We start from the raw sequence: 56,699 nt of genomic DNA, 5'->3' as shown, positions 1-56,699 counted from the left end.
CGTCCACCCGCTGCGAAAACGGTTGAAGACGATGCGGCCTGGAACAATTGGGACGGCTATGAGGAATCAGCGGCGCGTCAAGCAAGCACCGGACGCTCGCCCGTAGACTCTGATCCGATCGATGACTGGGACGATGAATCGAGCGATGATTGGGACGTGGATGAACCCAGGGATATCCCCAGAGATGAACCCAGAGAGACTCGGTCTACCGCGCCAAGAGTCCGCACGGACTATGAAGTCAAGCAAGAACCAAAAACGACCTCTCGTAACGGCTCTGTGTATTCCTACAGCTACCGTGAGCCGAAAGATTCTGGTGTTGGTAAAGCCGAATCGGTTATCGGCAAACCGGTTGTTGATGCTGACTATCGCGTCCTTGTGCCGCCTTTTCGTCCGCTTGATGACGCAACGCCAACCGAGGTGCCGACCAGTGCCGAAAGTGCCGATGATTGGTTCGAAGAGGATGGCGACAGCTTTGAGGGTGGCAGTACCCGCGATCGCTCTCGGTAATAAATATTCGCTAGAAAGTACTTGTTATGGAGCGGCTAGCGGTGAGCGTCACTCCGCCATTCTTCCGTAAGGGCGCACGGCATACCCTAGCAACAATACAAATTCTCAACCTTATTACAGCGGATCGCAGCTTAATAGGGGACATCTAAGATCATCAAATGCTCTCTGAGTAAAGCTTTCCGATATTACCCGTGTACCCTATCTGAATGAAAACCGCTGTAAATCCGCGATTCTAAGTACCTGCCTCAATGGGGGGCATAAGTCTTGCGCTCCTACCTCCCTCAACGAGGTTATAAACGTTTGCTTGAACCAGTCCTTACGTCTCCTTGCATAGATTGCGCAAACCTATACCTAAAGGGGAGTTTTAAGCTTCACAGAATTATTACCATTCTGTTACATTGTTTATACAAATCAGATTTGGCAGTCCGACTCGATTTATCAAACCTGATGCATGAGGATGCACCGCCTCTACTGCTAGCGCTCGATCGACAAGCTAAAGCTAGCTACTATCACAACGAGAAAACAGCCCTCATGTCTACCGTTTTGCCAATCAATGGCGATCAGCTTTCACCCACAGCATCACCTGTCATCATCGGCTCTAGTCTACGAGGCTTATGCATCGCTAGCCTCATCATGGCAACTTGGGCAGGCAGCCTGACAATCCTCTTCAATGCTTCACTCAGCCAACAGTCGCTCTGGACAATACTGGCCGTGTTTTGGCAAACGTTTCTTTATGCAGGCTTATTCGTCACGGCTCATGATGCGATGCATGGGTGTGTTGCGCCTCAGCATCCCAGGCTGAATCACTTCATGGGTACGTCAGCACTACTGATGTATGGTTTATTTTCTTACAAGCAATTGTTTAAGGCTCACTGGCAGCACCACCGTGATCCTGCGAGTCCTTTAGACCCTGACTTTCATGACGGTCAGCACAAAAACCCGTTTGCCTGGTATTTTCGTTTTTTGCAGCGTTATTGGAGTTGGGGGCGGTTGCTTGCACTCATTGCGGTGTTTCACGCCATGCATCTTCTCTTACACGTGCCGGAGTCGAATTTGCTGATGTTTTGGATTGTGCCATCGTTGCTCAGTTCGGTGCAGCTTTTTTACTTTGGGACTTATTTGCCTCATCGTGAACCAGCAGGCGGCTACCAAAACGTTTTTCGCGCTCAGAGCGCTCATCGACCGTTGCTGTTGTCACTGCTGGCTTGCTATCACTTTGGCTACCATTACGAACATCACGAGTATCCTCATGTTCCCTGGTGGCAACTGCCCACGATCGCCAAGCATGGCATTGCCAGGATCAACACTTGATCGGTAGCGGTTCAAGCGCGAGCCGCGATCGAATCTCGGTCGCTTCTCCTATAGGGCTTGTTGATGCGAAACACGACCTGAAGCTGGGTAACATCAACGCCTATCAGGAATCAACACGAGGGAAGATATATCCTTTACCACGGACAGTAACGATCGACTCAGCTTGCTCAGGTAAAGCTTGCAGTTTTTCACGTAGCCGAGAAATGTGTACGTCAACAATCCGTACATCTCCCAAACTCGGTTGGTTATAACCCCATACTTTCTCTAAAATTTCAAGTCGAGAAATGCATACTCCTGCTTGACTCACTAATAGTTTCAACATGTTGAATTCCATGTCAGTGAGTCGAACTGGCACGTTGTTTTGATAGACCTTTCGCGTGTACGTTTCAATCCGCAGAGAGCCGACTTCAAGAATTCCAGACGTCGTAGCATCATCGTTTACCTTGTCAAGACGACGCAGAATACAGCGAATACGAGTCTCTAATTCTTTTGGCGAAAATGGTTTCACCATGTAGTCATCGGCACCTGCTTCTAAGCCAGTGATGCGATCGGCTACATTTGCCAAAGCGGTTAGCAAAATGATTGGGACATTTGACTCTTTTCGCAGGGTGCGGCAAACGTCGTAGCCATCTAGTTCAGGCATCATGACATCTAAAACAATGAGATCGGGCGCTTGTTGACGGAAACTAGTCAGCGCTTGCGATCCATCCGCGGCTGTTGAAACTATGTAGCCAGCCATCGAGAGGCGAGTGGCCAGAATTCGACGAATATTAGCATCATCATCAACAACCAGGATTGTTTGCTTCGATCGTTCTTGGCTATGCAACATTCGGTTCACAGAAAATTGTCAGAATATGTGAGCTAAGGAACATCAATTGCTGCAGTTTCTAAGCGTTTTTCAACTTACTAAAAGCATGAATTTCTCATTTAAAGAAGCGATCGCGTTATGAACTTTGTGCCAGCTTTCGACCGCATCGATCCTGTGACTCGATTGAGCACAAGGTGGATGAGGCTGGCTAGATTGCATCACTAGCTGGGCTTGTAATAATGATCTTACAGGAAATGGTTCTTTCTCTTAGTATGACGGATTTTTAGCCCAGTCACAGATGCCTACGGAACGAATATGACTCCTGGCCAAAAGTTTGCAGGCTTCTTTGACAATTTGTTTAGATCAAACGTTCCGATCAAAGCTAGCTGTTTTAGAGAGCTGCATCCGCTAGAGATAGAATAACTACACTTGTATAAATTTATCGAACAAAACGTCTTAAACCTCTTATAAATAGCCATCAGCTTTCATCAATCAGATAGGGTTGCTATATGACACAGCGCTCAAACACCTTGGAAGTTGCTTACCGAGCCTTTGGGCATTTCCAGCATGGTTTAGCAACAGGAGAATGGCAAGCGTTTATCGATTTGCTCTCCGATGATTTTACGTTTTGCTTCCCTATGGGACCGTATCGTGGCTTCAATAAGGGTAAGGAGCGTGCGATCGCCTTCTTTCAGTACGTCGCTGAAACCTTCAAAGAGGGGCTGTCGCTCACGCTCGATCGCGTGACGAGCAATGAGACAACCGTTGTGTTTGAGTTTCGAGACGAAGGTTTACTGCTGGGAGAACCCTATAAGAATCGCGTGGCCGTCTCTTTCGACCTTCGGGGCGATCGCATTTGTGCCTATCGAGAGTACTTTGGCAGCGACGGCAAATCGAACTAATGCATATCCCAAGCACTGGGATTAGAAAGAAGACTACCGTCTAAGTTGAAGAAACCCTTTACAATAAGTGGGATTTCAGACCTCGACCCCCACATCACTACCATGCCGCGTCGCAACGATCTCCACAAAATTCTGTTGATTGGCTCTGGCCCCATTGTGATTGGGCAAGCCTGCGAGTTTGATTATTCTGGTACGCAAGCCTGTAAAGCCCTGCGGGATGAGGGCTACGAAGTCGTTCTGGTCAACTCCAATCCGGCGACGATTATGACCGACCCGGAGACGGCCGATCGCACCTACATTGAGCCTCTGACACCAGAAGTCGTCGAGAAAATTATTGAGAAAGAGCGCCCTGATGCCTTGCTGCCAACGATGGGCGGACAGACTGCGTTAAACCTGGCAGTCGCCCTGGCAAAAAACGGCACGCTGGAGAAATATGGCGTAGAGCTCATTGGGGCAAAGCTACCTGCGATCGAAATGGCGGAAGACCGCAAGCTCTTCAAAGAAGCAATGGCACGGATTGGCGTGGGAGTTTGTCCCTCTGGCCTCGCAACCACACTAGAAGAGGCGCGTCAGATTGGGCACGAAATCGGCAGCTATCCGTTGATCATTCGGCCTGCTTATACGATGGGCGGTTCCGGTGGTGGCATTGCCTATAACCAGGAAGAGTTTGAGGAAATTTCCCAGTCTGGTCTGGATGCCAGTCCGGTTTCGCAGATTTTGATTGAGAAATCGCTGCTGGGTTGGAAGGAATACGAACTCGAAGTCATGCGCGATTTGGCAGACAACGTGGTGATCATCTGCTCGATCGAAAACCTTGACCCAATGGGTGTGCATACGGGCGACTCCATTACCGTTGCGCCTGCTCAAACCCTGACCGATAAGGAGTACCAGCGGTTGCGGGATGCGTCAATCAAGATCATTCGCGAGATCGGTGTGGAGACAGGTGGTTCCAACATCCAGTTTTCGGTTAATCCCGACAATGGCGACGTGGTAGTGATTGAGATGAACCCTCGTGTGTCGCGCAGTTCTGCACTCGCTTCAAAGGCAACAGGGTTTTCGATCGCCAAAATGGCAGCCAAACTTGCCGTCGGCTACACGCTGGACGAGATTCCTAACGACATTACGAAGAAGACGCCTGCCAGTTTTGAGCCAACGATCGACTACGTTGTGACCAAAATTCCCCGCTTCGCGTTCGAGAAATTTCCCGGCTCTATCCCTACCCTCACGACTCAAATGAAATCGGTGGGCGAAGCGATGGCGATCGGGCGTACGTTTCAGGAATCATTCCAAAAAGCGCTGCGATCGATGGAAACGGGACGCGCGGGTTGGGGCTGCGATCGCAGCGAAAAAGTGCCTAGCTTAGAGCAAATTCGCGCGGGTTTACGGACGCCGAATCCAGAGCGCATCTTTACCATCCACCATGCGTTTCAAATGGGCATGACGGTGGATGAGGTGTATGAACTGACTGCGATCGACCCCTGGTTCCTGGACAAGCTCTATGCACTGCTGGAAACTGAGAAAGTGCTCAAGCGCGCTCCGCTGAAGAGCCTGACCAAAGAGCAGCTATTTGACATTAAGCGACAGGGCTTTAGCGATCGCCAAATCGCCTATGCGACTAAGACGACTGAAGATGAGGTTCGCACCTACCGAAAGTCGTTACAGGTGATCCCCGTTTACAAAACCGTCGATACCTGTGCGGCTGAATTTGAAGCCCTCACGCCCTACTACTACTCCACTTACGAAGCAGGCGAAAGCGAAATTTTGCCGTCAGACAGGCGCAAAGTGATGATCTTGGGTGGCGGCCCTAACCGTATTGGTCAGGGCATTGAGTTTGACTACTGCTGCTGTCACACCTCCTTTGCCTTGCGGGAAGACGGTTTCGAGACAATCATGGTCAACTCCAATCCCGAAACGGTTTCGACTGACTATGACACCAGCGATCGGCTCTACTTTGAACCGCTCACGAAAGAAGATGTGCTCAACATCATTGAGGCGGAGAATCCTGAAGGCGTGATCATTCAGTTTGGTGGACAAACGCCGCTGAAGCTGGCAGTGCCCTTGCAGAAATACCTCAACGGCGATACCTGTACCGTTTCAACCAAAATCTGGGGTACCTCACCGGATTCGATCGATACGGCTGAAGATCGAGAGCGCTTTGAGAAAATTCTGCGAGAGTTGGATATTAAGCAACCTGCCAACGGTCTAGCCCGCAGCTATGGGGAATCTTTAGAGGTTGCCCGTCGCATCAACTATCCCGTAGTCGTGCGCCCCAGCTATGTCCTCGGTGGACGCGGCATGGAAATTGTCTACTCCGACACGGAGCTACAGCGTTACATGACTGCTGCCGTTCTCGTCGAACCTGATCACCCCATTCTGATTGACAAGTATCTCGAAAATGCAGTGGAAGTAGATGTAGACGCGATCGCCGACCAGGGTGGCAACGTGGTCATCGGCGGCATTATGGAGCATATTGAGGAAGCAGGCATTCATTCTGGCGACTCGGCCTGCTCGTTGCCATCGGTGTTCCTCAGTGAAGCCGTCTTAACCCAGATTCGAACCTGGACAGTGCAACTTGCCAAAGCCTTGAATGTCGTTGGCTTGATGAATATCCAATACGCCGTACAGGGTGAACAAGTCTATATCCTGGAAGCTAACCCACGCGCCTCGCGCACGGTACCGTTTGTCTCGAAGGCGATCGGCGTGCCGTTGGCAAAAATGGCAGCCCGCATTATGTCTGGCAAATCCCTTGCGGAGCTAGGCTATACAAAGGAAATCATCCCCAAACATATTGCGGTTAAAGAAGCGGTTCTGCCCTTCGAGAAATTCCCTGGCACCGATACGATTCTGGGCCCTGAAATGCGATCGACCGGCGAGGTGATGGGCATTGACGACAACTTTGGCGCTGCGTTTGCTAAGGCAGAGTTGGGGGCTGGTCAGCGCTTACCGCAAGGTGGCACGGTGTTTGTCTCGACCAGCGATCGCGACAAAGCGGCTGTTGTTTCCGTGGCTAAAGAGTTACTAGAACTTGGCTTTCACGTGGTTGCTACAGAGGGCACTCGAAAAGCACTCCGAGAACAAGGCGTTGAGGTTGAATTGGTGCTCAAGCTCCATGAAGGTCGCCCAAACATCATGGACTCTATTAAAAATGAGAAAATTCAGCTCATTATTAATACTCCTTCCGGGGAAGAAGCCAAAGCCGATGGTCGTCTGATTCGTCGTACCGCTTTGTCTTACAAAATTCCTATCGTCACCACGATCGCAGGCGCAAAAGCAACTACAGCCGCCATCCGATCACTGCAGTCTCAACCACTTTCGGTCAAGGCACTGCAAGACTATATTCATTAGCCGTGGTGAACCTGGGATGGCCTTGGTCACCTCTAAGCATGCCTGCTTAAGCCTTGAGCAGGCATGTAAAGTGATCAAGCCCCTTAAAGAAACTTAAAACTCTTTGTAGAAAAGACTCTCTAAATCGAGTTCTTAAGAGAAGGTAAATATTTGTGCGGCCTTGATTTCAGCAAGTGCATTTTGTTCTATGGGATGCATTTGCAAAGCGCAATCCTGGGTACTCTTGTGTAACTCATAGCTGGAAGCGATCGGTCTCTAAAGCGTCCGCTTTGAAAAGAATCTTTCTGAGGGTATATACGTCTTCTCTCAGGAATGTTACATTTGTTAATACGACGTCTTAACAAGCCTGACGCACCGACGATGAAGAGTTTGTCTGCTCACTGACGACACTGTTAATATTGCAGGCTTGCTCCAGATTGTTGGTTTTTCTGTCACAGCCTCTTGGTCATCTCCGAAAACGCTCTTCAAGCTCTACCCTCAAGGCTTCTTAAAGAACAGTCTTGAACGATCGTAAAGATGCTTTAAACAAGCATTCTTTAAGCTTCGCTTCGGTTGTCATTGACCATTTCTTGTAGCTGGAAATTCCAGCGTTCTATCCACTGTAGCCTTTCCAACAGCGCCATGAAGACCGCTCAAACCTCAACCGACTTAGTACGCGCTTACTTACGAGAAATTGGTCGGGTTCCCCTGCTCACTCATGAGCAGGAGATCCTCTATGGCAAACAGGTTCAGCGCTTGGCAATACTCTACGACACAAAGGAGCTTCTGACACAGCAGTTTGGCCGTGAACTGGCGCTGGAGGAGTGGGCTCAGAAGGCTGACCTCTCTGAAAGCGAATTGCAGCAGGCGATCGCAGAGGGCGAAAACGCGAAGCGCAAGATGGTCGAAGCTAACCTGCGCCTGGTTGTTTCTGTCGCCAAGAAGTATACGAAGCGTAATGTTGATCTGCTGGATCTGATTCAAGAAGGCACGATTGGAATGCAGCGTGGTGTAGAGAAGTTTGATCCCACGAAGGGCTATCGCTTTTCGACCTACGCTTACTGGTGGATTCGGCAAGCAATTACCCGTGCGATCGCCGAAAAAGGTCGCACGATTCGCCTACCTATCCACATCACCGAAAAACTGAACAAGATTAAGAAGGCTCAACGTCAACTCTCTCAACAGTTGGGTCGGGCCGCCACTGCGTCTGAACTCGCCAACGAACTGGAGCTAACTCCCCGTCAAGTGCGTGAGTACCTGGAGCGATCGCGCCAGCCGCTTTCACTCGATCTGCGCGTAGGCGACAACCAGGACACTGAATTGGGTGAACTGCTGGAAGACACAGGTGCCTCGCCGGAAGACTTTGCCCTGCAATCGTCACTCCGTGCTGATTTAGAAACGCTGATGGCAGACCTGACACCCCAGCAACGCGAAGTCTTAGCACTCCGGTTTGGGCTAGAAGACGGACAAGCGCTTACACTGGCAAAAATTGGCGATCGCCTTAGCATCAGCCGTGAGCGCGTCCGCCAGATCGAACGCGAAGCCCTGACCAAATTGAGGAAACGTAAAGCTGCGATCGGCGAGTACTTAGCTAGCTAGGGCTGGCAAGCGATCAGTTCTGAGTTGTGAGTTTTACAGCAATTTTCATTTGAATAAGCCATCTCAACTAAGTGTGAGCGTCTCGCTCACGCCTGCGAGTAAGATGTTCGCTCTGTGGCTGACCCATTTGTAAGCGGCTGTAAGTTGAAATCTTTAACTCAGAACTCAGAACTCTCACTTATGTACGTCCATCACCCAAGTTCTGGTTCGGTTCTACTCACTTCGGTTCTCAACGTCCGCTGATACATTTGTTTATAGAAACTTACAGCAGTTTAGATCGAGGTTCCTTCAGTGAACAACATGTCAGATCGAGTGCCAGAATTTCTAAGCGGCGCTGACTCCAGCAATCAGTTCCTGAGCTACGTCCAATCGTTGAGTCCAGAAGCCATTGCCCAGCTCTCCCGACCGGCGTCAGTGGATGTCTTCCAGGTGATGGAGCGAAATATCGTTGGCTTGCTCGGTGCCTTGCCTCCCGACAGCTTTAACGTGATGATCACAACTAGCCGTGAGGACTTGGGCCGTCTACTAGCGTCTGCAATGATGAGTGGCTACTTCTTACACAATGCCGAACAGCGAATGGCGTTTGAAAAATCGTTGGCCTCCACTGCAACGGACGCTTCCACTCCAGAAAGCTAGGTTGCAAGCCAAACCGTCGATCATCGGCGTGATCGATTTAGAACCGGGTTTGGTTCTGTGTTCGCAAGCGCCCCAGGCTCCGATACACTAAGGGGCTAAATCTGAAAGCGAATGTCCAGGTTGCATTGCTCGCTATGCCGCGAACACCAATCAACGCTTTGAAAGCTACCGCTTCACAGCCGCAACGAAATTCTTTAGACCGGGCAGACGATCGCGATCGTCTGCCCGGTTCTGTTGTCGTCAATCTTAGGGAGACCCTGTTGCTTTGGTATGGTCATTTCGGGCGGGATCTCCCCTGGCGACAAAGTCGTGATCCTTACGCCATCTGGGTATCGGAGATTATGCTCCAGCAGACTCAGGTGAAAACGGTGATCCCTTACTATGAGCGCTGGCTAACCTTGTTCCCGACCCTTTCAGCGCTGGCGATCGCCGAACAGCAGCAGGTACTCAAAGCTTGGGAAGGGTTGGGTTACTATGCCCGTGCTCGTAACTTGCATCGTGCTGCTCAAGACATTATGTTGCGCCATCAAGGAGTTTTCCCAGCGTCCCCGGCTGATGTGATGCAGCTACCTGGGATTGGACGCACGACCGCTGGCGGCATTTTGAGTGCCGCGTTCGACCAACCAATGGCCATCTTGGATGGGAATGTAAAGCGTGTACTGACGCGTCTGGTCGCTCTACCTGTACCACCGAAGCGGGCGATCGCTGACCTTTGGCAACTTTCAGAAGCGCTACTGGACAGACAACAGCCACGTGACTTTAACCAGGCAATCATGGATTTGGGTGCCACGGTCTGTATGCCTCACCAGCCGTTGTGCTCAAGCTGTCCGTGGAACGGTCACTGTGAGGCGTACAATCAAGGCATTCAAGCAGAACTACCTATGGCTGAAACGCGTGCGCCGCTACCCCACAAAAGCATTGGTGTAGCAGTAATTTGGAATGATCAAGGACAGATTTTGATCGATCGCCGTCGTCAGGAAGGTCTACTGGGTGGCTTATGGGAGTTTCCTGGTGGCAAAGTCGAACCAGGTGAAACGGTCGAAGCCTGCATCCAGCGTGAGATTCGCGAAGAATTGGGGATTGAGATTACGGTCGGCGATCACCTCATAGTTGTCGATCATGCCTACAGCCACTTTCGAGTGACGTTAAACGTCCACCACTGTCGTCATGTTAGCGGTGAACCCCAGGCGATCGAGTGTGACGAAGTGCGCTGGGTGACGCTAACAGACATTGACCAATACCCATTTCCGAAGGCGAACGTACAGATTATTGAGGCATTGAGGCATGGTGAAACGTCAACGGATCATCACTAAGGATCGTGGATTAAATGGTGTAATTCTGCCAGTTGCCTCTGTCAGCTAGAGAGAGACTAAAAAATAGGTGGATTGAAGCAAACCTACCCTGCTGCTATAGAATCCCAAAGGCAACGCTACTATCAGTCCTGATCCGAAAAGGAGCGCCGCCGCTACGCCGCCATTGAAGCGGTGAAAAACCAACAACTTCTTAAGATGGGATGCTTGCCAGACTGCGACCAACTTCGGTAACGGCACCAGGAGCATAGACCTGCGTGACATAATCGGCAATCATCCGATGGGTATTGAAGGCTGGGGAATTGGTTTTGATGGATGCCTTCATCATTTTGACCCAACCGTGGGGTACGCCATGCTCATCCTGATCGTAGTAGAGCGGCACGATTTCGTCTTGCAGTAGAGCATAGAGCGCCTGCGAGTCGATATCGTCCTGGAGCTTCTGGTCGCTGGTATGAGCATCTTTTCCGATCGCCCAGCCATTCAGTCCCTTGCCGTTCGCATCGGCTTGGTAGCCTTCACACCACCAGCCATCCAGGACGCTACAGTTCAGCCCACCGTTAAAGCAGACTTTTTGACCGCTGGTGCCCGATGCTTCCAGAGGACGACGGGGATTGTTCAACCACACATCGACACCCTGCACCAGCTTCCGTGCGGTATGCATGTCGTAGTCTTCGATAAAGGCAACCCGATTCCAGATGCCGGGCTGTTTGCACCATTCCATCAGGCGTTGAATAATCCGCTTGCCTTCTTCGTCGGCGGGATGTGCTTTACCAGAAAAGATAATCTGAACAGGACGATCGGTGTTGGCGAAGATGGACATGGCGCGATCGGCATCTCGCAGCAAAAGATCGCCGCGCTTGTAGGGGCTAAAGCGACGGGCAAAGCCGATCGTCAGAATCGTAGGATCAAGCACACGATCGGCCGCCTGGATATAATCCCAATGTTCACCACGACCTTCTCGCGCTTTTTTCAGCTTGGAACGGGTATGTGCAACCAGACGTTCTTTGAGGATTTGATGACGCTGCCAGAGTTCGGCATCAGGGATGTGATCGACCTTTGCCCAGACAGCAGGATCAACGGCTTTCGTTGCCCAATCGTTACCCAGATACTCATTGTACAAATCACCAATCAGCGCTGCCGTCCAAGTAGTCGCATGCACACCGTTGGTAATGTAGCCGATCGGCACCTTGTCTTCCGATCGCTCTGGATATAGCACCGTCCACATTTGACGCGAGACATGCCCGTGGAGTTCGCTCACACCGTTGGCGGCACGACACAGGCGCAACGCCAACGGTGTCATCCCAAACGGTTCCCAGGGATCGCCCAGACGACGAGCACCCAACACCAGAAACTGCTCACGCGAGAGTCCCAGTTGCGGCCAGTAGCTAGCAAAGAAGGAATCCATCAGATCTGCAGAGAAGACATCATGCCCCGCAGGAACGGGCGTGTGTGTGGTGAAGACGCAGCGCTGGCGGACTGCCGCCTCAATGTCGTAGAACGATTTGCGGGTGCGCTGAATCTCCAGCCGCGACACTTCTAGCAGGCAGAAAGCCGCGTGACCTTCGTTGAGGTGATACACACCTGGCTCGATGCCCAATGCCTGGAGCGCGCGCACACCGCCGATCCCCAAAATCACTTCCTGAGCAATCCGAGTTTCCTGGTTGCCGCCGTAGAGGTGTCCTGTTAGCCAGCGATCGATAGAGTCGTTGTCGTCCCGGTTGGTGTCGAGTAGATAGAGGTCAACCCGTCCCACCCGCACGCGCCAGATCTGCACTTTGACGACGCGACTACGTACCTGTAGCTCAACGGTAATGGCATCCCCGTGTTCATTTCGCATGAGTTCGATCGGCAGGCGATCGAACTCGTTGTCGATGTAATAGTCTTCTTGCCAGCCATCCTGGTTCAACCGTTGGTGAAAGTAGCCCTGACGGTAGAGGAGGCCGATCGCCACCAGCGGCACACCAAGGTCAGAGGCAGATTTGAGGTGGTCGCCTGCCAGAATGCCTAAACCACCAGAATAGACCTGAAGCGATTCGTGTAAGCCAAACTCAGCACAGAAGTAAGCAACAGGATGCTCTTTGGAGATTTGGGGCGCAACGCGGCTTGCCCAGGTGTTACCGGCTGCCATGTAGCGATCGAATTTCTCGACGACCAGGTTCAGCCGCTTGATGTACTGAGGATCGATCGCCAGTTGCGTCAGGCGATTGTAGGCAATGGATTCTAGCAGGACGACAGGATTATGCCCGCAACGCTCCCATTCATCAGGATTCAGTGTCTCAAACAACGAAACCTGGTCAGCCGTCCAACACCACCAATAGTTGTAAGCAAGGTCTGCTAACCGCTTCAGCGAGTGCGGCAATTTGACACTCAAACGGGCAGCCGATGTAGTAGCAGTGGAATTTAACATAGGTCAACGTGAGTGATTGAAGTGGTTAAGTCTGAGGCGAAGGAGTGTAAATCAATGCAGGCAGCTGGTAGCGGCGGGTTTAGCAAGCTTTCCATGCAGTGGTTCAGTTATGTTGCGAAACCCGTCCCTTACGATTTGTTCGATCGACCAAAATACGTGACAGATTGACAGGGACTCGATCATGCCAGCTCTGATGCAGCATTTTCTATGTAGAGAGAATGCGACTTCTACAGAGTCCATTAGTTTATCGTGCAAGGATGGACAGTATCGATAGCGTTTTTTCACGTTATTTGAAGTTTTGCGGCGATCGCGCACCGCGCCAATGGCAACGTCAGCCATAGAATTCGTGCCCGTATGCTAATCTGGCTATACAAAAAATCGACGCTGACCACGCCCGATCGCCATGATGCATACCCCTGAACCGATGGATAAACTTGATATCCTGACAGAGCAAGTTGGACATCTAACCGAGACTGTTACTCACTTATCTGGAACAGTTGATGGTTTGGCAGACAACATCGCAACTTTGACGCACAATGTTGCTAGTCTGACTCATTTTGTTGAGACAGGCTTTACAGAGCTAAAAGTGCTAATACAAAAGCAATCGGAAACTGTAGATAAGCAAGCAGATGTAGCGAAATCGCTGGCGGATAGCGTTGCTCTATTGATTGCCCGATCGCCCACCTGATAGTAACTGGACACAATCGCGCCTTCATCATCCCTGCTATCGTTTCAGCCAAAAGAGGAGAAGGGTGATCGTCACCCCCACCAGACCGTAGACCCATAGAGATTGAGAGGATCTACGACTTTGAGATGTTGAGCGCGGTGGTGTAGGAAGAGATTTTACATACCAATCAGGCAGGGCAGGCGGAATGTGCTCATGAGCAGGATGTTGCGCTGGAATAATCTGGTTGAGTTGATAAATGGCAGCGTCGCACATTTTTACTCTGTGTTCCAATCCCAACGATTGATAGATTTTTTTGGCTTTCTGGTAATGCTGGAGTGCCTCCCAAGATCGCCCCAGCTTATTAAGGTCAATCGCCCTGTTGAATAGAGAATCAGCTTCACCGTTGCGATCGCCGATCTCGCGGTCAATTTCTAAGGACTGCTGAAGAACATCGATCACCACAGCAGGGTGATCAAACTGAGACTGACGTAACTGACGACGAATTTGCTGCATACACTTATCGCAGCAGAGATCCACAATCCGAATCAGTTCTCGCAACACGCCGCCACTTTTGAGGATCATCTGTGGCAGCAACGCCGAATCGATTAAATGTGGGTGTGGGTGCAATCGCTTTGCCAATATTTCGCTAAAGATTGCCATCATCTCTGCATTAGGGACGCGATCGGGTTGACGTACCGTTGCCTTACTAAAAAACTTCGCTACTGGCATCGTGTGGATTTTCTTGATGTTGGCAGTGACGATGCTTTTAACTGCCGCGTGTCGGAGCGTGGAAAAAGGGGATGGTGTAGACAATCCGAAAGGTGGGCGCAAGCAACGTCTTAATATTCTTGCTAAAGATTGTTTCTGTGATGCTTAAGTCCAGCTTATCGAGATCATCAATGATCACCAACACCGTTTGTCCCGTCGCGTTTTCGATGTAGGTCTGAATTTCATTCAGCCGCGCAATGAGGTCAGAAATTCTGCGGGCAAATTCTGTCGTAATCTCGTCGCGAACGATCGAATTCACCTTCAAAATGGCTTTCACTTTGACCAAAAACTCCAAAATTGCTGGCAGTCCCCCCTTCAGGCTTGACTCACCGCTCGTTTCGATCGCGGCATCCACCGCTTTGATCTCGGTTTTGGTGTGCTTTGCCAGCCAGCGATAGAGGTCGTGTTTAAGTCCTGGCTTCAGCGTTACCGCTCGGCGTTCTGCGGCATCCAGCAATTGCACCGCCATCGAGAACAAAATATTGACATGATCGACGGCTGACTCCTCGATCGTATCGGCGATCGAGAAATTCACGACAAAGTAGCGGCCTGTCTCTGTTAGGCGGAAGCCCAGTTCTGCCAACAGTGTCGATTTGCCGCAGCCGAGATGTCCGGTAAAAATCAGCTTGTTGTCCTGCTCAGCACAATCTTCGATCGCCTGTTCTAGCGCATCCACTAGTTCCGTCTGGTATTTCACCCCAAACTCAGCCAATGCCTTTCGCGTCACCAACGGCTCAAGCTGAAGGTTTTTCCCAGCCATGCGAAAGTCTTCAAGCTGGCGTTCAAGTGCCTCGCGATCGGGCATAGCGGCGTCTCAATTCCTACAGAATTTGCCTGTATTCTACTTCAGGTCGGCGGTATAGCTGACCAACCCCTTCGCAAACATCTTGGAACAACGTCATAATGAGTTAAAACAAACGACAAAAGCTGAATCCCAAAGCTGAATCATTGTTAGATCGGCAAGCCAGCAGGAGAGGCAGAGATGACCGAAACAGCGGAAAAACTGAAGCGTGAACTGTCCCAACTCTCCACACAAGAGCGTGCAGAACTTGCCTACTTCCTGATCCACTCCTTAGATAACGCGATCGATGACAACGTAGAGAGCGCCTGGGATGTTGAATTAACGCAAAGAATGCAGACAATTAATGATGGGACTGCCTCTGGTGAGCCAGCCAGCAAGGTCTTTACCGATCTGAGAGAGAAGTACGCGTGAAGCCTGTTGTCATTCACAGTGAAGCGATCGCTGAGCTTGACGGTGCCATTTCTTACTATGAAGCACAGAACGCAGGCTTGGGACTTGATTTTTTGTCTGAAGTAGAGCAAGCTCTCGACAAAATTCAGCGGAACCCCAATCTAGGGGTGTACAAAGCCAGCGGTTTACGTCGATATGTGATTCGGCGGTTTCCATTCCTCATTTTCTATGCGGAACTGGAAACATTGATCTGGATCGTCGCGATCGCGCATGGTAAGCGTAGACCCAATTATTGGAAACGACGGCAGATCGAGTAAGGCTACCGCTCAACAATGGCGCTATGTTGTGCAGGTTAGCTGTGAGGACGGTAATGATAACTGTAGCTGATGAGTAGGTTTACCTAACAAAACTTTACAGATCGCGATCGCACACCAATAATAGAGGTGTAACACGTTACAGAAACCCAAACGTCTTTAGACAGGGAGGCAGGTATGGTAGCACTCACCGAGCGGGTTCAACGATTGACCCTGGAGACCGTTGCATTGGCACACCCAGACGGCGTTGGCACCACCGATACAACCGCCATCCGCTGTTTGGACTGGGATCGAGAACGCTTCGACATTGAATTTGCGCTCAACAACGGCACAACCTACAACTCGTTTCTCATTTGTGGTAAGAAAGTTGCCCTGGTTGATACCTCCCACGAAAAGTTTCGGCAGCTCTATCTGGATACCCTGAAGGGTTTGATTGATCCGGCTGAGATTGATTACCTGATCATTAGCCACACTGAGCCAGATCACAGCGGCTTGGTGGCAGACCTGCTCAAGCTGGCTCCCCACATAACGGTAGTGGGCGCAAAAGTGGCGATCCAGTTTCTTGAAGATCTGGTGCATCAACCCTTTGAGCGGAAGCTGGTGAAGAATGGCGATCGCCTCGATCTCGGCGACGGTCACATCCTGGAATTTGTGTCTGCGCCCAATCTGCACTGGCCTGACACCATCTTTACCTACGACCACAAAACGCAGGTGCTGTTTACCTGTGATGCGTTTGGGATGCATTACTGCGACGATTCTACCTTCGACGAGGATTTGGAACTTATTGAGCACGACTTCCGCTACTACTACGACTGCTTGATGGGTCCCAACGCGCGATCGGTGCTCTCTGCCCTGAAGCGCATGGGCGATTTGCCTGAAGTAGTGACGATCGCGACAGGGCACGGTCCACTTCTGCAATACAACCTGCATGAACTGGTTGAACGCTACCGCACGTGGAGCAAAGAGCAAGCCAAAGCGGTTACAACGGTCGCGCTGTTCTATGTCTCCGACTATGGTGAAGCGGAGCGGTTGGCACACTCGATCGTGCAGGGCGTAATGAAAACTGGAGTCGCGGTCGAACAGATGGATCTCCGCACCGCAGAGCCGCACGAAATTCGTGAACTGGTCACTATCGCCGCTGGTGTAGTGATAGCAATGCCACCTCAGTCCGGTGACTTTGCGCCCACTGCAAAAGCTGCCTTGGGCACGGTTCTGGCTGCGACCCATGCGAAGCAGTCTTTTGGGCTGTTTGAAAGCGGCGGCGGTGATGATGAGTCTGTCTATTTATTGCGCAACAAACTGCAAGATGTCGGCTTAACCGAAGCGTTCCCACCCATCCTCATTAAGGAAGCACCGACCGAAGCGGTCTATCAGCTCTGCGACGAAGCGGGCACAGATATGGGGCAATGGCTGACTCGCGATCGCACCATCAAGCAGATGAAGTCTCTTGATGGCGATTTAGACAAGGCGCTGGGACGGCTCAGCGGCGGGCTTTACATCATCACGGCCCAGAAAGGGAACGCTTCCAGCGCGATGCTTGCCTCCTGGGTCGCTCAAGCCAGCATCGAACCGTTGGGCATCACGATCGCGGTGGCGAAAGATCGGGCGATTGAATCCTTCATGCACGTGGGCGATCGCTTTGTGCTCAACATTCTGGAAGAAGGCAACTACCAGCCCTTGATGCGGCACTTTTTGAAGCGCTTTGCCCCTGGAGCCGATCGCTTTGTTGATATCAAAACCTATCCCGCCACCAACGGTTCACCGATTCTGGCAGACGCCTTAGCCTATCTAGAGTGCGAAGTGGCCAGCCGGATGGAGTGTAGCGATCATTGGATCGTCTACAGCACGATCGATGTAGGACGACTATCCAGCCAGGACGGACTGACGGCAGTGCATCATCGGAAGGTGGGAAACCATTATTAGTTGTTAGTGGTTAGTGGTTAGTTATTGGTTGTTAGAAGATCACAAGGGAGTCGGGAGTGGGGAGTCGGGAGTAGTAAGACAATTTAAAACTCTTACACCTCTAACTTCACTCAAAATTCAAAACTCAAAACTCAAAACTCAAAACTTTTAACCTTTAGCCTTGTTTCATCCCTTATCCCTCTCCCCTCACCTCTACCATGTCTTCCTCCAACTCATTCCTCAAAGCTCTTTCCAGTTTCTTTAAGTTTGCGCCGTCGCCTGATGCGTTGCAGGAAACGGATGTGCATGACGCGATCACAGAGGCACCAGTAGGCAACGATGCGCAAATTGAAAACGCGGCAGTGGCTGTCGTCACCCGACCGCGTGATGTGCAGGTCGCGTCGATCGGAGATGGGACAACGGTGCTGCGATCGCGCACGTGGGATCGTCTCAAGTTTGAGGTGGAGTATGGGCGGCAAAAGGGCACCACAGCCAATGCGTATCTGATTCAGGCTGACAAGGTGGCGCTGCTTGATCCACCAGGCGAGTCGTTTACCGAAATTTTTCTGAAAGAGGTACAGCAGCATACAGATCTGGCAACGCTGGACTATGTGATTGTGGGGCATGTGAATCCCAATCGCATCACGACGTTGAAACGCTTACTGGCATTGGCACCGCAAGCAACGGTCATTTGCTCAAAGCCAGCGGCGATCGCGCTACGGGCGGTCTTTGCAGACAGTGACACGCAGATCAAGCCGATTCGAGGGGATGAAGTGCTGGATCTGGGCCAGGGACACGAACTGCGGTTTGTGTTTGTGCCGACTCCTCGTTGGCATGACGCCCTTTGCACTTACGACCCTGCTACTCGCACTCTGTTTACCGATAAGTTTTTTGGCGCGCACATCTGCGATGAAGCAGTCCTGGATGAAAACTGGAAGCAGTTGGATGAAGACCGACATTACTATTTCGATTGTCTTCATGCGGCTCAAACCCGCCAGGTCGAAGCGGCCCTGGATAAGTTTGCGACCTTTGCCAAAGCGAAACTCTATGCGCCTGGTCACGGGCCGATGGTGCGCTATAGCTTGAGTCGTCTGACCTATGACTATCGGGAGTGGAGCCAACAGCAGAAGACAAAAGACCTGATGGTCGCGCTGCTCTATACCTCTGCTTACGGCAACACGGCGACTATTGGGCAGGCGATCGCGAAAGGCATTGCGCAAACGGGTGTGTCGGTAGAATGCGTCAACTGTGAGTTCACTGACCCTGCCGAAATTACTAGCCTGATTGAGCGCTGCGACGGTTTTGTCATTGGTTCGCCAACGCTGGGCGGACATGCACCGACACAGATTCAGACGGCTCTGGGTATTATTTTATCGACCGCTCCTAGAACGCACCTGGCAGGAGTCTTTGGCTCCTACGGCTGGAGTGGTGAAGCGGTCGATCAGATTGAGGAGAAGCTGAAGGACTCAGGCTATCGTTTGGGGTTTGAGACGCTGCGGATCAAGTTCAAGCCGACAGATGAAACGTTGCAGCAATGTGAAGCGGCAGGCACTGAGTTTGCCCAAAGCCTTCGCAAAGAGAAGCGGATTCGCGCACCGTATCAGACGGCTGCCGATGGGCAAACCGATCGCACCGGGCAAGCAGTCGGACGAGTGACGGGTTCTCTATGCGTCCTTACTGCCCAACAAGACGACACCAAACTGGGCGTGCTGACCTCCTGGGTATCGCAAGCTAGCTTTAACCCACCCGGATTGACCATTGCGATCGCCAAAGAGCAGACCGCCGACCTTCTAGCACATACGGGCGAACCATTCGTCCTCAACATTCTGAAGCAGGGAAAAAATCTTCGGCGCTACTTTCTCAAACCACCTGGCCCAGGCGAAGACCCGTTTTCAGCGATCGCCACTGAGACAGCGAACAATGGTAGTCCGGTGCTCAGCGACGCCCTTGCCTACCTGGAATGCACCGTCCAAAACCGGATAGAATGCGGCGATCATTGGCTGCTCTATGCCGTGGTTGATCAGGGCAAGGTCTTAGATGCTGCGGGTGTGACTGCCGTTAACCATCGCAAATCAGCCCTCCAGCATTGAGGCGTCAACGCAGAAACCAGATTTCCTTGCACAACCAGATTTCCTTGCACAAAATGTCTGCCAAGCGCTTGGCAAATGTAGTTCACTGGACGAGAAAGTCTATCTTTAAAGCGACCGATCGTAGGATGTAGCTCACCACCGCTTCACCTAATCTGGGAGCGGTGATATTCTCAATAGCATGCTGCGATGAAGTGGAAAGCTGGACAAAAAGTGGTGTGCGATCGGCTAGGACAACAGGCCACCAATTGCTATGTGCGTAAAGTTGACCTCTATGAGAGTGTCATTATTTACTGCCCCTCAACAAATACGGTGGTTTGTGGGCAACGCCAGAATCTAGAACGTTTGGGATGGCGAACAGAACCATAAGTTCAGTGCAGGCAGCGGACAAAAGCAACACATCCTGTAGGGGCACGGCCGTACCCCGATTCAGCAAGCGCCCCCTCGATAAACCGCTCCTACAGAGTGATCGGCCTGAATCTCGATCACTAGATCGGCCTCGTCTGGATGCGTCACCAATGGTTTAATCAAGAGTTCAGGATGTAAGGCTTTCCAAAAATACTCAACGAAGGCATCAATTTCGGCATCGCTCATGCCCGGTCTGCCGTCCGCCCGCATTTGCTGTTCTGCTTGTTTCCGCCACTGTTGGCTGAGTCGATAATCAACTGGCTGAAGCACTAGGAGGCTATCCAACCGTTCCCAAAGCGGTAAGTAGTCGTGCAGTTCAGCGTTCATATCACGGGCAAAGGTGCGATCGGCATCGGTTGTGATCGGTGCGATCGACTGATCAAAAACGACTGGATCAACAGGACGTACACCAACAAACCAGCCTTCAAACAGCACGATATCTGCGCCGTTAATGATGGTCGGAGTTGTGCGATCGCCTGCACCATTGTGTAGCGCTTTGTCAAAGCGGGGAATGGCGATCGTCTGGCCTGTCGGTTGTCGTAGCGCGTCGAGTGTCTGAAGACCCAAAGCAATATCATGCGTGCCCGGTGGGCCACGCCAGAGCAGTCGTGGGTCTGCTTGACTCAGCTGCTGGCGATCGCGATGCGTCTTGTAAAGGTCATCCAACGAAAGGCTGATAGTCTGGTAGCCGTACTCTCGCAGTATCAGCGTCAAGATTGCGCCCAGCGTTGTTTTGCCCGTTCCCTGTCCACCCAGAATGCCTTGAATCCAGGGTCGATCGCTGGCCTGACGTTTTGCTGCTAACCAGGTTGCCAGCGGTAGCCATAGGTTCCACAGGGTTTCAAGCAAGTGGTCAGCAAGCGTCGGATGCGTCTGGCAAAATTGGTCAATTTGTGGATAAACCGTTTGCAGCAGGCGCGATCGCTCCTCCAAGACCACACCGACTGTTTCAGGCATGATGCCGAATGCGATCGCACGTGAAGTGTCCTGCAAGGTCAGATCTTCTAGCTGCCGCCGATCTTCTGATGACAGCGACGCGCCCTTTGCCAAGCGCTCCACAAAGCCGGTCAGCACATCCTTAGAAACCATCTGCCATTGAGGAGCTTTCCAGAAAAAAATGATCCATTATTTGCCTGCCTCACGTGGGGGCACAAGGCTTTGCGTCTCTATGGTCGCACATACAGCGTGTAGTCTCGCCGTACACCAGGTGTTGCAGTGCCAACCCAAATTTTATAGGTACCCGCTTGCCAGTCAGTATCAGTGAGGCTGGCATCTTTGCCACCCTTGGAATCGTCACCGCAGCGAACATCACCCTGAGCACCCTGAACGACTAGCGTTGTGTCGCCACCACTACTATTGACGCGCAGCTTGAGGCTAGGGACATTTTGCTGCAGCACCAGAATGTGATCGGGAGTCGGGTCACCAAAGCCGAGGCACTTGTTGTTGTTGCGATCGCGGTTACTAACAATGGCCGGTAGCGACGTCGCTCCTCCCGTAGAGCCTGTTAAAGTGCCCGACTGTTTATTGGCACCCAAAGTCAACCCACCAAAATTAGACTGTCCCAGTGCCGGCAACGCGCCCAAAACGGCTAGTGAAACAAGCCAACTACTCCATTGCAAGCGACTTGCCATAACTCTCCTCCCCTCTCCTTAACGGATTTTTAGCGTGAAGCGACGGTTGTGTGCGGACTGCGATCGCGCATCCGGTTATGCCACCATCATCGCTTACCCGCCGTATACTTGTGGGCACTGTGTGTTGATGAATCGCATTCCTTTTCATTCAGCCCCTTATTTGTGAAGGATATTCCCTTGAATGCCTTGCCTTTCGGGGACTGCAAGCGGGATCATGCTGGAGTTTTACTGATTTCAGTGCACGAAGCAAAGGTTTTAGACGCAAACTGGTAGAGAAATAGTTTCCCTTCAGTCATCTCAGCATGGTTTCTGTCGCTTCTCTGGTTAAGGCTCTGCACCATTGGTTCTGGTTGGCGATCGCCCGCTTCGTCCCCAAGCTTGTTTTGGAGGGCGATCGCACGCTTGAGAGTCGTATCAGGATTTCGGTCAGAACCGTTCCGGTCAGAGCTTCCATCCTTACAATCGGTTTGGCGATTGTCCTTGCCCTTCCCCTCACAGGCTGTCAGCCAAATCAGTGGCGCACTCAAGCAGCGCAAGGTAGTCAACTGGTGCTGAGCACCATCACCGACCCAAACACCTTCAACTTTGCGAACAAAAACACCTTTCCCAGCATTTTTCTCTTCACCTACGAATGTCTGACGCTTGCAAACGGCGTGACTGGTGCGATCGAGCCTGCGTTAGCAGAGTCCTGGCAGTTTTCAGACGACAACAAGCGGGTAGTTTTCAAGCTGCGTCCTGGGTTGAAATGGTCGGATGGGGCACCGCTCACTGCGGATGATGTGGTCTTTACGTACCGGGATGTGGTGGCAAACCCAGAGGTGCCGACTGATGCTAAAGAAGGGATTCAAATTGGGGTGAACAAAGCCTATCCTGACGTGCGAAAGCTGGATGATCTGCGCGTCGAATTCATCCTGCCGGAACCCTTTGCGCCCTTGCTCAACGCAACAGCAGGACCAGACGGCATCGTCATCTTGCCCAAGCATGTGCTGGCCGAGACGCTGAAAACCAAAGGTGCGGATGGTAACCTGAAGTTTCTCTCCACCTGGGGCACTGATACCGACCCGACGCAGATTGTGGTGAACGGCCCCTATGTGATGGAGCGCTACATCGCTGGTCAGCGCCTGGTCTTTCGCCGCAATCCCTACTACTGGCGTAAAGATGCTCAGGGTAAACAGCTTCCTTACATCGATCGCATCATTTGGCAAATTGTGGAAAACCTGGATACGCAGCTCTTGCGGTTTCGTTCAGGTGATATGGATGTCATCGGCGATGTCCGACCATTGCGATCGGAGTACGTGCCCTTGCTCAAGCGCGAAGAGAAACGGGGCAAATTTACCATCCAGGATGGGGGGCCGTGGTCGGGGACGCTCTATCTCACCTTTAACCTGAACACAGCGAAGGCTAAAAACGACAAACCCTTCGTCGATCCCATCAAATCACGCTGGTTCAACACATTGGCATTCCGGCAAGCAGTGGCGTATGGGATCGATCGCCAGCGCATCAATAACAACCTCTTTCGAGGCCTGGGCGTCATCCAGGATTCACCCATTTCTGTACAAAGCCCTTTCTTCCTTAAAGAAGGGCTCAAGGTTTATCACTACGACCCTGAAAAAGCCAAAACCCTACTGAAGCAGGCAGGCTTTAAGTACAACGCTCAAGGTCAACTGTTTGATGCGGATGATCATCGTGTCCGATTCAACTTGATTACCAACGCGAATAATCCTGTCCGTGTGGCGATCGGTGCCCAGGTGCAGCAAGACCTCGGCAAAATCGGCATTCAGGTTGACTATCGACCCATCAACTTCAATGTGCTGATTGAGAAAGTCAACAACTCGCGCGATTGGGATGCACACATGATCGGCTTTACAGGCGGCATCGAACCTCATGCCGCCTCAAATTTGTGGGTGAGCAGTGGTGCCTCCCATTCGTTCAACCTGAAGCCACAGCCCGGACAGCCTCCCGTTCAGGGTTGGGCACCCAAAGACTGGGAAACGACGATCGATCGCCTTTTCATCAGTGGCGCACGTGAGCTAGACGCAACGAAGCGCAAAGCCATCTACGCCGAATTCCAGCGGGTGGTGCAAGAACAGCTTCCAGTGATCCATCTCGTCAACGATCGTGCCTTGATGGCCGTCCGCGATCGAGTCGAAGGACTAAAGTACACAGGTTTGCCCAGTTGGGGGCTGTGGAATATTCAGGAACTTAGAATTAGGGAGTAGGGAGTGGGGAATCGGCAATGGGGAGAACGTTTCCTTCGTCCCCCTCACTCCTTACTCCTCTCACCTCTCATCTCTTCCCCAATGACCCAACCCGAACAACTCAAGCATCTCCTTAACGCCGTTGCTGCTGGTGAACTGACTCCAGAGGTCGCGTTCAACAAACTCAAAAACCTGAATTTTGAAACGGTTGAAGACTTCGCCCGCATTGACCACCACCGCGCCTTGCGTACTGGCTTTCCTGAATTCATCTGGGGCTTGGGCAAAACTCCGGATCAGATTGCTCAAATTATGGAAGTGATGCGCGATCGTGCTGCTGTTGTGATGGCAACTCGCATTGAGCCAGACATGTATGCCCAACTGAAAGCACGAGTGCGAGATGTGGAGTATTACGCTACGGCACGCATTTGTGCGTTGAAAGTAAATGAGCGGTCAGCGGTCAGCGGTCAGTCGTCAGTTCCTCACTCCGTATCCTCCCGCCCCGGCACCATCAGCATTCTTTCCGCAGGCACTGTCGATCTACCTGTTGCCGAAGAAGCTGCCGTCACCGCTGAACTGTGTGGCTTCAAGGTCAATCGTCTATGGGATGTGGGTGTATCCGGCATTCATCGGCTACTCGAAAACCGTTGGGCGATCGTCGAAGCGGATGTGCTCATTGTTGTCGCTGGGATGGAAGGTGCGTTGCCAAGCGTCGTTGCCGGGCTGGCAGACTGCCCCGTTGTCGCTGTGCCAACCAGTGTTGGCTACGGAGCCAGCTTCAATGGGCTAGCGCCTCTGCTCACCATGCTGAACTCCTGTGCCGCTGGGGTGGGGGTTGTCAATATCGACAATGGCTTCGGCGCAGCCATCTTAGCAGGTCAGATTTTGCGAACCGCCGCTCGACTCGCGGAAAGGATAAAAGATTAGCCTTACGTAGGGGCGCACAGCCACCCCTACTCTTCTCTCCAGCGCACTTGTACGAAGTGAGCCGGACGACCGAGGGCATCTTGATTGGCAATGATGCGATCGATCGCCAAATTGAACGGAATGGCAGTTGTGATGTACTGCTGAGCAAAGCTACCGAAGTCAGGCGTAAGATGAGCCGCTGTAGCAGCGGCAACCCCCAAGCCCACAAACTGCTCGATCGGCCCACGGGGTAGTAACGCCGACGTGCCAAGGGCAAACCCAGCAGTGAGCAGCATCCCTACAGATAAATTTGTACCACAGCGGGGATGCACCGCCAGGTGCCACTCGCCAGCGGTAATCCGCCGCAACGCCACTTGAACAGCACGATGCAATTCAGCCGTATCCACCTGTCCGTAGAGGTAAAAGCCACGATCGGTAGACATCCCACCGAGCAATTCGTTATCTGGCGCACTGCCCATAGCCGTAAACGGGCGTGGTTTTGCCCGACTGCTTAAAACCCATACAGTAGCGTGTTCCAGGGCATGCACCTGTCGTAGCGTTAGCAGCTCTTGCAACCCCGGCACAAAGCTGAACCAACGCAGCAGATCAGCATCCTGCGTTGCTTGAGGATTTGGCTGCTGGCTTGGTGAGAAGACCAGATCAATCAAATCCGTTCCTAAAAAGCCCCACGGCTGCTGCTGAGACGTCGCATGTGTCATGGCTGCACAGCTCCAAGCGAAAACGAACGACAAGCCTGTCTTTACACTCTAGCGCTTGCTGATCACAGTCGTTTTCAGTCGTTGCAAATCGTTGTTACCAGCGCTTAGGCCGGTTTAGCTGTGGGTGCTACCGTACCAACGGCTCTCGAAACTTCAACCCCGTTTTCTTCAAGAATCACGATCGGATCAGATCCCGCATTCATCTCAATGCGCTTAACGAGCACCTGACCGTTGGAGAGTCGTTGCCCAACCCGCACGTAGCGGCTAGTTTCTTCATTGGGTGCCTTGACGATCGCCTGAGCGACGCCACCCACCATCACAACGCCACTCACTTCAACGGCATTTGCTAAGTTTGCAGAGGGCAGTGGTGGTAAGGTTTTGATGGTCGGAATGCCTTTCCCAGGAGGCATCGGGGTTCTGGGATTAAAGGCAGTGGTCGTCGATCGAGGTTTGGTTGGCAGTTGGCTGACGGTGGGTACGTTTTGGCGACTAGCCGCAGTACGAGACCGTTCCACTTTCGGCGGCAAGCCTGCAAACGGATCTTTCCCCTTCTGACCGTCAATACTTGCTTGTACTTGTTTTGCCCGTTCGTCGCCGTTTGTTGATTGAATTAAGCCTGGAATCGTATCACCCGCAGGTGGTTTTTGAGCCACTAAGGGAGCGGCTCCTTTAGCACCAAACGGCTGGGTGGTAGCGGGCTTTTTAGCCACGGGAGAGGCAATGGGCGATGGGGAGGAGGCGACATCGCCGCCTGAATCGGATGAACAACTGGCGACCGTTAACGCGATCGCTCCAGCAAGTCCGACAAGCACAAGTTTACGCATGATTTTCTCCCCCAATCACTGTTCCTACACGATAGCTCTAAAAAGCACAAACGGTATCATTAATTTCTCGGAGTTTCAACAACAATGCGCTTAGGAAACATCTGTGTCGCAAGATAAGTCGGCGTCATTTACAGCCCTCTTTCTTAACAAAGCACCGATCGAGAAAAGGCTGAGTTTGTTTCATGAATCATGGCTTGAATGTGCCTCATGCCATCACGAAAGCTGCTGCTCTAAATCACTGTCGGACGGTGATCTGCAACCCACTTTGGCATCCTGAGAGACTAGAAACATGGAGGCTTTAGCATTAGCCCAGCCCAGTTCAAACCAACCAGTTTTGAGCAATGAGGGCGATCTTTTCCATACTTTTACGTCGGGTTTGCCATTCTCAAAAAGTCAGCTCAAGGGTTACAACTGCTGCAAACCGCGTACCAAGCCACGACAGACATTCGTCAAGAAAGCAAGATCTAACGTGTCCAGTCGATCGCTACTTTTGTGATAGTGAGGGTTGCGAAGAAAGGACGTATCTGTCACCATCAGCGCCCGATAGCCCTTGTCCCAAAAGACAGCATGATCACTACGGCGAGTATCAGGCACGATAAGCCCCCGTTTGCCAGCAGGTAACCATTCGCAAGGGAGGCATTGTCGCATCTGACGACTGAGGCGGATCAGATCGGGTATGGTTCTGAGATTACCAATCAAGCCAATGAAATTGCCGCGATCGGGGTAAAACGCCTGCAGCCCAGTGGGATACCGTTGAGAACCGGGCGTTTGATCGCAATAGCCCAGCATTTCCAGAGACAGCATCAGTCGTAGCGGCTCCCCTTGAAGCGAGTGGGCATAATGGGTGCTGCCAGCGCGATCGTAGCTCGTTTCTTCTAGATCAAAGGCCACAAGGCGTATAGGGTAACGTGCAGGTTCGACGCTAAACAGCCGTGCCAGTTCCAGCAAAACCGCCACTCCTGTAGCATTGTCATCGGCTCCCGGTGAACCCGGTACAGCATCATAATGAGCACCAATCAGAATGGGTGGTTTTGGCATTGGCGAGGCCTTGCTCAGGGAGAAGCGTGTCTTGCCACCGTCAGATCTGGCAGGCAAATTCAAAATCAGATTCTGAAACTCCATGCCCTGTGCCTGAAATGTGTGGGTTTCAACCGTGCCCCACTGCGCCAACTGTGCCCGAATGTACTCACGCACAAAAAAATGTCCTGCGGTCGCCAAGTAAGGGTCGCGATCGCGAGCAATTTGCACTAGGTGAGTGTAGAGCCGTTCTTTAAGAGGCAAGGGAATCAGGGACAAGAATCAATTAACGTCAGTCATTAAGCGCGAACATACCGGGGCGATTATAACCAGGCTGATTCGTTATTTTGCCTAGTAACCCCGATCATTTCACTAGCCGCGATCATGATTCAAGGTGCTTAAAAAACGCTGACCGCTAGCTCAACCTCCGTAAAGATAGCGAGAACATGAGCCGTCTCAAATGACAATAACTGTGAGTGCAAAACTGTTTAAAATCCCGCTACATCAAGACTTCCAGCAGTCAACACTACACGTTAGATGAGGCAAGCAAGCCCTGTCGTCACAAGCTCATGAGCAATAGTATAGAGCCACACATCTAGTGACCTGATACCAGTGCAACCCAACTTAGGATACTAGACTTTAAGGGGCGAAACGTCTAAAGTCCAGAGTTTAGAGTGTCTTGTTTCAAAGGTACACATGAGCCGGATTGTCTCCAAATCCCCTTTTTCCGCCCCTCAATTTAGGAAAAACGGGTTACTTCAACGCCATGCTCCGGGACTCTACTCGTTCTGGAAGTTCGCTCGTCCACACACCATCATTGGCACTAGCTTAAGTGTCTTGGGGCTGTATTTGATCGCTAGAGCTGGTCGTGGGGAGTGGTCGATCGAAGAGGCCGTCGCGTCTCTTGTGCCGCCGCTTCTAGCGTGTCTCTGCGGTAACGTCTATATTGTGGGGCTAAACCAGCTAGAGGATGTGGGGATCGATCGCATTAACAAACCGCATCTCCCACTAGCATCGGGGGAATTTTCGCATCCGCAAGGTGTCGTCATTGTGGCGATCGCAGGTGTGCTGGCATTCCTGTTGGCACTATGGCAAGGACTGTTTTTGTTGATCACAGTTGGTACCAGTCTGCTCATTGGCACTGCCTACTCTCTACCACCGTTTAGACTCAAGCGCTTTCCAGTCTGGGCGTCTCTTTGCATTTTTACGGTGCGGGGAGTGATCGTAAATCTGGGGCTTTTTCTGCACTTCCAGGGCAGACTAGCCATTCCACCATCCGTTTGGGCACTGACACTGTTTGTGCTGGTCTTCACGTTTGCGATCGCCATCTTTAAGGATATTCCTGACATGGAGGGCGATCGTCGGTTTAACATCAACACGTTCACCTTGAGGTTAGGGCAAAGAACCATCTTTCACCTTGCCCTCTGGGTCATCACAATCTGCTATTTGGGCATGATTTTGGCAGGTTTAGCAGGGCTTCCTGGCACCAATCGTCTGTTTCTGGTTGTCTTCCATCTCGTGGCCTTAGGTTTGCTGTGGCTACGCAGTATGCGAGTAGACCTCACAACCCAGGCATCGATTAGTCGCTACTACCAGTTCATCTGGAAGCTGTTTTTCCTGGAATATTTAATGTTCCCGATCGCCTGCTTACTGTCTTAACCAAAGACGCAACCCAGCAAACTGAGAGCTAAAAGCTAAAGGCTGAGGCAAAACCTTACACAGCGCGCCCATCACCAATCACTCCCAGGGGAACACTAGCGAGAGTTAAACGGCTGCGGCAGCGTCTGAATACTGCGACGAGCATTCTGCACGATGCTCATTTGTGCGATTGACTGCAAAGTTCATCGCCCTTTTCACCCCACCGTCTGTGCCACATCAGACCCTTCTCTCTGAATCCATCGCACACCAAGCGCCCATTGGCATGCTTCAGAAAAGCCCCCAGCATATACCCCTTACCGGGCATACAAGAAAGGGGGCTTGGGGCAAATGCGTAAGTCCTAATCCCTCATCCCTTTCCTCAAACCACCCGCTTTTGCCGAATACACTCCGCATACCAGTGAAAGCTCGCTTTGGGGGTGCGCTGTTGAGTGGGATAGTCGATGTAGGTGATGCCAAAGCGGCGATCGTAGCCCCACGCCCATTCAAAGTTGTCCAGCAGGCTCCAAACAAAATAGCCGTGTAGGGGATAGCCGTCCTCCACCGCACGATGAGCCGCTTTGAGGTTCTGCCGCAGATAGGCAATTCGCTCTAGATCGATGACTTCGCCTTGAGCATCCACAGTATCTTGAGCGGCACAGCCATTTTCGGTAATAAATACGGGCAAATCAGGTCGTCCCAGCGTTTCGCTAACGTGACGCACCCCCCAATACAGCGCTTCTGGCAACATCCAGAGCCAGGGCATGTTGAGGCGTGGGTAGCTGTCACGAAAGTCGAGACATTCGTAACCACTAGGGTTGTCGGCTGCTCGCACGTAAGTACCCGTGTAGATGTTCAGCCCCAGCGCATCCAGGGGTTGATGGATCGTGTCTAAATCACCTGCCTGAATGGTTGGCGCATCATGCCCCAATTGCTCCAATAGCGCTGGGCTGTAGGCACCAGTTAAGACGGGATACAGGATGCCCCCATTTGCCCAACAGGTCGGCAACGCTTTTTGTGCCGCAGCAATGTGTTCTGGCGATTCAGCGATCGGCACCGTTACAGCCGGATTATCCACCAGGGCAATGGAACAGGGAACAGGCGAGGCGGCTCGAATGGCTTGACAGCCCAGTCCGTGTGCCACAATCGCATGATGGCTGGTTTGCCAGACTTCTTTGCGGCTTTTGACACGAGTGCCCGGAGCGTGAGGCGGATCGGCATTCACCGCATACCCCAGATGGGTAAAGCACGAAATTTCGTTGATGGTCATCCAGTGGGTGATGCGATCGCCCAGCCGACTTACCACTGCGGTCACATAAGCCGCAAAATCCTGCGCCATCTCCCGACTGCGCCAGGAACCGTAGCGATCCTCTAGCGCCTGGGGACTATCCCAATGAAACAGAGTGGCGTGAGGCGTAATCCCATGCTCGCGCAAACAATCTACCAGTCGTCTGTAGAAATCCACACCCGCTTCGTTGACGGCTCCCCGCCCGTCGGGAATAATCCGCGTCCAGGCAATGCTAAAGCGGTAATGTTTAATGCCCAACGCTGCCATCAGCTTGACGTCGCTTTCATAAAGGTGGTAGTGGTCACAGGCGATCGCACCCGTATCGCCATTTAACGTTCGTCCCCGCTTGGCGCTAAAGGTATCCCACACGCTTGGCTTGCGCCCATCCTCTTTCGCTGCCCCTTCAATTTGATAGGATGCGGTGGCGGCTCCCCAGAGGAAGTTTTCAGGAAACTGGTAGCTGGTCATTAATTCGCCTGAACGCTGCTCTCCATACTGTAATCGTTCGCATCTCTGGAATGTGAATGCGATAGTGGAGAGAACATTCAACACGTCTGGTTCAGTATGTTGGAATGGTTGCTGACGATCGGCGCAACAGAACTGGGAAAAGCCATCTTTGAGCAGGGCTTGAAGTTGGGGCAAACGGCTGCGGAAGATTATGTCAAGGACTTCTTTAAAGGCTGTTTGAAGGAAGGTGTGGCAGCGGCAAAACCAGAGGTGGCAAAGAAGGCGGTCGCTGGAGCGTTACAGGCGTTTTTGCTGTTGGTGACAGAGGAACTGGAAGATCAGGAGTTGTCGAAGGCGGAAATTCGCGATCGCTACGATCCTGCCCTCATCCAGTTTGTCAAAGACGATTTGGTGAAGCCCATTCTCGGTCAAGCGTTCGAGAAGGATTGCAGCGCGATCGACAGTGCCGCCTTAGCCACCCTTTGGGCACAAGCCACTTTGCGAGGTAAGCCCTTTCCAGCGATGCCAGAGGGCTTTGACTGGCAGCGCATTGGCGGCGAATACCTGAAGAAAGTACGACGGATTGTGCGAGAAACACCGGAACTGCGATCGCTCCTCGAAACCGCATTGCTGGAAGACATCGCTCGCAACACCGCACATCTGAACAAGCAGATCTCTCCAGGCTTTGATGTTGCCAAATATCGGGACAGTTTGCAGACCAGCTACGGCTATTTGAAGCTGTCCACCATTGACACAACCGACCAGCAGTATCGCGTCAAGCTCTGGAAGATGTTTATCGAGCAAACGGTGCGGGAAGACCTTCGGCAAACCTCGGAGGTCTTGAAGACCTCCGAGGTTTCGGAATCAGAGGCGTTGGAGCACGATCGGCGTGAGTATTTTCAGCAGCCGTCGCGGAAAGTGTTGGAGGTGATCAACTCCCAGATCCCCGACTTTTCCGAAAAGTCGGGGATCTCAACGGGGTTCTCAGAACGGGGGGTCATCCTTGGCGATCCGGGTGCGGGGAAGTCTACCCTGCTGCAATATCTCGCGCTCGAATGGGTGGAGTCCCAGACCTCGGAGGTTTCAAAAACCTCCGAGGTCTCAGCGCGATTGCCGTTGCTGATTGAATTGCGGGAATATGCGATCGCCCAGACCAACAGTTTCCTCGAATTTCTTCATCGTGGGCGCGGCGTTGATTGGCAGTTTGACCAACAGCAGTTGCATCAGTACTTGCAAGAGCATCCCACGCTGGTGATGTTTGATGGCTTGGATGAAGTGTTCGATCGCCCCACCCAAGCCGCCATCACCGACGACATCATCCGCTTTGCCCAGCAATATCCCCACGCGCAAATTCTCATCACCTCGCGCATCATCGGCTATAGCCCAGAGCGCCTGCAACACGCTGGCTTCCGTCACTTCACTATCCAACCCTTAGACACCGACGAAATCCACGAGTTTATCAATCGCTGGTACACCCTTGCCCTCGGCAACGATCCCGACAAGGATCGCTTAGTCACACGCTTGAAGGAGGCGATCTCAAACTCCCAAGCCATCCGCAACCTGGCAGACAATCCCCTGCTGCTGACGATGATGGCAATCCTCAACCGACGGCAGGAATTACCCCGCGATCGCGCCGACCTCTACGATCAGGCTTCGCGAGTGCTGCTCTACCACTGGGATGTGGATCACAAAAAGCTGAATCTGCCTCTAGACACCATTGGGCGACGCGAAAAACAGGAAATGCTGCGCCTGATCGCCTACGACATGCAGGCGGGTGAGGAAGGGCTGAAAGGCAATTTGATCAGTGCCGATCGCCTCACCCGCATCCTCACCGACTATTTGCGCGACCAGGGCTTTAGCGAACCCCGCGAGAAGGCAAACAAACTCATCGATCAGCTACGCCATCGCAACTTTATTTTGTGCGATCGGGGTGCCGACACCTACGGCTTCGTCCACCGCACCTTTTTAGAATATTTCTGCGCCGTTGAAATCGTCCATCGCTTCGAGAAACAACGCACCCTCACCTTTGAACAATTGCGCGATGAGGTCTTCGGGAACCACTGGCAAGACGAAACCTGGCATGAAACTCTTCGTTTAGTTTCAAGTATGTTAAATGTTCACTTTTCCAGCAACATTGTTGATTATTTACTTGAGCAAAATGGAGAGAATGAAGAATTTGCCAATGTATTTTTAGCAGCGCATTGTTTTTCGGAAATCAAAAATCGAAACTCACTCTCAGCAATCTCAACCAAACTATTTGGCTGCTTAGAAAAACTTGCTAACTATACAGGATTTGATAGATTAGATGATTATAAGATTAATGTTCCTGCAGTTTCAATTATTGCATCCCTTTGGAAAGATGACCCTATTAAGCTTGCTTGGCTTAAGAATTTTGTGTTAATAGCTTATCGTGATAATTCCAGAGACCAAGCAATTCGAGAAATCGCTAAATACTGGAAATATGAGATTGAAATTTTATCTTGGTTCAAGAATATTGTCGAGCAAAGCACTTTTGGCTTCAGCGTTTTAATAACTATTTTTGCCAGGATATCGAGAGACTGGAAAAATGATCCTAATACATTGACTTGGTTGATGAAATGTACAAAGTCTGAGAATGAGGAGATTCGGCATGTTGCACTACAAGAGTTAGCTTTGACTTGGGCAAAAGATCAAATAGCGTTGTCTTCAGTTACTCAGCTTAATTTGCTTGATCTTAATTTGCTTGATCTATTTCTCGATTCTGCTGCTCACGATATCGATTATTGGGCTCGACGAACTGCCCTTCAAGCCCTTCTCACTCACTATCCCACCCATCCCAAAACCCTCGAACTGTTGCGCGACAGGGCAGAAAACGACCCCGACGAGCAACTGCGGCAATGGGCACAGGAACAGTTAACGCAGCGAAGCCAACAATGAGAAATCAATGTTTGATAGTCTAAAACTAACCCACACGACCCTAAAACTAATCCACATATTACTACTATGCGAGCCTACGAATTTTCTACCAAAATCGCTCCAGATGGAAAACTTGAACTCCCCGACCATTTAAAGAATCGTCAAGTTAGAGTGATCGTTCTCGTTGAGGAACTTCCTGATTCTCAGGCAGAAGACGAAGATGATACCAGTGTAGAAGAAATTGCAACCAGTCTTCTCAGAGCGCTTCATGAAGTCAAAACTGGACAAACAAAACCCATTGCTCAACTTTGGGATAGCCTGGATGATGACTGAGCCACCCATTATTCAGGTTGAATTCGCGCCAGAATTTGAGCGACAGATCCGCATTCTATACAAACGCTATCGCCAAATTCGCTCAGATGTTTAAACGGTCGTCGAACAATTACAAATTGGAGAACTTCCAGGCGATCGGCTATCAGGTTTGAATGTCACTGCATTTAAGGTTCGGGTTAAGAACAGCAATATCCAAAAAGGCAAAAGCGCAGGCTACCGCATTATTTATCAGGTTGAAACACCAGCTAAAATCACCCTGCTCACAATCTACTCCAAAGCTGATCAATCAAATATAGATGCAAAGGAAATTGAGCAGATTGTTGAGGCTGTTAAACGACAAAATGAAGAAAACATGGATTTCTTGATGGAGGATCATTCTGATGACTGACCATACTGTAAAAGTAGACATTTCATTTCAATCACTATTGGTAGCAATTTCATCCCTAGAAACGGCTGAAAAACACCAGCTTTGGGAGTTTTTAGAAGCTGAACTATTTCCAGATGAAGACGATTCTCCAGAAGATATTGCCGAAATTCAGGCAGCCCGCGCCGACTACGAAGCGGGTGATTACACGACGTTCGAGCAATATGCAGCTCAACGAGCAGGCAAATCGACGTGATTTATACGATTATTACGCCTAAAGCTGTGCAAAAACAGTTAGATGCGTTGCCTAACGAAGTCTACGATCGTGCCGCTATTAAAATCCGGCAACTTGCCGAAAATCCACGCCCAGATGGAGTAGTGAAACTAAAAGGCTTTGCCAGCGAATACCGTATTCGCATCGGTGATTACCGTATTCGCTATGAAATTAATGATGGAAAATTAACTATTCTCTTGTTGCAATGCAAACATCGGAAGGATGCTTATAAGCAATGATCTTTTATTACTTCACCCATCCTGAAAGCCTCGAATTGTTGTGCATTCACATTAGTATGCACGAAGCACGTATCGAGCCGCCAACGACCCCGACCAGCAATTGCGAGAATGGGCGCAGGAACAATTAGGAATGCAAAATCTAAAATTAGAAAAGGAGGATACGCCATGACATCACAACTTCAGCAGTCTCTTCACCGCCGTGCGCTGTTTTTACCGTACGCCTTTGGCGGGGCGCAGTCCTATGGCTATCCACACTCCCAGGACTTGGTTCGGCGTTGCGTCCTGCTCGCAGCCTGACCAGTCTGCGCAAGGTATCATTGCGCTGCACCCAAGTAGCATCGTTCTCCCAGGCTCGAAAGTAGGTGTAGACGCTTTGCCAACGCGGTAAGTCTTGGGGCATCGCCCGCTATTTAATCCCGTTGGCCACCAAGTCGAAGATTGCATTCAGCACCTCCCGCATGTCGAAACTCCGAGGCCGCCCCCGGTCTTCGCACTCGGCAGCAGCGGTTTGAGAATCTCCCACTGGTGATCGCTCAAGTCTGTGTCGTATGCTAGTCGTATCATTTGAGGGGTTCCTATAGACCTTCTTACTTTATAACGCCCTCGCTATAGAGGTTCTACCGCCTGCAACCTACTTTTCAAACAGGTTCTAAGCACCGGATGATTAATGATCAAGGGTAAACGTAGATGGGCTGTAAGACCTGCCACGATCGCGCCTCTATGCATTAGCCTCTGGGCAGTGACAGGTGCGATCGCGACCGCTTTCAACCTCCAACCGTTTCAACTGCTGGAGTTACAGTCACAAACACTTTTTTTTCGGCTGCGAGGGTCGATTGCACCACCACAAGAAATTGTGATTTTGGCGATCGATGACGATTCATTGACGCAAGGGCGAGACTTCAAAGACTCGAAGACCTTGGCCGCCATCCAATCCTGGCCGTGGCGACGGACTGCGTACGCTGAAGCGATCAATAAACTGATGGCAGCCGGAGCCCGCTCCGTTGCGATTGATGTACTTTGGGATTTGCCGAGCGATCGACCTGCTGACGATCAACGCCTTCGGGAAACACTGCAACGGTATGCTGGTCGCGTCACTTTGGCGTCACAGCACGCGACGTCACAGAGTGATGGTGGTGGTCTTGAACAGTTCGTTAACCCTGATCCATCGTTTCAGTTTGAACCCCAATCGATTGGGTTTATTAACTATCTTGCCGAACCTGATGGGCAGCTTCGTCGCTTTGCCAGCGCCTACCTCAACCGCATTGACGCTGACTTACGTCGATCACAGCCCAATCTACGATCCTTTGATGAAGCGAGTTTGCAAGCCTCAAAGCTGCCGTTTGTCCCCCCCAAAGGCGATTACATTTTCTTCTACGGTGGTCAAAATACGTTCACAACGGTTTCGTTTTGGCATGTGCTGCATCCTCAAAATTGGGCGTTGCTGAAGCAGCAGCAGATGTTCAAAGACAAAATTGTGCTGATTGGCCCCACTGCTGCGTTTCTACAAGATCATCACCCCACTCCCTTTGGCGAGGTCTCGGGTGTCGAAATTCATGCCAACGCGATCGCCACTGTGTTAGAGAATCAGGCCCTCGCCGAAGCGGTTCCCGATCCGCTTTGGCGAGGGCTTTATCTCTTGTTTGGCGTTGCGGGAATTGGCATTGCAATCGGTCAATTATCAAAACGTGCTACGCCACGCTTTCTCTTAGCGATCGCGGTTGCCGGTGCATGGCTGCTAGTCGGGCATGTCAGTTTTGCTTATGCCGGTTTCATTCTCCCTGTTGTTACACCGATGCTGGCGATCGCCCTCAGTGGTCTCTCCTATTTGGGTACTGGAGCCGTCAGCGATCAGCTCGAAAAGCTCCGTCTGCGCCGCACGTTAGAGCGTTATGTGGCGACACCGATCGTCAACGAAATTCTCAACCAGCCGGAAGATTTTCAGGCCTTGCTGCAAGGACGGAAGCTGAACGCAGCAGTCTTGTTTTGCGATATTCGTGGCTTTACCTCATTGTCTTATAAACTACCGCCCGAAGAGTTGATCGCGCTACTCAATGCCTACCTGAACGCGATGGTAGAGGCAATTGCTACAGCCAGTGGCACGATCGACAAGTTCATTGGGGATGCGGTGATGGCAGAATTTGGCTCCCCGGTTTCTTATGGCGAACAGGCCGATGCAATGAATGCGATTCGAGCCGCGTTGGGTATGCGTCGATTGCTGGCAGCGTTGCGATCGCAATGGCAGCAAGAAGGCAAAACCTTGCTCTATCACGGTATTGGTATTAGCTACGGTGAAGTCATTGCAGGTAATATCGGTTCATTGCGGCGCTTGGAATACACCGTCATTGGTGATACGGTCAACGTTGCCAGTCGCGTCGAAGGGCTAACCAAAAGCTTCCGGACGGATATTTTGATTACGGAATCGCTGTATCAATTGGTGCAGGAGCATGTTGAAGTCATATTTGTGGGCGAACATCTGCTCCGTGGACGCGAAGATAGTCCCACTCGACTCTATAGCTTGGTTGGTCTAAGGGGTGAACCGCCAACCCTTTACCATCAGGTACATGAAGAATTGTGCCGCTATTTGGACTACCAACAATCACGAACCTAACTTGTGCAAAATAGCAAGCGTTTGCTATTTTGCAATCATAAAACCCACTCCTACAGCACATTATGGGTTGTAGAAATTGGTTGATGAGAGCCTCTAGATCAGATTTCCATGATATCCATGCTGCTCATTTCTAGCGGTAAAAAGACCGTCATCACCTCGCCTTGTTGAGGCCGATCGCGCACAATGAGCTTGCCACCCAGCGCTTGGAAAAGGCTTTTTGTCACTGCGAGATTGAGGCTAAGACTGCCGGTTTCGGGTTGAAACATCAGTAATTGTCCGAGCGATCGCAATAATGGTCGGTGATGGTGTCGAGAGGCAACGGCTGCATCTGGTTCAGATTGGAGTTGTACCTTAAGCTGATCGCCTGCCAGCATCACTTCGACTTGAATGTGGCTACCGCCTGGAAGGCTACGTGTGAAACGTTCAATGAGGCTCGTCAGCGCTTGATCCAGCATCGTTGGGTCGCTGACAACGGTCGGCATTTTAGGAGGCAGCACCACAGCCAGGGTGAGCTGTCGCTGGCTGGCTTGCTGCTGCCAACGGGGAATACTTTGCTGGAACATCTGTGCCAGCGGCGTGCGCGTCAGCGACATTTTGTCATGACGAGCGGGAGACGTTTGCAGTTCAACTGCCCGAAAGATTAAGCCGAACCGATCGATCTGTTCGCTACATTCGCGATCGATAATGCTGAGACGCTTCAATGCATCGGGGGGCAAATCGGTACGTTTGAGCAGCGATCGTGTCAGGGTACGAATGGTGGTCAGAGGCGTGCGAATCTCGTGGGCAAGTGCCTGCAAGAGTTCAATATCCGGGCTAGTTGGATCATCAGCATCGGGACTACTTGGATCATCCGATGATGAAAACGGAGCGTGATAGGGGGATGGATCGAGTAGCGAGTGTGCTATCACATCTTTGCGTTTAAATGATGCTTGACCATGCTTAACCGCTTCTTGCCGAAACGCGACAGGCTGACTATCGGCTTTGTCACTACGCCATTCCTCCAGCGGTTCGGGCAAATGTGCCAGCATCAAGCGACTGAATTGCATCACCGTTGTGTAGTCGGGTGCCACGGGTGTAAATTGCTTAGCCAAGTCATCCAACTGATCGATCTGATCCGCATTCATGAGCAAAATGCGCGGACGAATGGCATTCCACGCTTGCTCCACAACCTCTGGCATGAACGAAAACATAAACGCCGGTGTGCCCTGCAGCGATTCGCCTAAAACCAACACCAGGCTGAATTGAGGCGTTAGCACTAAACAGAATTGCTCTGCGGCTAACGGATCACCGGGTAATAGAGGCAATGCAGACGTGGTTGGTTTCTCTGAAGGGCGTGTGTCTGAAGGCGTTTCGTCTACATCGATCGCTGTTGTTGTTTCATTTGCTGGCAGCAGTTGTAGTGGTAGCCAGGCGGCAACGTTTAGAGGATTGGCGGTGAGCGACCAGGTCGAAAAGTTGCAGACTAACGCAGGATGGCTGATCACTGGAAGTGGCCCTGACAGAACAAACCCATGTGACGTTGGTTCACGATCACTCGCTTCAGCCGTGACGACAACATTCTGCAGCAGGATATTGAGCGCCGCGATCGCCCCCGACCACTCGCGCTCTGCCCGCACCCGCTGGATTGCCAAACGGCTTGACCGAGGCTGACCGATCGGTTCAGCTCCTGCCGCTCGACCCGACGGCAGCTCAAACTGAACCATCCAGGCCGGATCATTCAGCGCCAGAATTTCACTTAACGTTGGCAGTAACCACTTAGGCACAAAGTTCACTTCCACTTCGGGATACCTGTCGCCAGAATACCCCTCCTCATAACTCTTACTATGACGGTATCTAGATTATTGCTTAAAGAGGAGTCGTGGAACCGAACCGATGAGAGTGATGATTGCCGCTGTGGGGACGGAAGGCAGAGGGAGCAGCGTCAGCGGCGGGGGCGGGGGAAGGAGGGGGAGCAAGGGGAGCAGGGAAAACGAGGAGGCTGAGGTCTGCTCCACACTCCAAACTTTTCTTCATCCTTCACCTAATGTCCGCCTGCTGCTCCGCCTGCTTGAACTCTTCTAAGAAAAATAATGGCGAGACCGCTAAGCAGCAGTGCACAGGCAATGAAATAGAAACAGTCGTTATACGCCATGACGTAGGCTTCACGGCGAACGGTGTTCGCGATCGCCCCCATTGCTTGCTGTTGCGCTGTCACTAAATCCGCACCTTTGCTGGTAAAGTACTGCGTCATCTGATCCATCCGCTCTTGCGTCGCAGGGCTGTAGATGGAGACGGCTTCGCCCAAGCGATTAGAGTGAAACTGCTCGCGCTGAGTGAGCAAGGTGGCGATCGCAGCAATTCCCAGCGAACCACCCAGATTTCGCATCATGTTAAACAAGCCAGATGCCGAACCAGCTTGCTCTTTGGGCAGTCCTGCTGTTGCCACTGAGGATAGCGGCACCATAATTAACGGCTGTCCGATCGCCCGTACCAGTTGTGACCAACGCAGTTGATCGATCGCCGTCAAATTAGTCAACGTTGAATTCATGAAACAACTCACCGCAAACAAGCTCACACCAACGGCAATAATCAGACGAGCATCAAACCGTTGCATCAGCTTTGGCACAAAGGGGATTAGGAACAATTGTGGTATACCCACCCACATGAGGACTTCGCCAATCTGCATGGCGTTGTAGCCCTGAATTTGGCTCAGGTACAGCGGCATGATGTAAACCGAGCCGTACAGCCCCAACCCCAGCGAAATATTGACAATACTTGCTAACCCAAAGTTTCGCTGCTTCATCAACCGTAGATTGATAAACGGCTTTTTGCGAGTCAGTTCAATCAAGAAAAAGATGGCAAGGAAAATGACCGCGATCGCCGTTAGCCGCACAATCAACTGCGACCCAAACCAATCTTTGCGACTGCCTTCCTCCAGCACCACTTGCAGCGATCCCAGCCCGATCGCCATCGCAGCAATGCCAAACCAGTCACCCTGCTTCAGCATCTCCAGCTTCATGGGCTTGGCATCAATGGCGTACCAGACTGCCGCAATCAGCAGCGCACCAGGGATCACGTTCAAATAAAAGACATAGTGCCAGCTAAAGGTCTCTGTGAGCCAGCCACCTAAGGTGGGACCGATCGACGGCGCAAAAACAGCCGTCACTGCAAACATCGCCAGTCCCGTTGACTGCTTGCTCGGCGGCAGCATCGTCAGTAGCACCGTAAACGCCATTGGAATGAGGATCCCACCTGTAAAGCCCTGGAATGCCCGAAAGACAATCATTGACGGCAAATCCCATGCCCAGGCGCAGCAGACTGAAAAGAAGACAAACAGCGTTGCATTTACTAACAAATAGCGCCGTGTCGAGAAGACCTGCGACAGCCAACCCGTCAGCGGGATCACCACAATTTCGGCAACCAGGTAGGAGGTCGAAATCCAGGAACCTTCCTCCAGCGTTGCGCCCAGCGCGGCTTGAATATCCTTGAGTGAGGCGTTAGTGATCTGAATATCCAGTACTGCCATGAAGGCACCCAGCATCGTGCCACAAACGCCCACCCAGGTTTTGAAGGAGACACGATCGGGCGGCGCTTGAGTTGTGATGGATGTTGCCACAGGAACCTCCGAACAAAGAGTTGCAATCGAGCGAGCAAACCGGAGCCCTAATGTAGCGCGTTATCCCTGAGTCTCGCAGGCTTGACAAAGCTGCTTTTTAACAACGTCACCTTACGAACGGTAAAGCTGCCAATTTTTTTCGGCAATCTCTGGTTGAGCAGCGACGTGTTCCGGGCAGTTAAGGCGAAGATTGCGATCGCCAAACGGGGCATTGACCAAAGCACAATGATGTGGATTTTCGGCACTAGCATACTGATTGGGTTGAAAGAAGGCACAGGTGACGCACATCCTGGCAACGGAAATTTGCCCCTGGGTTTGCAGCTTGCGGATCATTTTAATCAAGCTCCGCAGGAAGAGTGTCTGTTCCTCACTCGATAGTTCCTCCATCGTATTAAGCAGAAAATTCGACCAGGAAGCGGTTTGTGCGGCGGCACGATCGCCATCAGGAGTGAGGGTAATGGCGATCGCCCGTCCATCTTGAGGCGATCGCGTTTTTTGCACAAAGCCCTTATCCACCAGCGAAGACACCGCATCACTCGCAGTGGCGGCTGTGATTGAGAGGTTTTTGGCAACCTCTGACAACCGCATACCTGATGCACCTTTATCAAGCAGCAGCGACAAAATTTGCCCCTGCGTTGGCGTTAATCCCTGCTGCCCTGCATCCTGCCAGGATTGACTCTTTAAAGCCAGCCCAATCTTTGCTAACCCAATCAGAATGTGCTGTGCTGTCGTGTGATCCGAGGCATCAAATGGATTGACCGCCACACCAATGTTCAAGTCTTCAGGCGGAAGAGCGGCTTCTGAGCGATCGGTACCAGGTTGAGAGTTGTCCATGAATACTGACGCTGTAGGGCATGATGCATGAGGCATAGTACTGATCCTACAACAGCAGCCACTTTGAGGTCGGGCGATCGCACAGCCAGATGAACCCAGGCGATCAACAGACGGTTCAAATGTTTCACCCTTCGTTCACTCTGGCTGCGGCAGCGATCGACCAGCAGGTTATGCCTGAGTAAAGCAAATGGGTTTGCCATCCACTGAAAGCAGGCGATCGAGTCGAATTTCAGTGCCATCGCTCAATTTCAAAAAATCGGCTTTGTTCGCTGCATAGACATCGATAATTTGCGTGCGAACTTCAACCAATTCCTCAGCCACACTTTCCTTAACCACGTTGCGATACGTGATCTGACACGTTTGCCGTAAGGTTGACAGTGCTTCTAGCTGATCATGAAAACCACAGTCAACGAGGCGATAGTCATCCATTACATACCGTCCATTATTCGTGTTCCCTGCAATGATTCATGGCGATCGCATGAGGCAGTAAACCTGGTCGCTAATCAGGTTTACCATTCTGCTTATTTCACTGAAATTGGTAAGTGCAATTGCTCTGGCGCACAGTCTGCGCCTTCCAGCATTAACTGGGTAATGACGCCATACGCCTCTACCCATGCTTGCTGCACTTCAGGAGTCCAGGCTGTGCCCAGGCTTGCTTCGAGGGCTTTTAGCAAGCTACTGCCTACCATTGGGTAATGCTGTGGCAACACGCCGTATTGCACATGGCGAGTCCCTAAACCTTTCAAGGCATTGCTCAAGACATCAGGCTGGCGCAAGTGATCGATCGTAAAAACGAGAGACTGAAACAGTTGCTGTCCTTGCTTCTCCATATGGGTCTTGGCAAACAACGGCTGGACTTCGGGGTAATCTGTCAGGAGCCGTGTGTAAAACAGTTGCGTCACCGCTGCACTGTTGACTTTAAGTTGAGCAAAGCTGCTTTCTAGCAATGCCACATTGAGAGCCATTTGTTTTTCTCCGTTACTGAGGTTGAACGCTGTAGGGAAGGCTTAAGTTCCCTGAGCTAACGCTGTAGGCTTTGTATACACCAAGCATGGGGAGGTTTTTGTTTGTGGTGTTCACCTGCATATAGGCAACAACGCCATCAAACTTGAACGTTGTTTTCGATCGCAGGCGTTGCGCTGGCACCAAAACACTGAGCTTGTTGCCGCTTAAAACAACCGAAAAACCGGGAGAATCCAAATACATGGGCATACCGGGATTGGTGGGCGGCAGCACAACAGTTTTGTCAGTCTTGTCAAATTGCTTGACCGCTAAACCACCGGGGACGCGATCGTCTTTCACCAGCACTACCCAGTGACTATGAAAGACAATGCCGTCATCGCCATAGTTCAAGTTGTTGTTCTCATCCCACAGCGGCGTATCATCGAAATCTGGATGGGATGTAACTGCCAGCGCTAAAATGCCTTCAACCTTGCCAAACCCAGCCTCTTCGGGTTTTAGCGTTGTTGGAAAGACATAGCTCAGCACAGGGGCACCATTAAGGCTACCGTTGGCTTTAGGCAGGGTTTTGCCTGCTGTTCCTTTTACCGTTTGCTCAAAAACGAGTAAATCTGCCTCTTTGAAATAACGAACACGGGTGCTAAGGACTTCTAAATCAGGTGATTTTGGAGTTGGTATAGCCTGAGAAACAGCCTGAAGCACGGGTGCTGAGACTGATGGAGCAGTAGGGCGGGCATCAGTCTTAAGGCTGAAGTAGATGCCCAAAGTGATACTTAACCCAAGACCGAACAAGGCAATGAGAAATCGCTTCATGACAACCTCCTGTTGTATGAACTAACTTGAAATGAATTGAAGTAGCTAAAAAGTGTGACTAAGGTGTGCCGTCAAAACATCACTGCCATTGATGCTTTGCGATGCTACGCCAAAGCATCAATGGCAGTGAGTAACAGCATTTTCCCCAAGACTCAGCGACAAAGCGGCTGCCTTTTTAGAGCATCGCTGGTGGAAAATCCACTGCAAATCGGTGCGATGCCAGACCCAACAACGCTGCCAAAAGAACCGCAGCAAGTGAGAGCACGAAAAAGCTAGAAACACGCTCCATCGGTTGTTGGATGGATGGAACTACTTCAAAGCAGCGATCGCCGCGCCAAAGTTGATATGGAATGGCTGATCGTCAATGACCAACGCTGGCACAGACTCAACCCCAGCGATTTCTGCTTCAGCAATGCGATTTGGGCTTTCTCCTAAATGCACAACTTCCACCGCATATTGAGCCGGGTCTAATACCAAATCTCGCAATAAACACTACAGATACGCCCTCACCCTAAATCCCTCTCACACAGGAGAGGGCCTTTGAATCCGGCTCTCTTCTCCCCTTGGGAGAAGGGTTGGGGATGAGGGCAAGATCTGTAGCCTTTACTAATTGATTTGGTATAACGCTCCAACAAATTCTTGTTCAGCCGTAACACAGACTGTACAGCCAACGTGATAAAACGTAGCAGTCTTCATTGATTGACCTCTCAGATTATTTAGGAGTCCTAATTAATTAGGACTCCTAAATAATCACATTCAAAAAGGGTCCTGTCAAGGAACTGGTTCAAGGCTCCTTGCCCAATACCCAATTTGAGCTAGACCAAAAACCACTTAAGCATCCACCTGTGGCAGTAGCCCAATGCGTCGATAGGCGACTCGCATCGATCGCCGCATTTCTGGTAGCTGTTTCGTAAACAGTAGCGAACCGCCCATACAAAGAACGCCGCCGATCATCACCGTATTGGGCGCACCGATATGGGTTGCAAGACTGCCTGCCACCAGATTACCGAACGTCACCGTGCTGGTAAACGCCATCATGTAAAAGCTCATCACCCTGCCGCGTTTGTCATCCTCAACGATCGTTTGCAGTACGGTATTACCAGACGTGTGTTGCAGCACGAGAGCCATGCCAACCACCAACACTGCCAGCATGGATAACCACAGCACCCGTGACAAGGCAAAGACGATCAAAGCGCCACCAAAAAGGGCAGGGGCGATCGCAATCAGCTTACTCAACCCCAGTGCACTCGGTCGGGAGCTGAGATAAACCGATGTCAACAGCGCCCCCAGCCCCGACGCTGCCATCAAAAAGCCCAGAGTTTCGGGGCCACCATGCAAGATCTGGGAGGCAAAAATCGGTGCCAGCGTCATGTAGGGCATTCCCACCAGGCTCACCAGCGCAATCAGCAACAGAATGGAACGAATCGGCTGAAAACTAAAGGCGTAATTAAACCCTTCTTTCAGGCTGTACCAGAGCGTTTCTCGTGGCTTTTCGATCGCGGTTGGTTGCGGTGGTAAGCGCATCGCCAGTAAGCCAGCAATCACGGCAATGTAGCTGACACCATCAATGAGAAAGCAAACACCTGTATTCGTAGCGGCGATGATTAAACCCGCGATCGCCGGTCCCAGAAGCCGCGCACCGCTGAACATCGACGAATTGAGTGCGATCGCGTTGCTTAAATCCTCCCGACGATCGACCATCTTCACTACAAACGATTGCCGAGCGGGCATATCAAAGGCATTAATGCCACCCTGAAACGCTGCCAGCACAATAATTTGCCATATCTCGATCGTTCCCGTCAACGCCAAAAATGCCAACGCCAACGATTGAATCATGGCAAGAATCTGTGTAATGACGATCGTCCGGCGGCGATCCCACCGATCGACCCACACACCAGCGAACGGTGTCAGCACAAAGTTGGGAAACTGGTTGGCAAACCCAACGACGCCTAACATCAGCGCTGATCCCGTCAGATGATACACCAACCAGATGGTGGCAGTTTGCGTCATCCAGGTGCCAATCAGCGACGCACCCTGACCCAAGAAAAAAAGCCGATAGTTGCGCGATCGTAGGGCACGCAGCATCGGCTTCAAGCGTTCAATTCCGAAATTCATTGCTTTTATCTAATGTGTCACATCAAGTTGAGAGAGGAGTGAGGGGTAAAAGAGAGTTTTGAGCGAAGAGTTTTGAGTTGATTGAGCGACCAGCGGTCAGCAGTCAGCGATCAGCTTTTTCTAACCAACAACTAACAACCCCTTTAGCCTTTATCCTTAAGCTTTTATCCTTCTACCGCCTGCCTCTATAGGGGTTAAGACTTTAAGGGCGTCAGTGGTTTGAATCGGCTCAATCGGGGCAGGCTCCAGAACCGTGAAACCACGTCCATTCAATGATTGACCATTCGAGCGTTTCATAGCAATTACCTGACTTTGGAAAAACGGTGTGATGTAACGGCAAGAAAAAGAAAAGATGAGATCAGAACGTAAGGAGGATGAAATAAATTAGTAAGAACTCATTTATTTCATGTGCGTAGTTTTTTTAGATGAAGGTAGCGTAACAAAGTTTTGTTAAGAGTCCATGATGCCTAGGACATAATTAACGGTGCGTCTTCTTTCGATGATTCCCATGATGGCAAGCAAAGCAGCGATTCGCTTCCCCAAATGGCATTACTCTATCGGGTGAAGACAGCCTATCGGATGAAGACAGAGTTACTGGATGCAGGAGGAAGGAGGCAGAGGCATGGAGTCTTCTACTAGGAAAGGTTCGCGATCGCCTGATTCAACAGATCCGAAAAGCGATCGCGGTCACCACTAGACATGCCTTCCATCGCTTGTTCGCGCACTTCCATCGCGATCGGTGGCAGAATCGCCTCAAAGTTGCGACCCTCTTCAGTCAGCCAGATGCGCCAGATGCGGCGATCGTGCAGATCTCGCTCGCGCCGAATCAAGCCTCGACTTTCCATGCGATCGAGGACGCCTGTGAGGGTACCACCAACCTGCTGCAGCTTTTCGCCAAGGCTAGAAATGGCGAGACCATCTTCTTTCCAAAGACAACACAGCACGACCCAGTGAAAGATGGTGAGGTCAAACTGGTCTAACTGCTCTTGAAAGCGTCGCGCCAATAACTGCGACAAGAGTTTAATCCGGTAGCCAATCCCGTGAGGTGCCAGGACTGCCTCGAATCCCTCTGAAACAGTCTGACTCACTGGTTGAAAGAGCATCTGGCTTGACCTCATTACTTAGCGCGCTTACTATTTTTAGAATACGTTATTCTTTGAGTGCTATCAAGTGCTTGCAGACTCGGTTCCCCCTACTGTCTTACAGCAAAAACCGAGGTGGTGTCAGCCAAAATAAAGCACTATTGCCCACAGGAGACTGTTCGGGCAACGTTAACCCAATTACACCCGCTTTTTTCAGGCTCAACGCACCTCTGGATTCATCCCACAGGAGCGTTTCTGCCCAGGCGCTCAAATTCGGCTCATGTCCAACCAGGGCAAGGGTCGTCACTTCGGGCGATCGCTCTTGCTGAAACCAATTTAACCACTGATCCAAACTGCCATGAGGGGCGAGATAAGGAGACACCTGCAACGCCTGCGACAGCTTCGCTTCTAGCAAAAGGTCTGCGGTTTGGTGCGCCCGTACCAGTGGGCTAGTCATGATCAAATCAAGGCGTAGATTCAACGCATGAAGCCGTTTGGCTACCTGCTGCGTTTTTTGCTTGCCTTCTTCAGTCAATGGACGCTCATCATCGTTAGCGTAGCTGCCATGCTCACCAGCGAGGCCGTGACGGATAAGGTAGAGAGTGATGTTTGGCATCTTCTTTAAAGAGTCTAAAGGCTAAAGGCTGAAGGATTAGTTTAGCCTTTAGCCTTTAGCCTTTAGACTCTTAACTCACCCCATTGGGATAATGCTGATCGGGGTTCACCAGGCGCAAGAGCTTTTGCTTTACCTGAGCATCAAAGACGCTCCATTTCATCTTGGCGTACTCGGAGCTTTCGGTAAAACCAGACAGAAACCCGAGGGGAATCTCAAACCCACCTGCCTGCGATCGCCCACCACCAAAGAAGCGTCCCTGAGCATCCTGCCCAAAGGCTTCTTTGATAAATTCATCGGGATCAAGCGTGAGCTTGTTAGTGCGTAAGGAGCCGATGACGACCTCCAACTCATCATCTTCGTCATGGACAATGCCATAGACGACAGCTGTGTGGACGTTTTCTTCAGTAACGAGAAAGTCTGCTGCCTGAGGAATCGCGTCTCGATCGTCATAGCGCAGATACCCTACGCCCGCGATCGAAAAGTTGTTTTGCACAATGCGGTTCTTGAGCGATCGCTCAATCACGTCCATTACCTGGCGCGATCGAGAGGATTGCAATACCGCGTTTAGTAACTGAGCGTCATAAAAACGACTCAAGTAGGCGGCGGCGAGAAAATCTTCTTCCCCAGCCTGTCTCAAGGCATTGGTATCAGACCGCAGTCCATGCATCAGCGCTGTAGCGCACTTCACATGTTCACTGGTGTTACTATCCAGCTTAAGCAACCCTGCCTGAAGATACTGCGTCAGAATCGTTGCCGTGGCGCGTGTGTAAGGGCGAATATCGACAAACTCAGCGTTGATGTCTCCCTGCATACTGTGATGATCGATAACAACCGTAAGGGGAATACCTGCCTGCAGGACAGACGGCAGGAGTTGGCTAGTAGTTCCCTGGTTGTCTAATAAAGCGCAGCCCTGATATTTGGATAAGTCTCGCGTCTTCAACGTTTGTGGCGTTTGACGCTGCACAGGCAAGTTGGTCAGCTTGACTAGGGCAATATTTTCCTGGTGGCTGAGGGTGCCTGCATAGACCATGTCGCACTGAATGTCGTACTTCTGCGCGATCAGCTTATACGTCCAAGCCGATGACAATGCATCGGGATCGGGGAAATCCTGCAGTACGAGCAAATGCCGATTGCCCCGATGCCGCTCCAGGGTCTGCCGAAAAGCTTCTACCTTTTGAATTTGCTCGGCAGAACGAGGAATGTCATACCCAAAAGGCTGCACTGAGTGTTGCGTCAGTGGCGGTTGAATCGGCGTTGCTGCTGGTGAAGTGGTTATCTGCTCAACCCCGTTTGGCGTCGCAGGGGCTGTGAGCGGATGGGCGTCTGTGAGCATTACCAGGCTGTCGAGGGAAGAAGGCGAATCGTGCATGTTTGGTTAAAAGGTGGATGAAGCTGGGCTTCGGTGTGATCGCCTGACCACTCTTACAACGAATCAAGAAGGGGTCGAACGATCGGTCTGTTTCGATCTTCGCAAAAAAACCGGAAAACGTCATAAGCCAAACGCCATATCTCTGCTTACGTAAATCGCGCAGCGAGTATTAGAAGTATCAGGCTTCCCGTTCAAGGGCTTAATTCGTTGTGCGCTGCTCGTAATCTGCTGCTAATGACTGACCAAAAACCGTTCCAATGAAAACAGAGACATTTAAATGCCGATCACATACTTCCGCCACTCCTGGTTCACCCCATTCTTAAGATGCTTGGTGACTTCAAAATAGAGCCCGCTGTAAGGTTTACGGGGCGCAAAATGAAGCAGCATGTTGGCTTCTTTAGGGGTACGATTACCTTTCTTAACGTTGCAGCGGACGCAAGCAGTGACAATATTCTCCCACGAATCGCCACCACCGCGCGATCGGGGAATCACATGATCAAGCGTTAGCTCGTCGCCAGTGTAGCCACAGTACTGGCAGGAATGACTATCGCGATGGAGAAGGTTGCGACGTGTCAGCGGAATTTCTTTGTAGGGCACGCGGACGTAATGTCGCAGCCGAATCACTGTTGGCAGCGGGAAGCCAGAATAGACGTACTTGCCGTTGTGTTCAACCTGCTCTGCTTTGCCTTTGATTAGCAAAACAACTGCCCTGCGCCAGCTCGTAATGTTGAGCGGTTCGTAGGACGCATTCAGCACCAGAACCTTGCCCATTTGTGATTCTGTTGAAACAAGAGTTTAACAGATGCTAACACAGGTGACCCATAGAGGATCGGTATGAATGGTATCAGACACAGAATTCTTGCGGACTCCTGAGACTGTGGGGCATTTGCATACTGGGGGATGTAAATTGTGACGCCATACATCCATACGCCCAGCGTTGACTCACTCTTATCATGCTTTTTCGTAAGGGGCAAAAAGTAAAGGTAAGGGAAAACAGATTGCTTTTCATCCCTTTGACCTTTCCCTGCTGCAAGAGGTGCCCCTCACTCACCCTCGATCAAGAATCCTCTGCGTCTGATTGCAAGCTAGACATTCTTTGTCACTTAGGGACTTGCGGGGTAATAACATCCCACAGTTCACCCACCCATCCATTCATTCCCCCTTCAACCTGGGATGTTCTTGTTTGCCAGCTCTTTTGGCTTGAAAGCTGATTAGAATTTCTGCAATTGTTGCTACTTTTTAACGTTGATTTTCCTAGATTGGAAGTAAAACTTCGTTATTTGTCAACGATTCATCACGTAAAAAGTCTATAGTGATTATTGTGTTCTCAGAGGTAAATGCTCACGCTTGCAAACACAATCGGTGAATTAATCCTATGAACCTGATCTATCGCGCACAAAACTTTAAGTACACTCCTGCCCCCACCAAATTTGCGACTCCTCGTGCCATCAACTGGCGGCATCAACTTCCCGGATGGCTGTATATACAAACGCCAAGCGTGCATCGCCTAACACGATCGCCGTGTGCCGTGAACTGGCGTTACCAACTACCCTAGTCAACCTCGCAGGTAACCTTACCCACATCACTTAACAAAGGAAGCCCACTTTTGCTGCTTGTAAGCCTAAAGTGGGCGGCCACTCATTTCAGGCGGGACTATCGATCTTTCATGCCCATCCAACTTCGCTTTGCCTCTCTCCACCTGGGTTTCAGGGCGTAAGGGTTTAAGAGCCTTGAGATTGAAGCGGTAGCCATGAGGCAAAATATGGAGCTTAACATCGAAAATTGCCATACTTTCGTCTTCTCTAAGATCAGAGAGATTGTTATAGCCAGATTCTGACTCCATTAAAACGGTGACTGAGCCACTGCCCACAACTTTTAATTCATCGCCACTGACAACAATTGCCGTGTCCTCATCAATGCCAAACCCTAGAAAGGATGGATCCTGGATTAGTGCTGAGAGCAACCGTCCCAAGCGTCCTCGCTGGGCGAAATGCTGATCGATGACAACTTTGGAAAGGAAGCCTAACCCATCATCCATTTCTGCCACCTTAAGTGTAGGCTCGGTTTCACCTTCTCCCTCGACAATCATCTTATCTGGCATCATGGCGGCTCCTGCGCTGGTACCCCCTACGACCAGACCCTCAGCGTAGCGATCGTGAATGAGGGTATCGAGTTTGGTACCTTTGATGATGTCAACGATCCGGGCCTGATTGCCTCCAGTAAAAAAGACGCCAGTTGCTTGCTTGACGAAATCTAGCCCCTGATGACTATCAACATCATCTCGATCACGGGTATGAAGTACTTGCACATCTTCAACTCCTATCCGTTTGAATACTCTGACGTAGTTTTCTCCCACGGCTTGAGGGTCGCTACTAGCAGCAGTGAAAACAACAATTCTCGCCTTACTGCCGCCAGCACAACGAACAAATTCTCGCAGAATAAGACAATCGCCCTCCTTATCTTCTGCGCCGCCAATAATGACCAGTTTTCCCCGCTTTTGAATCGAATTCATCCTGTTGCTCTCCTTCAAGCTCATCAAGTCCAAAAGCCTACCCTTCAATCTGATCGCGACTTTCTGTTAGTGCTTTGACCCGCGCAAGGGAGATCGCCTCATTCCGCTAAGCAGTCGCGAAGTTACGTCTCATGGTCAAGGCACGTCTTACCTGAGCAGATCTCAACCCTTCGCCTTCACGTCTTCTGCTGCATGGCGAGCCTGACTTTCAACCTGCTTGGCTTTTCCCATCATCTGATCTTTAGGGCTACCTGTGATCTTGCCAACCGCTTCCTGTCCTTTGCCCTCAACATTCTTGGTGACTGCCTTGGCTCTTTCTTTCAACCGCATGCTGTCTTTTACATCTTCTGCTGCATGACGAGCCTGACTTTCAACCTGCTTGGCTTTTCCCATCACCTGATCTTTAGGATCACCTGTGATGTTACCAATCATTTCCTGGGCTTTGCCTTCGATGTTCTTCGTGACTGCCTTGGCTCGATTCATAGCTGCAATTTGAGTGTGTGGCTGGCTCATGCGTAGCGTGAGTGGCGTTGCAGCCCAACTATTTTCAGACGCGAAACCAAACGTTATGGCAGTTGAGAGCAAGAAAGCCATACTAATCGTTAGCAAAAACTTACGTGCTTGCTGAAGTGAGATCATTTTATCCTCCAAAAATTATGTAGTCGCTCAAGGAGCGATCAATCGTCTGTTAATTCTTGATGCAGAAGCAGAAAGTCTGGATGGGCTGATTGCCATCTAAAGCTCCTTGAGAAATGACACCGATTCTGCTAAATCATAAAAGACCCAGTGATCGATCAGTTCCCGACATGAATTCCACGGAGAGAAGTCGTCAATCCGAACACGTTCAGCAACCATAAAACGACGGCAACCACTACCACGATGTTCAGAATATTCTTGATCTTCCTATCCATCGGAATATAGTTGTTTACTAACCACAACAGAACCCCAACTACGATCAGAACAACTACAAGCTGAATGAGATCCATAGCTAACCTCCTTTCTTCAATCTAATAAGTGACGACTTGAACAGCAGCTAATCTGAATGGCAAAAAAAATGCTATTTGGCGAGTCTAGTAATGAGAAGTTTAAGAATCGTGGCTCACTCCAGCAACTGATTTCGCGGGACGTGATCATTAGCTTCCATCGTTCTACTTCTCTGTAGAGCCCATTGAGAATTGTTCTCTTAGACTATGAGGGCGATCGAGATGCAGCCTAGAGCCTATAGCTATTTGATGAGATCTCAAATGGGTTCTACAGAGAAGACTTTCCTAATTAATAATTTTTTTGACTTTATCCTTCACATCTTCAACCGCCTGCTGAACGTTTGCTTCTACCTGTTTTGCCTTTCCCTCTACCTGATCTCGGCGATCGCCAGTCAGATCGCCGATGGCTTCTTGAACTTTACCTTCGATATTTTTGGCGATTGCCTTAGCTCTATCTTCTAAGCTCATGGTGTACTCCTGATTGAATGGGAGGACTGCTTGTCTGAGGCGAATTAACAAATTTATCCCTTATGATTATCCTAAGACTCTAAAAGTTTGTTGGTTTGTTTTCTAAATGAATTGATCAGTTTCGATACAAAGCGTAAAAAGACAAGTTAGCAATGAGGCAAGGTTGTTTTGATAGAGATATCAAGATAATCTTATTGAGACATTATACAAGGATCAGAAACCAGATTGAACGCTTTGAAGGTGATCAAGTATTCAAACTTGGTCAGCTCTCTAGTGGAGAGCTGACCAAGTTTGAGCGAAATTTCAGGAGATTTAATTTCTTTTTAAAACTCCTAGAAAATACACTACTACCAAGAATTCAAACGCTTTATACAGCGCTACGCCCTGTAATAAGGTTGTAAACAATAGCAATCAAGGCTAGAACCAGAAGAAGGTGAATCAGACCACCTCCGACGTGAATCCCAAATCCAAGTGCCCACAGAACGATCAAAACCACTGCAATTGTCCAAAGCATATACTTTTACTCCTTAATAGTTGAGTGATGCATTTATTAATGCAACGATTTACTGCTTTTTATCCGAAACGGCTGGAGCAACTTTTGCTGCAACATTGACACTCTTGACACCCTTGATTTGTTTTGCCAAAGGTTCAATTTTATCGAGCTGATTTTGAGTTTGTACGGTTCCAGACACAACGATCGCTCCATCCTTAGCCGCAACCGTCAGGTTTCCATTGGGGATGTTGGCCTCTAGCTTGGAGCGAACTTCACTGGCAAGGTCGCCTTTAGCACGATCGGCATCGCTACCAGTCATGTTGTTGCGTTGTTCACGAGCACGAATATCTGAATTGAGTTGATCTCGGCGTACTTTGCTAGCCGCATCGCTTTGGTCATTTTTGACTGTTTTAGTTGTCGGCACCTCTCCCATCTTCTCGGTAGACTTGGGCGCATCCGCGCTGGTTTTAGCGTTGTTACTACAGGCAATAGTGCCAATTAGTAAAACGCTGCTGAGGACTAAAAGTGTGATCTTTTTCATAATTCAAAGCCTTTACTAAGTCACAATTTTACTAAGTCACGATTTTACAAATGAGGAGCCGTCGGATCGGTGTACTTCCCCCGTGGTCGAGGCGGGGTAGACTTCCCACTCGCGAATCCCTCTGCGTTTTAGAATTGCTTCAGCCCGAAGGATTTCAGCTTCTGTACCGTCTACGATGACCAGATAGCCTCCACGAACCACATGATCGTGATAAACGTGAGCCCGCTCTTCTGGAATGCCTAGACCAATCAGACCACCAACTAAACCGCCAGCTGCCGCGCCGATCGCACCGCCAGCGAGCGTGCTGGCGATCGCCGTTGCGGTTGCTCCTGCCAACATAATGGGACCCACTCCAGGAATTGCCAGTGTGCCCAACCCGACCAGCAATCCGGTCAGTCCTCCGACGGCTCCCCCTGACGCGAGCCCTATCTTTGCTCCTTCGTCAACGTGGGTTGTTTCGGTCAGCGCTTGAACGTGTGTTTCACTAATCTCGTGGCTCCGATCCAGGCGATCAGTATCTCTCGCAATGTGAGTTGTTTCGGTCAGTTCTTGGACGTGTGTTTCGCCAATCTGGTGGCTCTGATCCAAGCGATCAGTATCTCTCGCAACCATGGATACCTGATTCATTGCAAAGCCATCATCCCGCAGTTCATGTAGAGCATTCTCTGCCTCTTGATGGCTAGAGAAGATTCCCACAGCTCGTTTATTGTTAGTGAAAGTCATTTTTCCCTCCAAATCTATTGGATAGTTTTTTATAGTTGACAGCGAGTTATTTGGTTATTCGGCTACTTTGCCCTCTGAATAAATTACAGATGTTCAATCACGGCTTGAAGTTTTGTGCTCACCTGATGAGCAATATCTTTCAGGTTTGGGTTGACGATCGCCTGCTATCAGCTCTGACACAATTTCTACCTGGTGGTTGGAAGCAGAAAGGCTGTATAGGCTACTGCTCCCAACCAAGGGAGGCACTCCTGCACAGAGAGAAAACGTTCTTAATCAAGCGTTTCCTTGGCTTTATCTTTCACATCTTCAACCGCGTGCCGGACTTTTGCCTCTGCCTGTTTTGCTTTACCCTCTATTTGATCTTTGGGATCGCCAGTCAGATTGCCCACCCCTTCTTGCACTTTACCTTCGATGTTTTTAGCGGTTGCCTTGGCTCTATCTTCTAAGCTCATGGTGCGCTCCTTATTGAATAATTGAATATAAGGACTGCTTGTCTGAGGCGAATTAACAACTCTAGTCCTTAATATGATCCTAATCTATTGGTTCGTTTTCTGAAGGAATTGGTTAGATTTGATACAAAATGTAGGGAAATAGATTGATCGCAAACTGTTACAATCTGCAAATGAATTATGCTCATGATTCCAGTTATAGGGGCTACCTATTTGGGTCTTGTTATTGGATGACTTGTAAGATATTTCCTGCTTCGGTTTGATTCATTGATTCATCAATTTTTAGGGTCTATTACCTCCATATTCCTGGGCGGGAGTGTGATTGCTTTCTTTGATGGTGACAAGGCCTTATGGTGGTTTTACCCCATAGACTTGCTAATAGGATTCATCACTTATAGTGAGGCTGGCGAATAGTCTTTGCCCCTACAAGAACGAAATCTGTACAGGCAGACGTGAGAAATAGGGACAAGATAGATGCAAAAACCTGCAAGAGTCCCATCTAATGCTCCTTCCTTCGCTGGCTTGAAGGTCTGAAATGGGCTAGGGTTCTGAGTGGCAGCAGGCTTGTTAGAGTTTTAGTGGGGAGCGATTATCGTTTGTTGAGGGGCGTCATTTAGTGTAAATTGCGGTCAGGTGGCCTGAAGCTCTAACGTAGTCGGTCCTTGATTGCACAACCATGTCTCAACCGCTTAGCCTTATCAATCAATCTCGTTGCTTTGGTGGCACCGTTGGCTTTTATAGCCACCCCTCGGTGAGCTGCAACGGCTTGATGAAATTTGCCGTGTATTTGCCGCCGCGATCGCGGTCTGAGCCCCTGCCCGTGCTGTACTTTCTTTCAGGGTTAACCTGTACAGAAGAGAATTTCATGACGAAGGCGGGAGCACAGCAGTTTGCGGCAAAGTATGGAGTGATTCTAGTCGCACCCGATACAAGTCCACGTAGTGCAGGTATTCCCGGTGAAGAGGATGACTGGGATTTTGGTACGGGAGCCGGATTCTATGTGGATGCAACTGAGGTACCATGGCGATCGCACTACCAAATGTACAGCTACGTGACCCAAGAATTGCCGACGTTGATTGCTGAGCATTTTCCAGCTCAACCTGATCGACAAGGAATCTTCGGGCATTCGATGGGCGGACATGGAGCGTTAGTCTGTGCGTTAAGGAATCCTGACCAGTATCGATCGGTGTCTGCCTTTGCGCCGATCGTCGCTTCCAGTCGCGTACCGTGGGGACAAAAGGCATTCACGAATTATCTTGGAGCGGATCAAGAGGCGTGGCGATCGTACGATGCCAGCGCGCTTGTCCTCACCACTCAGCTCAAGCATCCGATTTTGATTGATCAGGGTACGGCTGATACGTTTCTGGAAAAACAACTGATGCCACAGGTGTTTGAGCAGGCATGTACTAGATCAGAACAACCATTGACGCTACGCATGCAGGAAGGCTACGACCATAGCTATTACCTTATTGCCACGTTTGTCGAAGACCACATTCGACACCATGCCGAAATCCTGTGGCGCTAGGTTAGCCTGCCGCTTTCTTAAAGAAAGGTATGTGATTAGCGTGGGCTGACGGACTCAGATTTCAGCACCATGGCTTGCGCCACTTGGTCGATGAACGAGTCGCC

The 56,699-nt window shown here is 50.8% G+C and carries 59 protein-coding genes (1 of these 59 running past the window's edge); 27 read left to right on the top strand and 32 right to left on the bottom strand.

What is annotated here, in order from left to right; all coding sequences use genetic code 11:
• On the top strand, positions 1–507 hold the 3' portion of the coding sequence (locus C7B82_RS11130; RefSeq protein WP_106256360.1) for a LapA family protein. 309 nt of this gene lie to the left of the window's left edge; only the last 507 of its 816 coding nucleotides appear in the window; the start codon falls outside the window, past its left edge; the stop codon is at positions 505–507.
• Between the two features lie 417 nt (positions 508–924).
• Positions 925–1,818 carry a beta-carotene ketolase CrtW gene (gene crtW, locus C7B82_RS11125; RefSeq protein WP_245939829.1) on the top strand — a complete coding sequence of 298 codons (894 nt, stop codon included), beginning with the start codon at positions 925–927 and terminating at the stop codon, positions 1,816–1,818.
• 103 nt (positions 1,819–1,921) lie between these two features.
• Here the strand turns inward: crtW and rpaB are convergent, their stop codons facing one another.
• Positions 1,922–2,647: a response regulator transcription factor RpaB gene (gene rpaB, locus C7B82_RS11120; protein ID WP_106256359.1), complete on the bottom strand. Its 726-nt coding sequence runs from the start codon at positions 2,645–2,647 to the stop codon at positions 1,922–1,924.
• Between the two features lie 488 nt (positions 2,648–3,135).
• Between rpaB and C7B82_RS11115 the strand changes: the two genes are divergently transcribed.
• The 5 genes from C7B82_RS11115 (at position 3,136) to mutY (ending at position 10,400) form a co-directional block, all read left to right on the top strand.
• A complete protein-coding gene (locus C7B82_RS11115; protein WP_106256358.1) occupies positions 3,136–3,528 on the top strand; it encodes a nuclear transport factor 2 family protein in 393 nt (130 codons plus the stop codon).
• Positions 3,529–3,630: 102 nt separating this feature from the next.
• Entirely contained in the window at positions 3,631–6,873 is a 3,243-nt protein-coding gene (gene carB, locus C7B82_RS11110; protein WP_106256357.1) for a carbamoyl-phosphate synthase large subunit, read from the top strand.
• Between the two features lie 621 nt (positions 6,874–7,494).
• A complete protein-coding gene (locus C7B82_RS11105; protein WP_106256356.1) occupies positions 7,495–8,451 on the top strand; it encodes an RNA polymerase sigma factor, RpoD/SigA family in 957 nt (318 codons plus the stop codon).
• A gap of 300 nt (positions 8,452–8,751) precedes the next feature.
• Positions 8,752–9,087, top strand: a complete 336-nt coding sequence (locus C7B82_RS11100; RefSeq protein ID WP_219904277.1) for a DUF760 domain-containing protein — start codon at positions 8,752–8,754, stop codon at positions 9,085–9,087.
• Positions 9,088–9,221: 134 nt separating this feature from the next.
• Positions 9,222–10,400, top strand: coding sequence for an A/G-specific adenine glycosylase (gene mutY, locus C7B82_RS11095; protein ID WP_106256354.1), 1,179 nt, complete (start codon positions 9,222–9,224; stop codon positions 10,398–10,400).
• A 190-nt stretch (positions 10,401–10,590) separates the two neighbouring features.
• Here the strand turns inward: mutY and glgP are convergent, their stop codons facing one another.
• On the bottom strand, positions 10,591–12,804 hold the full coding sequence (glgP, locus tag C7B82_RS11090) for an alpha-glucan family phosphorylase (protein WP_106256353.1): 2,214 nt from the start codon (positions 12,802–12,804) through the stop codon (positions 10,591–10,593).
• Between the two features lie 424 nt (positions 12,805–13,228).
• On the opposite strand from glgP, the gene C7B82_RS11085 reads away from it, so the two are divergent.
• Entirely contained in the window at positions 13,229–13,492 is a 264-nt protein-coding gene (locus C7B82_RS11085; protein ID WP_106256352.1) for a hypothetical protein, read from the top strand.
• A 36-nt stretch (positions 13,493–13,528) separates the two neighbouring features.
• Here the strand turns inward: C7B82_RS11085 and C7B82_RS11080 are convergent, their stop codons facing one another.
• Both C7B82_RS11080 and C7B82_RS11075 read right to left on the bottom strand, forming a co-directional pair.
• Positions 13,529–14,200, bottom strand: a complete 672-nt coding sequence (locus tag C7B82_RS11080) for a tetratricopeptide repeat protein (protein ID WP_106256351.1) — start codon at positions 14,198–14,200, stop codon at positions 13,529–13,531.
• Between the two features lie 37 nt (positions 14,201–14,237).
• Positions 14,238–15,044 (bottom strand): P-loop NTPase fold protein, encoded by an 807-nt coding sequence (locus tag C7B82_RS11075; RefSeq protein WP_106256350.1) that lies wholly within the window; start codon positions 15,042–15,044, stop codon positions 14,238–14,240.
• Positions 15,045–15,221: 177 nt separating this feature from the next.
• Between C7B82_RS11075 and C7B82_RS11070 the strand changes: the two genes are divergently transcribed.
• From C7B82_RS11070 to C7B82_RS31465, 5 genes are all read left to right on the top strand, one after another.
• A complete protein-coding gene (locus C7B82_RS11070; protein WP_106256349.1) occupies positions 15,222–15,452 on the top strand; it encodes an addiction module protein in 231 nt (76 codons plus the stop codon).
• Complete coding sequence (locus C7B82_RS11065; RefSeq protein WP_106256348.1) at positions 15,449–15,748, top strand: type II toxin-antitoxin system RelE/ParE family toxin; 300 nt, start codon at positions 15,449–15,451, stop codon at positions 15,746–15,748. The genes C7B82_RS11070 and C7B82_RS11065 overlap by 4 nt, the downstream gene beginning before the upstream one ends.
• 174 nt (positions 15,749–15,922) lie before the next feature.
• The gene (locus C7B82_RS11060; RefSeq protein WP_106256347.1) at positions 15,923–17,668 is read left to right on the top strand and encodes a diflavin flavoprotein; all 1,746 of its coding nucleotides are present in this window, start codon (positions 15,923–15,925) and stop codon (positions 17,666–17,668) included.
• A 197-nt stretch (positions 17,669–17,865) separates the two neighbouring features.
• Positions 17,866–19,737, top strand: coding sequence for a diflavin flavoprotein (locus C7B82_RS11055; protein ID WP_106256346.1), 1,872 nt, complete (start codon positions 17,866–17,868; stop codon positions 19,735–19,737).
• Between the two features lie 186 nt (positions 19,738–19,923).
• Positions 19,924–20,103: a hypothetical protein gene (locus C7B82_RS31465; RefSeq protein WP_146141133.1), complete on the top strand. Its 180-nt coding sequence runs from the start codon at positions 19,924–19,926 to the stop codon at positions 20,101–20,103.
• 60 nt (positions 20,104–20,163) lie between these two features.
• Here the strand turns inward: C7B82_RS31465 and C7B82_RS11050 are convergent, their stop codons facing one another.
• Complete coding sequence (locus C7B82_RS11050) at positions 20,164–21,231, bottom strand: glycerate kinase (RefSeq protein ID WP_245939828.1); 1,068 nt, start codon at positions 21,229–21,231, stop codon at positions 20,164–20,166.
• Between the two features lie 77 nt (positions 21,232–21,308).
• Positions 21,309–21,773, bottom strand: a complete 465-nt coding sequence (locus C7B82_RS11045; RefSeq protein ID WP_106256345.1) for a hypothetical protein — start codon at positions 21,771–21,773, stop codon at positions 21,309–21,311.
• 302 nt (positions 21,774–22,075) lie between these two features.
• Between C7B82_RS11045 and C7B82_RS11040 the strand changes: the two genes are divergently transcribed.
• Both C7B82_RS11040 and larB read left to right on the top strand, forming a co-directional pair.
• Positions 22,076–23,992 (top strand): ABC transporter substrate-binding protein, encoded by a 1,917-nt coding sequence (locus C7B82_RS11040; protein WP_106256344.1) that lies wholly within the window; start codon positions 22,076–22,078, stop codon positions 23,990–23,992.
• An 81-nt stretch (positions 23,993–24,073) separates the two neighbouring features.
• On the top strand, positions 24,074–24,895 hold the full coding sequence (gene larB, locus C7B82_RS11035) for a nickel pincer cofactor biosynthesis protein LarB (RefSeq protein ID WP_106256343.1): 822 nt from the start codon (positions 24,074–24,076) through the stop codon (positions 24,893–24,895).
• 26 nt (positions 24,896–24,921) lie between these two features.
• Here the strand turns inward: larB and C7B82_RS11030 are convergent, their stop codons facing one another.
• The 3 genes from C7B82_RS11030 to C7B82_RS11020 all read right to left on the bottom strand — a co-directional run bounded on the left by C7B82_RS11030 (position 24,922) and on the right by C7B82_RS11020 (position 27,698).
• The gene (locus C7B82_RS11030; RefSeq protein WP_219904269.1) at positions 24,922–25,593 is read right to left on the bottom strand and encodes a DUF6391 domain-containing protein; all 672 of its coding nucleotides are present in this window, start codon (positions 25,591–25,593) and stop codon (positions 24,922–24,924) included.
• A 104-nt stretch (positions 25,594–25,697) separates the two neighbouring features.
• Positions 25,698–26,417 (bottom strand): hypothetical protein, encoded by a 720-nt coding sequence (locus C7B82_RS11025; RefSeq protein ID WP_106256342.1) that lies wholly within the window; start codon positions 26,415–26,417, stop codon positions 25,698–25,700.
• A gap of 405 nt (positions 26,418–26,822) precedes the next feature.
• On the bottom strand, positions 26,823–27,698 hold the full coding sequence (locus tag C7B82_RS11020) for a M28 family peptidase (protein ID WP_106256375.1): 876 nt from the start codon (positions 27,696–27,698) through the stop codon (positions 26,823–26,825).
• 432 nt (positions 27,699–28,130) lie between these two features.
• Between C7B82_RS11020 and C7B82_RS11015 the strand changes: the two genes are divergently transcribed.
• Positions 28,131–29,093, top strand: a complete 963-nt coding sequence (locus tag C7B82_RS11015; protein ID WP_106256341.1) for a homogentisate phytyltransferase — start codon at positions 28,131–28,133, stop codon at positions 29,091–29,093.
• Positions 29,094–29,451: 358 nt separating this feature from the next.
• Here the strand turns inward: C7B82_RS11015 and C7B82_RS11010 are convergent, their stop codons facing one another.
• Positions 29,452–30,825 (bottom strand): GH1 family beta-glucosidase, encoded by a 1,374-nt coding sequence (locus tag C7B82_RS11010; RefSeq protein ID WP_106256340.1) that lies wholly within the window; start codon positions 30,823–30,825, stop codon positions 29,452–29,454.
• 96 nt (positions 30,826–30,921) lie between these two features.
• Here C7B82_RS11010 and C7B82_RS11005 point away from each other — a divergent pair, with 96 nt between their 5' ends.
• The 8 genes from C7B82_RS11005 (at position 30,922) to C7B82_RS10975 (ending at position 37,517) form a co-directional block, all read left to right on the top strand.
• A complete protein-coding gene (locus C7B82_RS11005) occupies positions 30,922–33,720 on the top strand; it encodes an NACHT domain-containing protein (RefSeq protein WP_106256339.1) in 2,799 nt (932 codons plus the stop codon).
• A gap of 66 nt (positions 33,721–33,786) precedes the next feature.
• A complete protein-coding gene (locus C7B82_RS35345; protein ID WP_106256338.1) occupies positions 33,787–34,032 on the top strand; it encodes a type II toxin-antitoxin system RelN family antitoxin in 246 nt (81 codons plus the stop codon).
• Positions 33,968–34,126, top strand: coding sequence for a hypothetical protein (locus tag C7B82_RS33735; protein WP_245939827.1), 159 nt, complete (start codon positions 33,968–33,970; stop codon positions 34,124–34,126). Before C7B82_RS35345 ends, C7B82_RS33735 begins: the two co-directional genes overlap by 65 nt.
• Before the next feature lie 54 nt (positions 34,127–34,180).
• Positions 34,181–34,420 (top strand): type II toxin-antitoxin system RelE/ParE family toxin, encoded by a 240-nt coding sequence (locus tag C7B82_RS33730; RefSeq protein ID WP_245939826.1) that lies wholly within the window; start codon positions 34,181–34,183, stop codon positions 34,418–34,420.
• Positions 34,413–34,652, top strand: coding sequence for a hypothetical protein (locus C7B82_RS10990; RefSeq protein ID WP_106256337.1), 240 nt, complete (start codon positions 34,413–34,415; stop codon positions 34,650–34,652). The genes C7B82_RS33730 and C7B82_RS10990 overlap by 8 nt, the downstream gene beginning before the upstream one ends.
• On the top strand, positions 34,649–34,909 hold the full coding sequence (locus tag C7B82_RS10985) for a type II toxin-antitoxin system RelE family toxin (protein ID WP_106256336.1): 261 nt from the start codon (positions 34,649–34,651) through the stop codon (positions 34,907–34,909). The genes C7B82_RS10990 and C7B82_RS10985 overlap by 4 nt, the downstream gene beginning before the upstream one ends.
• 165 nt (positions 34,910–35,074) lie before the next feature.
• Complete coding sequence (locus C7B82_RS34245) at positions 35,075–35,206, top strand: hypothetical protein (protein ID WP_281258958.1); 132 nt, start codon at positions 35,075–35,077, stop codon at positions 35,204–35,206.
• A gap of 370 nt (positions 35,207–35,576) precedes the next feature.
• Positions 35,577–37,517, top strand: coding sequence for a CHASE2 domain-containing protein (locus C7B82_RS10975; RefSeq protein WP_106256335.1), 1,941 nt, complete (start codon positions 35,577–35,579; stop codon positions 37,515–37,517).
• 98 nt (positions 37,518–37,615) lie between these two features.
• On the opposite strand, the gene C7B82_RS10970 is transcribed toward C7B82_RS10975, so the two are convergent.
• From C7B82_RS10970 to C7B82_RS10945, 7 genes are all read right to left on the bottom strand, one after another.
• Complete coding sequence (locus C7B82_RS10970) at positions 37,616–39,280, bottom strand: sensor histidine kinase (protein WP_106256374.1); 1,665 nt, start codon at positions 39,278–39,280, stop codon at positions 37,616–37,618.
• Between the two features lie 257 nt (positions 39,281–39,537).
• Complete coding sequence (locus C7B82_RS10965) at positions 39,538–41,112, bottom strand: DHA2 family efflux MFS transporter permease subunit (protein ID WP_245939825.1); 1,575 nt, start codon at positions 41,110–41,112, stop codon at positions 39,538–39,540.
• A 111-nt stretch (positions 41,113–41,223) separates the two neighbouring features.
• Complete coding sequence (locus tag C7B82_RS10960; protein WP_106256334.1) at positions 41,224–41,946, bottom strand: MarR family winged helix-turn-helix transcriptional regulator; 723 nt, start codon at positions 41,944–41,946, stop codon at positions 41,224–41,226.
• A complete protein-coding gene (locus C7B82_RS31460) occupies positions 41,886–42,185 on the bottom strand; it encodes a hypothetical protein (protein WP_146141132.1) in 300 nt (99 codons plus the stop codon). Before C7B82_RS31460 ends, C7B82_RS10960 begins: the two co-directional genes overlap by 61 nt.
• The gene (locus C7B82_RS10955) at positions 42,115–42,375 is read right to left on the bottom strand and encodes a Clp protease/crotonase-like domain-containing protein (protein ID WP_106256333.1); all 261 of its coding nucleotides are present in this window, start codon (positions 42,373–42,375) and stop codon (positions 42,115–42,117) included. Before C7B82_RS10955 ends, C7B82_RS31460 begins: the two co-directional genes overlap by 71 nt.
• A gap of 92 nt (positions 42,376–42,467) precedes the next feature.
• Complete coding sequence (locus C7B82_RS10950) at positions 42,468–42,911, bottom strand: globin family protein (protein WP_106256332.1); 444 nt, start codon at positions 42,909–42,911, stop codon at positions 42,468–42,470.
• Between the two features lie 13 nt (positions 42,912–42,924).
• The gene (locus tag C7B82_RS10945; RefSeq protein ID WP_106256331.1) at positions 42,925–43,719 is read right to left on the bottom strand and encodes a hypothetical protein; all 795 of its coding nucleotides are present in this window, start codon (positions 43,717–43,719) and stop codon (positions 42,925–42,927) included.
• 54 nt (positions 43,720–43,773) lie between these two features.
• Between C7B82_RS10945 and C7B82_RS10940 the strand changes: the two genes are divergently transcribed.
• Positions 43,774–43,995, top strand: coding sequence for a hypothetical protein (locus C7B82_RS10940; RefSeq protein ID WP_146141131.1), 222 nt, complete (start codon positions 43,774–43,776; stop codon positions 43,993–43,995).
• A 33-nt stretch (positions 43,996–44,028) separates the two neighbouring features.
• On the opposite strand, the gene C7B82_RS10935 is transcribed toward C7B82_RS10940, so the two are convergent.
• From C7B82_RS10935 to C7B82_RS10910, 7 genes are all read right to left on the bottom strand, one after another.
• Positions 44,029–44,196 carry a hypothetical protein gene (locus tag C7B82_RS10935; RefSeq protein WP_219904267.1) on the bottom strand — a complete coding sequence of 56 codons (168 nt, stop codon included), beginning with the start codon at positions 44,194–44,196 and terminating at the stop codon, positions 44,029–44,031.
• Positions 44,197–44,550: 354 nt separating this feature from the next.
• A complete protein-coding gene (locus C7B82_RS10930) occupies positions 44,551–45,834 on the bottom strand; it encodes an MFS transporter (protein ID WP_106256329.1) in 1,284 nt (427 codons plus the stop codon).
• 156 nt (positions 45,835–45,990) lie between these two features.
• On the bottom strand, positions 45,991–46,131 hold the full coding sequence (locus C7B82_RS32215; protein WP_181357446.1) for a hypothetical protein: 141 nt from the start codon (positions 46,129–46,131) through the stop codon (positions 45,991–45,993).
• A 338-nt stretch (positions 46,132–46,469) separates the two neighbouring features.
• Positions 46,470–46,937 carry a MarR family winged helix-turn-helix transcriptional regulator gene (locus tag C7B82_RS10925; protein ID WP_106256328.1) on the bottom strand — a complete coding sequence of 156 codons (468 nt, stop codon included), beginning with the start codon at positions 46,935–46,937 and terminating at the stop codon, positions 46,470–46,472.
• 97 nt (positions 46,938–47,034) lie between these two features.
• Complete coding sequence (gene sixA / locus C7B82_RS10920) at positions 47,035–47,532, bottom strand: phosphohistidine phosphatase SixA (protein WP_106256327.1); 498 nt, start codon at positions 47,530–47,532, stop codon at positions 47,035–47,037.
• A 70-nt stretch (positions 47,533–47,602) separates the two neighbouring features.
• A complete protein-coding gene (locus C7B82_RS10915; RefSeq protein ID WP_106256326.1) occupies positions 47,603–48,901 on the bottom strand; it encodes a DHH family phosphoesterase in 1,299 nt (432 codons plus the stop codon).
• 273 nt (positions 48,902–49,174) lie between these two features.
• A complete protein-coding gene (locus C7B82_RS10910; RefSeq protein ID WP_106256325.1) occupies positions 49,175–49,672 on the bottom strand; it encodes an HNH endonuclease in 498 nt (165 codons plus the stop codon).
• 604 nt (positions 49,673–50,276) lie between these two features.
• Between C7B82_RS10910 and C7B82_RS31455 the strand changes: the two genes are divergently transcribed.
• Positions 50,277–50,456 (top strand): hypothetical protein, encoded by a 180-nt coding sequence (locus tag C7B82_RS31455; RefSeq protein WP_146141130.1) that lies wholly within the window; start codon positions 50,277–50,279, stop codon positions 50,454–50,456.
• Positions 50,457–50,522: 66 nt separating this feature from the next.
• Here C7B82_RS31455 and C7B82_RS10905 read toward each other — a convergent pair whose 3' ends face one another.
• The 8 genes from C7B82_RS10905 to C7B82_RS10870 all read right to left on the bottom strand — a co-directional run bounded on the left by C7B82_RS10905 (position 50,523) and on the right by C7B82_RS10870 (position 55,073).
• Positions 50,523–51,413 carry a cyanophycinase gene (locus C7B82_RS10905; RefSeq protein WP_106256324.1) on the bottom strand — a complete coding sequence of 297 codons (891 nt, stop codon included), beginning with the start codon at positions 51,411–51,413 and terminating at the stop codon, positions 50,523–50,525.
• Between the two features lie 162 nt (positions 51,414–51,575).
• On the bottom strand, positions 51,576–52,052 hold the full coding sequence (locus tag C7B82_RS10900; RefSeq protein ID WP_106256323.1) for a CsbD family protein: 477 nt from the start codon (positions 52,050–52,052) through the stop codon (positions 51,576–51,578).
• A gap of 155 nt (positions 52,053–52,207) precedes the next feature.
• Positions 52,208–52,399, bottom strand: a complete 192-nt coding sequence (locus tag C7B82_RS34635; RefSeq protein ID WP_106256322.1) for a Thivi_2564 family membrane protein — start codon at positions 52,397–52,399, stop codon at positions 52,208–52,210.
• Positions 52,400–52,681: 282 nt separating this feature from the next.
• Entirely contained in the window at positions 52,682–52,864 is a 183-nt protein-coding gene (locus C7B82_RS10890; RefSeq protein WP_106256321.1) for a CsbD family protein, read from the bottom strand.
• A gap of 367 nt (positions 52,865–53,231) precedes the next feature.
• Positions 53,232–53,378: a lmo0937 family membrane protein gene (locus C7B82_RS10885; protein ID WP_106256320.1), complete on the bottom strand. Its 147-nt coding sequence runs from the start codon at positions 53,376–53,378 to the stop codon at positions 53,232–53,234.
• A gap of 49 nt (positions 53,379–53,427) precedes the next feature.
• Complete coding sequence (locus tag C7B82_RS10880) at positions 53,428–53,898, bottom strand: BON domain-containing protein (RefSeq protein ID WP_106256319.1); 471 nt, start codon at positions 53,896–53,898, stop codon at positions 53,428–53,430.
• Between the two features lie 36 nt (positions 53,899–53,934).
• Positions 53,935–54,621, bottom strand: coding sequence for a signal transduction histidine kinase (STHK), LytS (locus C7B82_RS10875; protein ID WP_106256318.1), 687 nt, complete (start codon positions 54,619–54,621; stop codon positions 53,935–53,937).
• Between the two features lie 269 nt (positions 54,622–54,890).
• Positions 54,891–55,073 (bottom strand): CsbD family protein, encoded by a 183-nt coding sequence (locus C7B82_RS10870; protein ID WP_106256317.1) that lies wholly within the window; start codon positions 55,071–55,073, stop codon positions 54,891–54,893.
• Positions 55,074–55,746: 673 nt separating this feature from the next.
• On the opposite strand from C7B82_RS10870, the gene fghA reads away from it, so the two are divergent.
• Positions 55,747–56,595 (top strand): S-formylglutathione hydrolase, encoded by an 849-nt coding sequence (fghA, locus tag C7B82_RS10865; RefSeq protein WP_106256316.1) that lies wholly within the window; start codon positions 55,747–55,749, stop codon positions 56,593–56,595.
• Positions 56,596–56,699: the final 104 nt, after the last annotated feature.

The sequence above is a fragment of the Stenomitos frigidus ULC18 genome (assembly GCF_003003795.1).
GTDB lineage: Bacteria > Cyanobacteriota > Cyanobacteriia > Leptolyngbyales > Leptolyngbyaceae > Stenomitos > Stenomitos frigidus_A.
Note: the sequence above shows the minus strand (reverse complement) of the source record. Positions and strands in the feature narration are given on the sequence as shown.

Excerpts from the sequence above, each read along its gene's own strand:
- rpaB (WP_106256359.1), bottom strand. The coding sequence starts at position 2,647 with ATGTTGCATAGCCAAGAACGATCGAAGCAAACAATCCTGGTTGTTGAT.
- C7B82_RS11115 (WP_106256358.1), top strand. The coding sequence starts at position 3,136 with ATGACACAGCGCTCAAACACCTTGGAAGTTGCTTACCGAGCCTTTGGG.
- carB (WP_106256357.1), top strand. The coding sequence starts at position 3,631 with ATGCCGCGTCGCAACGATCTCCACAAAATTCTGTTGATTGGCTCTGGC.
- C7B82_RS11105 (WP_106256356.1), top strand. The coding sequence starts at position 7,495 with ATGAAGACCGCTCAAACCTCAACCGACTTAGTACGCGCTTACTTACGA.
- C7B82_RS11100 (WP_219904277.1), top strand. The coding sequence starts at position 8,752 with ATGTCAGATCGAGTGCCAGAATTTCTAAGCGGCGCTGACTCCAGCAAT.
- mutY (WP_106256354.1), top strand. The coding sequence starts at position 9,222 with ATGCCGCGAACACCAATCAACGCTTTGAAAGCTACCGCTTCACAGCCG.
- glgP (WP_106256353.1), bottom strand. The coding sequence starts at position 12,804 with ATGTTAAATTCCACTGCTACTACATCGGCTGCCCGTTTGAGTGTCAAA.
- C7B82_RS11085 (WP_106256352.1), top strand. The coding sequence starts at position 13,229 with ATGGATAAACTTGATATCCTGACAGAGCAAGTTGGACATCTAACCGAG.
- C7B82_RS11080 (WP_106256351.1), bottom strand. The coding sequence starts at position 14,200 with ATGCCAGTAGCGAAGTTTTTTAGTAAGGCAACGGTACGTCAACCCGAT.
- C7B82_RS11075 (WP_106256350.1), bottom strand. The coding sequence starts at position 15,044 with ATGCCCGATCGCGAGGCACTTGAACGCCAGCTTGAAGACTTTCGCATG.
- C7B82_RS11070 (WP_106256349.1), top strand. The coding sequence starts at position 15,222 with ATGACCGAAACAGCGGAAAAACTGAAGCGTGAACTGTCCCAACTCTCC.
- C7B82_RS11060 (WP_106256347.1), top strand. The coding sequence starts at position 15,923 with ATGGTAGCACTCACCGAGCGGGTTCAACGATTGACCCTGGAGACCGTT.
- C7B82_RS11055 (WP_106256346.1), top strand. The coding sequence starts at position 17,866 with ATGTCTTCCTCCAACTCATTCCTCAAAGCTCTTTCCAGTTTCTTTAAG.
- C7B82_RS31465 (WP_146141133.1), top strand. The coding sequence starts at position 19,924 with ATGAAGTGGAAAGCTGGACAAAAAGTGGTGTGCGATCGGCTAGGACAA.
- C7B82_RS11050 (WP_245939828.1), bottom strand. The coding sequence starts at position 21,231 with ATGGTTTCTAAGGATGTGCTGACCGGCTTTGTGGAGCGCTTGGCAAAG.
- C7B82_RS11045 (WP_106256345.1), bottom strand. The coding sequence starts at position 21,773 with ATGGCAAGTCGCTTGCAATGGAGTAGTTGGCTTGTTTCACTAGCCGTT.
- C7B82_RS11040 (WP_106256344.1), top strand. The coding sequence starts at position 22,076 with ATGGTTTCTGTCGCTTCTCTGGTTAAGGCTCTGCACCATTGGTTCTGG.
- larB (WP_106256343.1), top strand. The coding sequence starts at position 24,074 with ATGACCCAACCCGAACAACTCAAGCATCTCCTTAACGCCGTTGCTGCT.
- C7B82_RS11030 (WP_219904269.1), bottom strand. The coding sequence starts at position 25,593 with ATGACACATGCGACGTCTCAGCAGCAGCCGTGGGGCTTTTTAGGAACG.
- C7B82_RS11025 (WP_106256342.1), bottom strand. The coding sequence starts at position 26,417 with ATGCGTAAACTTGTGCTTGTCGGACTTGCTGGAGCGATCGCGTTAACG.
- C7B82_RS11015 (WP_106256341.1), top strand. The coding sequence starts at position 28,131 with ATGAGCCGGATTGTCTCCAAATCCCCTTTTTCCGCCCCTCAATTTAGG.
- C7B82_RS11010 (WP_106256340.1), bottom strand. The coding sequence starts at position 30,825 with ATGACCAGCTACCAGTTTCCTGAAAACTTCCTCTGGGGAGCCGCCACC.
- C7B82_RS11005 (WP_106256339.1), top strand. The coding sequence starts at position 30,922 with ATGTTGGAATGGTTGCTGACGATCGGCGCAACAGAACTGGGAAAAGCC.
- C7B82_RS35345 (WP_106256338.1), top strand. The coding sequence starts at position 33,787 with ATGCGAGCCTACGAATTTTCTACCAAAATCGCTCCAGATGGAAAACTT.
- C7B82_RS33735 (WP_245939827.1), top strand. The coding sequence starts at position 33,968 with ATGAAGTCAAAACTGGACAAACAAAACCCATTGCTCAACTTTGGGATA.
- C7B82_RS10990 (WP_106256337.1), top strand. The coding sequence starts at position 34,413 with ATGACTGACCATACTGTAAAAGTAGACATTTCATTTCAATCACTATTG.
- C7B82_RS34245 (WP_281258958.1), top strand. The coding sequence starts at position 35,075 with ATGACATCACAACTTCAGCAGTCTCTTCACCGCCGTGCGCTGTTTTTA.
- C7B82_RS10975 (WP_106256335.1), top strand. The coding sequence starts at position 35,577 with ATGATCAAGGGTAAACGTAGATGGGCTGTAAGACCTGCCACGATCGCG.
- C7B82_RS10960 (WP_106256334.1), bottom strand. The coding sequence starts at position 41,946 with ATGGACAACTCTCAACCTGGTACCGATCGCTCAGAAGCCGCTCTTCCG.
- C7B82_RS31460 (WP_146141132.1), bottom strand. The coding sequence starts at position 42,185 with ATGGCACTGAAATTCGACTCGATCGCCTGCTTTCAGTGGATGGCAAAC.
- C7B82_RS10955 (WP_106256333.1), bottom strand. The coding sequence starts at position 42,375 with ATGGATGACTATCGCCTCGTTGACTGTGGTTTTCATGATCAGCTAGAA.
- C7B82_RS10950 (WP_106256332.1), bottom strand. The coding sequence starts at position 42,911 with ATGGCTCTCAATGTGGCATTGCTAGAAAGCAGCTTTGCTCAACTTAAA.
- C7B82_RS10945 (WP_106256331.1), bottom strand. The coding sequence starts at position 43,719 with ATGAAGCGATTTCTCATTGCCTTGTTCGGTCTTGGGTTAAGTATCACT.
- C7B82_RS10930 (WP_106256329.1), bottom strand. The coding sequence starts at position 45,834 with ATGAATTTCGGAATTGAACGCTTGAAGCCGATGCTGCGTGCCCTACGA.
- C7B82_RS32215 (WP_181357446.1), bottom strand. The coding sequence starts at position 46,131 with ATGAAACGCTCGAATGGTCAATCATTGAATGGACGTGGTTTCACGGTT.
- C7B82_RS10925 (WP_106256328.1), bottom strand. The coding sequence starts at position 46,937 with ATGCTCTTTCAACCAGTGAGTCAGACTGTTTCAGAGGGATTCGAGGCA.
- sixA (WP_106256327.1), bottom strand. The coding sequence starts at position 47,532 with ATGCCAAACATCACTCTCTACCTTATCCGTCACGGCCTCGCTGGTGAG.
- C7B82_RS10915 (WP_106256326.1), bottom strand. The coding sequence starts at position 48,901 with ATGCACGATTCGCCTTCTTCCCTCGACAGCCTGGTAATGCTCACAGAC.
- C7B82_RS10910 (WP_106256325.1), bottom strand. The coding sequence starts at position 49,672 with ATGGGCAAGGTTCTGGTGCTGAATGCGTCCTACGAACCGCTCAACATT.
- C7B82_RS31455 (WP_146141130.1), top strand. The coding sequence starts at position 50,277 with ATGAACCTGATCTATCGCGCACAAAACTTTAAGTACACTCCTGCCCCC.
- C7B82_RS10905 (WP_106256324.1), bottom strand. The coding sequence starts at position 51,413 with ATGAATTCGATTCAAAAGCGGGGAAAACTGGTCATTATTGGCGGCGCA.
- C7B82_RS10900 (WP_106256323.1), bottom strand. The coding sequence starts at position 52,052 with ATGATCTCACTTCAGCAAGCACGTAAGTTTTTGCTAACGATTAGTATG.
- C7B82_RS34635 (WP_106256322.1), bottom strand. The coding sequence starts at position 52,399 with ATGGATCTCATTCAGCTTGTAGTTGTTCTGATCGTAGTTGGGGTTCTG.
- C7B82_RS10890 (WP_106256321.1), bottom strand. The coding sequence starts at position 52,864 with ATGAGCTTAGAAGATAGAGCTAAGGCAATCGCCAAAAATATCGAAGGT.
- C7B82_RS10885 (WP_106256320.1), bottom strand. The coding sequence starts at position 53,378 with ATGCTTTGGACAATTGCAGTGGTTTTGATCGTTCTGTGGGCACTTGGA.
- C7B82_RS10880 (WP_106256319.1), bottom strand. The coding sequence starts at position 53,898 with ATGAAAAAGATCACACTTTTAGTCCTCAGCAGCGTTTTACTAATTGGC.
- C7B82_RS10875 (WP_106256318.1), bottom strand. The coding sequence starts at position 54,621 with ATGACTTTCACTAACAATAAACGAGCTGTGGGAATCTTCTCTAGCCAT.
- C7B82_RS10870 (WP_106256317.1), bottom strand. The coding sequence starts at position 55,073 with ATGAGCTTAGAAGATAGAGCCAAGGCAACCGCTAAAAACATCGAAGGT.
- fghA (WP_106256316.1), top strand. The coding sequence starts at position 55,747 with ATGTCTCAACCGCTTAGCCTTATCAATCAATCTCGTTGCTTTGGTGGC.